The sequence below is a fragment of the Streptomyces herbicida genome, from assembly GCF_032656585.1.
GTDB classification, from domain to species: Bacteria; Actinomycetota; Actinomycetes; order Streptomycetales; family Streptomycetaceae; genus Streptomyces; species Streptomyces herbicida.
In genome coordinates, this window is record NZ_JAUYWJ010000009.1 from 1 (window position 1) to 57,671 (window position 57,671).

The window sequence follows — 57,671 nt, forward strand, 5'->3', positions numbered from 1 at the left end:
GTTTCGGTGGTCATAGCGTGAGGGAAACGCCCGGTTACATTCCGAACCCGGAAGCTAAGCCTCACAGCGCCGATGGTACTGCAGGGGGGACCCTGTGGGAGAGTAGGACGCCGCCGAACAAATCTTGGGAAAACCCCCGCACCTCCGGTGCGGGGGTTTTCTGCGTTCAGGGTTAATGCCGCCCCGCTCCTCGCGTCATGGGGACGGGATTGTGGAGCGGGATCAGGACGGGATCAGAGCCGGCCGGCCGCCTTCAGAGCCAGGTATGCATCAGCCAGGGCCGGAGCCAGGTCGTCCGGTGTTGCGTCGACGACGGTGACGCCATGACGGCGGAGCTGTTCGGCCGTGCGCTGCCGCTCCGCCTGGGCCTGAGCGGCCGCCGCGGCCTCGTATACCGCGTCTGCACTTCCGCGAGCCGTCGCCATACGGGCGATGTGCGGATCAGCCACCGACGCCAGCACAACTGTGTGGCGCTGGGTGAGCTGTGAGAGCACCGGCAGCAGGCCCTCTTCGATCGGGGCGGCATCGAGGGCGGTGAGCAGCACGATCAGGGAGCGCCGGGGAGCTGTGCGCAGGGCCATGGCGGTGAGGCCGCGTGCGTCCGTCTCGACGAGTTCCGGTTCGAGCGTTGCCATGGCGTTGACCAGGGCAGGGAGGACGTCGCCCGCAGCGCGGCCCTGGACCAGGGCGCGGACTCGGCGGTCGTATGCGAGGAGGTCCACGCGGTCGCCGGCGCGGGACGCGAGTGCCGCGACGAGAAGCGCCGCGTCCATGGAAGCGTCCAGGCGCGGGGCGTTGCCGACACGGCCCGCGGAGGTGCGGCCGGTGTCGAGGACCAGAAGGATGTGGCGGTCGCGTTCGGGGCGCCAGGTGCGTACGGCCACCGTGGACTGGCGAGCCGTGGCGCGCCAGTCGATGGAGCGGGTGTCGTCACCGGGGACGTACTCGCGCAGGCTGTCGAATTCCGTGCCCTCGCCGCGGGTCAGGACACTGGTACGGCCGTCCAGTTCCCGCAATCGGGCGAGTTTCGAGGGAAGGTGCTTGCGACTGGTGAACGGGGGCAGGACCCGTACCGTCCAGGGAATCTTGTGGGCACCTTGACGGGAGAAGAGCCGGAGGGGGCCGTAGGAGCGGATGGTCACGCGGTCGGCCTGGTGGTCGCCGCGGCGTGTGGGGCGCAGGCGGGTCGTCACGCGTCGGCGTTCGCCCGCCGGCATTGTCAGATGGTGGCGGGAGGCAGCGACCTCCGTGCCCGGCTGCCAGCTGCTGGGCGGCCAGGCGTCCCTCAGCTGGGCGCGCAGGGGACGGCGGGACTGATTGGTGACGGTGAGTGTCACGTCGGCGGTCTCGCCCAGGCGTGCGGAGGTATCGCCGGAGCGGGTCAGCACGAGGCGGCGTACGGGCGCCGCGAGCGCGAAGTCGCACGCGCACGCTACGGCCAGCGGGGCGTTCACCGCGAGGATGCCCGCCCAGCCGGGCTCCCAGATGCCGACGGGGATCGAGCCGAGGGCCGCGAGGAGGGCGGCACGTCCGGTGAGCGCCATCAGCGGGGGACCGGGACGTGGGCGAGGATCGCGTTGATGACGGCGTCGGCCGTCACACCTTCCATCTCCGCCTCAGGGCGCAGCTGCACGCGGTGGCGGAGGGTGGGCAGGGCGAGGGCCTTCACATCGTCGGGGATCACATAGTCGCGGCCGGTCAGCCAGGCCCAGGCACGGGAGGTCGCGAGCAGGGCGGTGGCCCCGCGTGGTGACACACCGAGGGTGAGGGACGGCGATTCGCGGGTCGCGCGGCAGATGTCCACCACGTAGGCGGTGATCTCGGGGGAGACCGTGGTCTTGGCGACCGCGGCCCGGGCGGCCTCCAGATCGGCGGGCCCCGCGACCGGGCGCATCCCGGCGGCGCGCAGGTCGCGTGGGTTGAAGCCCTCGGCGTGGCGGGTGAGGACGTCGATCTCGTCCTGCCGGGACGGCAGAGGGATCGTCAGTTTGAGGAGAAAGCGGTCGAGTTGGGCTTCCGGAAGGGGGTACGTGCCCTCGTACTCGACCGGGTTCTGCGTCGCGGCGACCAGGAACGGCTCGGGGAGCGGACGGGGGGTGCCGTCGACCGTGACCTGGCGTTCCTCCATGGCTTCCAGGAGGGACGACTGGGTCTTCGGCGGAGTGCGGTTGATCTCGTCGGCGAGGAGGAGGTTGGTGAAGACCGGGCCGGGCTGGAAGGAGAACTCCGCGGTATGCGTGTCGTAGACCAGGGAGCCCGTCACATCACTCGGCATCAGGTCCGGGGTGAACTGGACTCGCTTGGTCTCGAGTTCGAGTGCGGACGCGAGTGCGCGGACGAGCAACGTTTTGGCCACTCCGGGGACTCCTTCAAGGAGAACGTGTCCGCGGCAGAGGAGGGCGACGACGAGGCCGGTGACGGCGGGGTCCTGGCCGACCACGGCTTTGGCGATCTCGGCGCGCAGGGCTTCCAGGGAGGCACGGGCGCTGCCCGGATTCCCGGCGTACCCGGCGTTGTCAGTGGTCGGGGCCATCATGAACGGCGTACCTCTCTTTCGAGGGCGTCGAGTTGGTCGGAGAGTGCGATCAGGGCTGGGTCGTCGCCGGGTGGCGGGCCGAAGAGCAGGGAGTGCAAGGTCTGTCCGTCGCCGTGGAGATGGGCGGACAGGGCGGGGAGCAGAGCCTCGGGCGCGTGCGCCTGGGCGACGGGGACGCCGACGAGCGGGGCCAGGCGGGTGCGGGTGGCCGAGCGCAGGGCGGCGGAAGCACGGTCGCGGGCGTTGGCCTTGCGGTAGAGGCGGGCGCGGCCTTCGGCGGCTTCGGAGGCGCGGATCGCGATGGGGAGTTTTTCGGGCACGAGCGGGCCGAGCCGGCGTGCCCGCCAGAGGGCGGCCAGGGCGGCGGCGACGAAGAGCTGCAGCGTGCCCCAGAGCCAGCCGGACGGCAGCAGGTCGAAGAAGCCTTTGTGGTCGCCCGTGTCGGTGGCCGAGGTGTCGGAGAGCGAGGGGAGGTACCAGACCAGATGGGGGCGGGAGCCGAGGAGTTGGAGCGCGAGCGAGGCGTTGCCCTGCTTGTCGAGGCGGTCGTTGTAGAGGATGTCGGGCGCGCCGAGGACGACGGTGTCGCCGCCCCCGGACGTGGCGGGGACGCGCAGCAGGGTGGCCAGACGTTCGCTGGGGTAGCACGAGTCGGCGTCGAGGTGGACGGTCGTGTAGCGGATGCCGCCCGTGTCGGCGGATCCCGCCCGCTGGGCGGCGGGCAGGGTGCAGTCGGGGGAGAGGGCGGTGTCGAGGCTGGTGGCGGGGTCGGCGGTGACGCCGGGTGCGAGCCGTTCGACGGACCAACTGCCGGCGGCGACGAGGACGGTGCGCCCTCCGGAGTGGGCGGTCGCGGAGTGCAGTTGGGCCTGTTGACGATGCGTCAGCAGGTCGGGGACGGCAACCAGGAGAGTGGTGTCCGGGCCGACCGCGGCGCGGGCCTCGTCCAGGGTGCCGACCACGCGTGTGGACACGCCGCGCTCGGCGAGGAGTTGGGCAACGGCGCGGCTGCCGTACGGATCGACGGAGCGCGGATCGAGGGCACCGTGCCGGACGTCGGAGTGGACGACGGCGATCGCGACGGCACCGACCAGCAGGAGCACGAGGGCGAGGATGACACCTCGGGCGCGGGTCCACACCTGGCGGGGGGTGGGCGAGGCCGAGGTGGACGGGAGCGTGGTGGCCCCGGTGGTCATTCGGCGGCCCCCTGGCGGGTGTTGTGGGCCGTGCTGTTGGCGCTGCTCACGAGGACCGGCTTGGTGCCTTCCAGGTCACGGTCGAGTTCGGCGATGCGGTGGTACGACTGCTCGCCCGCCCTGCGTCCGCCGTACGTCACGTCGTCGAACTCCCGGGCTGCGGCCCGCAGCCGGTCGGTGTGGGAGAGCAGGCTGCGGCCGGCTTCCGCTGCCGCTTCGTCGGCCGTGCGGCCGGGGCGGATGTCGAGCAGGGCGCGCTCCTCGAGGGCGCGGACGATGGCCCGCATCCGCTCCTGGACGGCCTGGTTCCAGTGGCCCTGGGCGGCGTGTGCCTCGGCGGCCGCTCGGTGTTCGGCGGCGCTGCGGGGGCGGTCGTCGAACAGGGCTGGGGCGGAGCCGGGTTGGCGGCGCGGGGTGCCCAGGCGCCACCACAGTGCCGCCAGGACCGCGACGACGGCCAGGACCACGACGAAGAGGCCCACCCCGCCTCCGGGCGTCGCCGCCGAGGCGGCGCTGAACAGCCGGTCGAGCCAGTTCCAGAACGTGTCCAGGGCCCGCTGGAACAGGCCGGGGTCGTTCTCGTGGTACATCCGCTTGGACAGCTCGCGCCGTGCCGCCTCACGCGCCGGATCGCGTGGGATGGTCACCGGCGGCTCGTCGCCCGAGCGGGCCAGTGCGAGCACGGCCGTGTCGCCGGCGCGCAGCAGGCTTCGTACGGCCGATCCGGCGGCGCGCTGCAGGACCGGCGCCGTTGTGAGGACTCCCCCCGCCAGACTCACCGCGGCATCAGCTCCCCGGTGTGGTGCCGGGGGTGCCGCTGTAGCCCTGGACACCGGCGGCGCGGGCCAGTTCGAGGTCGAGGGCCTCGCGGCGGATGCGCTGGTCGATGTAGAGGAGCACGGTCACGCCGGCCGTGATCGGGAACGTGATCATGGAGCCGATCACGGAGCCGATCCCGCTGACGATGAGGAACGTCCAGCCCAGGTGGCCGCTGTTGCCGTTGAGGAGGTTGGAGACTCCCTCACCGCTGAGCGCGGCGGCGAGCGCGGCGAAGGGGATGACGATGATCGAAGCGACGATGTTCGCGATGATCCCGGCGAGCAGCTGGATGCCGAAGACCCGCCACCAGGAGCCGCGGACCAGCTTCGCGGAGCGGCTCATCGACTTCAGGATGCCCTGCTTCTCCAGCATCAGAGCGGGCGAGGCGAGGGAGAAGCGGATCATGAGCCAGAGGGCGACGATGGCGGCGCCGAGGATACCGAGGGCGGCGAGGGCCGCACCGGCGCCTCCTTCGCCGGCCACCACCACGAGGATGCCGGGCAGTGCGCCGCAGAGCACCACGCCGACGGCGATGAGCAGCAGCAGGAAGATCAGGCCGAACAGTCTGGGGACCTGCGGGCGGGCGTCGCGCCAGGCTTCCCCGGTGGTCACCGACTTGCCGAGGACGGCGCGGCTGGTGACGGTCGTGAGCAGCGCGGTCGCGATGATCGTGCCGACCATGGAGATGAGGAGCACGACGCCCGAGCTGAGCATGGCATCGCTCATGGCGCGGGTGACGTCGCGCAGGGGGGCGTTCGGGTCGTTGAGGACGTCGGTGCTCGCGCTGTCGTTCAGGACGAAGCGCTGCAGCAGGACGACAAGGGTCTCCGTGACCACGGCGACGGTCAGCGAAATGCCGAGGACCGTCCGCCAGTAGGTGCGCATCGTGGAGACGGCGCCGTCGAGGATCTCGCCCACGCCGAGCGGGCGCAGCGGGATCACACCGGGCTTGGCCGCAGGCGGCGGTCCGCCCCAGCCACCACCCCAGGCCCCGTATCCGCCGGGGGCGCCGTATCCGCCTGGACCTCCGTAGCCACCGGGGGTGCCGTATCCGCCGGGGCCTCCGTAACCTCCGTGGCCGCCGCCGGGGTGCTGGCCGCCCCAGCCCGGACCGGGCGGCGGTGGCGGCGGTGCCTGCCCCGGGGCCGGGGCGCCGGTGGGCGCGGACCACTGGCCAGGTGGCGGCTGCTCCTTGGACCACTTCGGGCCGGCGTCCTGTGGGCCCGCGCCAGGCTGTTCGCCGGGCTGTGCGGGGCCGGGTCGGTCGGCGGGTTCGGCAGGGCCGGTCGCGCCGGGTTCCTGCCCGTCGGACGCGGCGGATCCGGGCGAGGCCCAGCCCGGAGTGTCTTTCATCAAAGCTCCTTCACGGTGCTCGTCCGCGGTCGCGGCGGCAGGTTGGCAGCCATCGTGCCATGGGGTGGTCACCGGGAGACCGGCCGCGGTAGGGGCTGCACACCTTCAATTGTCCGCCGGGGACGGGGCAGACTGACCGCATGGCTGATCAGTACGCGCAAACCGGCGAGGACAAGAGGCCGACGGGGATACCGACGATCCGATGGGAGGAACCGCCCGAAGGGCCTGTACTGGTCCTTCTCGACCAGACGAGGCTGCCGGCCGAGGAGGTCGAGCTGGTGTGCACGGACGCGCCGGCGCTGGTCGAGGCGATCCGTACGCTCGCCGTGCGCGGGGCGCCGGTACTGGGTATCGCCGGCGCGTACGGCGTCGCCCTCGCCGCGGCGCGGGGCTTCGACGTGGAGGAGGCGGGGAGGGCGCTCGAGGCTGCCCGGCCCACCGCGGTGAACCTCTCCGTCGGCGTGCGCCGGGCCCGGTCCGCTCACCAGGCCGCGCTCGCCAAGGGCGGGTCCGCCCGGCAGGCGGCCGCGGCGGCACTGGCGGCGGCGCGGGTGCTGCACCGGGAGGACGCCGAGGCGAGCGCGCGGATGGCGGGGCACGGGCTGGCACTGCTCGACGAACTGCTTCCCGGTGGCGGGCACCGGATCCTCACGCACTGCAACTCCGGATCGCTGGTGTCGGGCGGTGAGGGCACGGCGTTCGCGGTGGCGCTCGCCGCGCACCGGGCAGGACAGCTGCGGCGCCTGTGGGTGGACGAGACGCGTCCGCTGCTGCAGGGGGCTCGGCTGACGGCGTACGAGGCGGCCCGCAGCGGCATGGCGTACACCCTGCTCACCGACAACGCGGCCGGTTCGCTGTTCGCGGCGGGGGAGGTGGACGCGGTGCTGATAGGGGCGGACCGCATCGCTGCCGACGGTTCGGTGGCGAACAAGGTGGGGAGCTATCCGCTCGCGGTGCTGGCGCGGTACCACCATGTGCCGTTCATCGTGGTGGCGCCCGTGACGACGGTGGATCCGGACACGCCGGACGGGGCGTCCATCGAGGTCGAGCAGCGCCCCGGATATGAAGTGACCGAGGTCACAGCGCCCCAGGTGGCGGTGACGGGAGTGGGGGGCGGGATTCCGGTGGCACCGCTGGGGACCCAGGCCTACAACCCGGCGTTCGATGTGACGCCGCCCGAGCTGGTGACGGCGATCGTCACCGAGGAGGGCGCCGTTTCTCCTGTGACGGCCGAGGCGCTCGCCGAGCTGTGCGGAAGGTCCCGCGGGGTGACACTCGACTGAGGGCAGGAGCCCCGAGAGCGAGGCGGCGCCGTTGCGAGCCGGTCACCGTCGCACCGTGACCTTGAACCCCGACATATGCCCTCAGGGCCTCCGCGTCTGGTCCCGTGGGCAGACAGTGACGGTCGCGTACGACTATCGTCACGGGCCAGTGACCCTCCTCACCAGCACGCCTGTCACTGTTACGAGAATGGGATGATGTCGTTTATGAAGGGACGAGTCCTTGTCGTCGACGACGACACCGCACTGGCCGAGATGCTCGGCATCGTGCTGCGTGGTGAAGGTTTTGAGCCGTCTTTCGTAGCCGACGGCGACAAGGCGCTGGCCGCATTCCGTGAGACCAAGCCCGACCTGGTGCTGCTCGACCTGATGCTGCCGGGCCGGGACGGCATCGAGGTGTGCCGTCTCATCCGCGCGGAGTCGGGCGTGCCGATCGTGATGCTCACGGCGAAGAGCGACACCGTGGATGTCGTCGTGGGCCTGGAGTCGGGCGCCGACGACTACATCGTGAAGCCCTTCAAACCGAAGGAGCTGGTGGCCCGGATCCGGGCGCGGCTGCGGAGGTCGGAGGAGCCCGCGCCGGAGCAGCTCGCCATAGGTGACCTGGTCATCGATGTGGCCGGTCACTCCGTGAAGCGGGACGGGCAGTCGATCGCTCTGACGCCGCTGGAGTTCGACCTGCTGGTCGCGCTGGCCCGCAAGCCGTGGCAGGTGTTCACGCGCGAGGTGCTCCTGGAGCAGGTGTGGGGCTATCGCCACGCCGCCGACACCCGCCTTGTGAACGTCCACGTACAGCGGCTGCGCTCCAAGGTCGAGAAGGACCCGGAGCGGCCGGAAATCGTGGTGACCGTCCGTGGCGTCGGTTACAAGGCTGGACCGAGCTGACATGTCCGGGGACAGTGCCGCTTCGGCCCCCGGCCGGTCCGGGGCCAGGCCGGAGCGGCCTGTCGGCCGGAAGACGACGGGTTCGCGCTGGGGCCGCTTCTTCGAGGGCGGGCTGCTGCAGGGCGGGGTCCAGGGCAGCCCGGTCCTTCGCCTGTTCATGCGCTGGGTGCGCCGCCCGCTGCTGCCGGTCATGCGGCTGTGGCGACGCAACATCCAGCTCAAGGTCGTCGTCACGACGCTGCTGATGTCCTTGGGTGTCGTCCTGCTGCTGGGCTTCGTCGTGATCGGTCAGGTGCGCAACGGTCTGCTGGACGCCAAGGTGAAGGCCTCGCAGAGCCAGGCCACCGGCGGGTTCGCGGTGGCCAAGCAGAAGGCCGACGAGGCGGCGGCCGGGACCACGGACGACGGCACCGGTGTGGACGGCCGTCAGTCCCAGAACGTCATCTCCTGGATGAGCGAGCTCGTCTCGTCGCTCTCCAGCGGTGGCCAGGGCGCTTTCGACGTGGTGACGCTGCCCGCGGGCGACGACAGCGGCGGTGGGCGCGGTCCCCGTGCCTCCGGCCAGGTCGACCCGACGTCGAGCGTGCCCGAAGACCTGCGGGCGCGGATCAACAGCGGCATGGTGGCTTCCCAGAGCTACACCCGCATCATCTACAAGGACAGCGACAAGGAGTCGCAGCCTGCCCTGGTCATAGGCAAGAAGCTCAACGACCCCAACGGTGACCCGTACGAGCTGTACTACCTCTTCCCGCTGACGCAGGAGGAGAAGTCCCTCAGCCTGGTCAAGGGCACGCTCGCAACCGCCGGGCTCTTCGTCGTCGTACTCCTCGGGGCCATCGCCTGGCTCGTGGTGCGGCAGGTCGTCACGCCCGTGCGAATGGCGGCCGGGATCGCGGAGCGGCTGTCGGCCGGGCGTCTGCAGGAACGGATGAAGGTCACCGGCGAGGACGACATCGCGCGGCTCGGCGAGGCCTTCAACAAGATGGCGCAGAACCTGCAGCTGAAGATCCAGCAGCTGGAGGACCTGTCGAGGATGCAGCGGCGGTTCGTGTCCGACGTGTCGCACGAACTGCGCACCCCCTTGACGACCGTACGGATGGCCGCCGACGTCATCCACGAGGCCCGGGAGGACTTCGACCCGGTGACCGCACGGTCGGCGGAGCTGCTCGCCGACCAGCTGGACCGGTTCGAGTCGCTGCTCGCGGACCTGCTGGAGATCAGCCGCTTCGACGCCGGAGCGGCGGCGCTGGAGGCCGAACCGATAGACCTCCGGGAGGTCGTACGGCGGGTCGTCAGCGGGGCCGAGCCGCTCGCCGAGCGCAAGGGCACGCAGATACGCGTCGTCGGCGACCAGCAGCCCGTCGTGGCCGAGGCGGACGCCCGCCGCGTGGAGCGGGTGCTGCGCAACCTCGTCGTCAACGCCGTGGAGCACGGCGAGGGCAAGGACGTCGTCGTCAAGCTCGCCGCCGCGGGCGGCGCGGTCGCCATCGCGGTGCGCGACTACGGCGTCGGGCTCAAGCCCGGCGAGGCGACCCGTGTCTTCAGCCGCTTCTGGCGGGCGGACCCGGCACGCGCGCGTACCACCGGTGGTACGGGCCTGGGGCTGTCCATCGCCCTGGAGGACGCACGGCTGCACGGCGGCTGGCTGCAGGCCTGGGGCGAGCCGGGCGGTGGTTCACAGTTCCGGCTGACGCTGCCGCGCACCGCGGACGAGCCGCTGCGCGGATCCCCCATACCGCTGGAGCCGAAGGACTCACGGCGCAACCGGGGACTCGACGACGCCGGTCTGCCGAGCGGCGGCGAGGACAAGCGGGCCACGGTGCCCGTGCAGCAGGCGGGCGGCCAGGCTGCGCTGCCGCCGCGCCCCCAGATCGGCTCGCGGATGGCATCCGTGTCCCCGGCCGCCGACCCCACCGCGCTGCCCGGCAACGGCGCGCGCGTGGTGCCCCGGCCCACCTCAGGCGCACGCCGCCAGGACGACGCACCCTCCTCCGACGCGGCGCGCGAAGAGAACGGCACCGGGCCCGAGCCGGCAGCCGGCACGGAAGACTCGAACAAGCCAGGGGAGGCATTTCGTGGGCGCTGACCGCGAGGGAGGCGCCCGGCGCCGGCCGGTGCGCGCGGCGGCCTACGCCGCCTGCGGTGCCGTACTGCTGGCGGGGTGCGCCTCGATGCCCGACCGCGGAGACCTGAGGGACGTCGAGTCCACGCCGCGCCAGGACACGCAGGTGCGTGTCTTCGCCATGCCGCCCCAGGACAACGCTGCGCCCGGGGAGATCGTGCAGGGCTTCCTGGAGGCGCTGACCAGCGACGATCCGCACTACGACACGGCGCGCAAGTATCTGACCGCAGGGGCCGCGCGGAAGTGGAGGCCCGAGCAGTCCACCACGGTGCTCGCCAACGGGCCGAGCAGCGATCAGGACAACCCGCCGGGCGGCCGGGAGGACACCAACAACCTCACGTACACGCTGGCCGGGAGCAGGGTCGCCACCGTCGACGCGCAGCAGGCGTACTCGCCCGCCGCCGGGCCCTACAACAAGAAGGTGCACCTCACCCAGGACGCCAAGACCAAGCAGTGGCGCATCGACGCGTTGCCGGAGGGCGTCGTCATGGGCAAGTCCGACTTCCAGCGCAACTACACCTCCGTCAACAAGTACTACTTCGCGTCGAACACCTCCGGCCCGTCGACCGGCCAGCCGGCGGCCGTCGCCGACCCGGTCTTCGTGCGCAAGCGCGTGGACCCGATGACGCAGATGGTGCGCTCCCTGCTCGGCGGGCCCACGAGCTGGCTCAGGCCCGTGGTCAGGTCGAGCTTTCCGACCGGCGCGGCGCTGAAGAAGGGCGTCAGCTCGCTGGCGCCCGACGACCAGAACAGGCTGACGGTGCCGTTGAACGACAAGGCCTCCCGGGTCGGGTCGACCAAGTGCAGTGAGATGGCGACCCAGCTCCTGTTCACACTGCAGAACCTGTCGCCCACGGTGGACTCGGTGGAACTGCAGGGTGCCGACGGCAAGAGGCTGTGTGACCTCACCGAGCGCGACGCCGTCGCCTCGCGTGGCTCCGAGAAGCGATTCGAGTATCTGTACTTCCTCGACAGCAAGCACCGGCTCGTGCGCATGGCCAGTGCCAGCACCAGCGCCGTTCCGGTGCCCGGCGCGCTGGGGCAGGGCGACAGGGGACTGCGGTCGGTCGCGGTCTCGCGCGACGAGCACTCCGCGGCCGGGGTCGGTCTGGACGGCAAGTCCCTGTACGTCACGTCGCTCGCGTCGGGCGGTTCGCTCGGGGATCCCGTCGTGCAGAGCCACGGCGCCACCGCCGACGACCGGCTGACGACGCCGAGCTGGGACGACGGCGGCGACCTCTGGGTGGCCGACCGCAACCCCACCGACCCCCGGCTGCTCCTGCTCGAGCAGGGGGCCGGCCAACCGGTGGAGGTGCGGACCCCGGAGCTGCCCGGCCGCATCAAGGATGTGCGGGTGGCCGCCGACGGGGTGCGGATAGCGCTCGTCGTGGAGAAGGACGGCAAGCAGTCCCTGCTCATCGGCAGGATCGAGCGGGACGAGAAGGCCGGGGAGAAGCCGGTGGTCTCGGTTCTCGAACTGCGCTCCGCGACGCCCGCGTTGGTGGAGGTCACGGCCATGTCGTGGGCCGGGGACAGCCGGCTCGTCGTGGTCGGGCGTGAGCAGGGGGGTGTGCTGCAGCTGCGGTACATCCAGGTCGACGGCTCCACGCCGGACGGTCTGGCGCCCTCGGCCCTGCCGGGCGTCAAGGCGATCGCCGCGTCCGAGGACGACAGGGTCCCGCTCGTGGCGTATTCGGACGACGGGATCGTACGGCTGCCGGCCGGGGGGCAGTGGCAGACGATCGTCAAGGAAGGGTCGGCGCCGATCTATCCGGGCTGAGATCTCGCGCGGAGTGGCCGTCACGGACTGGGCTGGGCCCGTCCGTGGCGGCCACTTCTGCTTTCGGCCGGTCGGGCCCGGGCTGGGCGGTCCGACCGTTCGACCGTTCGGCTGCGCCCTATCACCCGTACGGGTAGCGGGGTGCTACGCCCTGTCCTGAGTTATCCACAGGGAGTTTTCCACAGGGGTGGTCCGCCTGCTCGGGCGTTGGCACAGTGATGGGCATGCGGGGGTGGTGGCAGGACCTCACGGACCTGGTGCTGCCGGCCGAGTGCGGAGGCTGTGGGACGCCTCGCACGGTGCTCTGCCAGGAGTGCCGTGCCGCCCTGAGCGGGGACGCACCGTGCCGGGTGCGACCGGTGCCCGAGCCGCCGGGGCTGCCGGCGGTGTATGCGGCGGCGCCGTACGCGGACGAGGTGCGGGCGGCGCTCCTCGCCCACAAGGAACGGGGTGCCCTGGCACTCGCAGGCCCTCTGGGCGCGGCTTTGGCGGGAGCTGTGCGAGCGGGGCTCCAGGAGACCCGGGTGGGGGCCGACAGGGCGCTGACGGGGCATGCCGGGGTACTGACAGGGCGCTGCGGCGTCCTCCCGGAGGGCGGTTGCGGTCCGGCGGGAAAACAGGCGGAGCCAGACGGTTCGGCACAAGGTGTTCCTGCGGGTGGACGCCGAGTGCAGGTCGTGTCGTTCTGGGGCGGCGGTGCACCGATCGGGCATGGTGACGTGTCTGTGCTGCTCGTGCCGGTGCCGTCCGCGCGATGGGCCGTGCGGGCCCGGGGGCACGATCCGGTACGGCGGATCGCGCTCGCGGCCGCCGGTGAGCTGCGGCGGAGCGGGACGTCGGCCCAGGTGGCGGCGGTACTGCGGCAGCGGCGTGCCGTGGCCGACCAGTCGGGGCTCGATTCCCGGCAGCGGCTGCGCAATCTGGCGGACGCCCTGGAGGTGGCCGCGGGCGGCGCACGGCTGCTCCTCGGTGGCCGGGTCGTGCTCGTCGACGACCTGATGACGACGGGCGCCTCCCTGACGGAGGCGGCGCGGGCCGTCCGGGAGGCGGTCGACCGCAATGGCGGAACAACGGCCGTGTACGCGCGTGCAACTCGGGAAGGAAGGGAGGAACAGACGGCTGGATCAAGGGAAGAGAGGGCGAAGCGGAGACACGGCGCAGCGGGAATGGCAAGGGCGAACGCCGTCGGGCAGCCGATCTGCGCGGCTGTGGTCGCAGCCCCGCCAGATTCCTTCGAAATAAACCGGAACTGACTGCGAAGTTGCATCGTTGCAGGTAGTGACAGGGCCAATTCACCTGAATGGAGGTACGCGGCAGTAGAGGGTGACGACATCCGTCCGGGCGAGATATGTTCGGTTGTGAGGGAAAGCCGCAGGCCATCCCTCTCATATCCGAATGCCGTGCTGCGGGTTTTCCGCAATCACTCGCGGCGCTGGGGTGGAGATCTTGCCCATGGGGGAGGAGGAGGTGGAAGTCACCGAGTCCGAGGTTCCGGACTGACCGGAACCTGGTGCAAAAGGGAGATGCTCCGCCGATGGAGCGGAGCGATCCGGGAACGGAGTTCTGCGTGGACATCGTCGTCAAGGGCCGCAAGACCGAGGTGCCCGAGCGGTTCCGCAAGCACGTGGCCGAGAAGCTGAAGCTGGAGAAGATCCAGAAGCTCGATGGCAAGGTGATCAGCCTCGACGTGGAGGTGTCCAAGGAGCCCAACCCCCGGCAGGCCGACCGGTGCGACCGAGTGGAGATCACGCTCCGCTCCCGCGGTCCGGTGATCCGGGCGGAGGCAGCGGCCAGCGATCCGTATGCGGCACTCGACCTGGCGGCGGAGAAGCTGGACGCCCGGCTGCGCAAGCAGCACGACAAGCGTTTCTCGCGGCGCGGCGCACGCCGGATCTCGGCCGCGGAGGTTCCCGACCACGTCCCGGGCGCGGCGACACTCAACGGGAACGGCCACCCCGTCCGCGAGGAAGACAGCGACGGAGTGCCCACCAAGAAGATCGGCTCGCTGGAAGTGAAGGGCGAAGGCCCCCTCATCGTCCGCGAGAAGACCCACGTCGCCTCCCCGATGACCCTCGACCAGGCTCTCTACGAGATGGAACTGGTCGGACACGACTTTTATCTGTTCGTCGACTCCGAGACGAAGGAACCGAGCGTCGTCTACCGTCGGCACGCCTACGACTACGGTGTCATCCACCTCAGCACGGACCCGATGGTCACCCAGGCGCAACCCCCCGCGGCAGGCGGCATGCTGGGCGGCTGACCCGCCCGGCCCCAGGCTGAGCCGGTGCCCCTGGAGCGCGTGTGCGCCCCCAGGGGCACCGGCGTGCGACCACTTCGCGCCCCGCTCTGTCACCGCAGTGTCGTCCGGGCATGAAATCATGGCCGCACCGGCCCAACCGGTGGGCCTTTGCCTTGGGTTGGCGATGGCACAGGACCACAGGCCACAGCCTTCAGGGGGAGGAACGATGGCGGACAGCTTCGGACCGATGCAGAACGGGGATGCCGACGATGGCGTCGTCGGCATGGGCCCGGACGCGGGCACTCCACGCAAGGAGCCGATCAGAGTCCTTGTCGTGGACGACCACGCCCTCTTCCGCCGCGGCCTGGAGATCGTGCTCGCCGCCGAGGAGGACATCCAGGTCGTCGGCGAGGCGGGCGACGGTGCCGAGGCCGTGGACAAGGCGGCCGACCTGCTGCCCGACATCGTCCTGATGGACGTGCGGATGCCCAAGCGTGGCGGGATCGAGGCGTGCACCTCCATCAAGGAGGTCGCTCCCAGCGCCAAGATCATCATGTTGACGATCAGTGACGAAGAGGCCGATCTCTACGACGCGATCAAGGCGGGCGCGACCGGCTATCTCCTCAAGGAGATCTCGACGGACGAGGTGGCCACCGCCATTCGCGCGGTGGCCGACGGGCAGTCGCAGATCAGCCCCTCGATGGCCTCGAAACTGCTCACCGAGTTCAAGTCGATGATCCAGCGGACGGACGAGCGCAGGCTCGTGCCCGCACCCCGGCTGACGGACCGTGAGCTGGAGGTTCTCAAGCTGGTCGCGACGGGAATGAACAACCGCGACATTGCGAAGGAGTTGTTCATCTCCGAGAACACGGTGAAGAACCACGTCCGCAACATCCTGGAGAAGCTGCAACTGCACTCCAGGATGGAGGCCGTGGTGTACGCGATGCGGGAGAAGATTCTCGAAATCCGGTAGGGGCGGGCGCCCGGCGCGGATCAGGCGAGGAGCCGGGCGAGTTCCTTTGTGAGGGGCTCGCGCAGTTCCGGTGCGTCCACCCGTTCCACGCGTACGTCCGTGCAGTCCACCCAGCTCGCCGCCTCGGCCAGGGACTGGGCCACGGCCGGGACCGCCTTTGCGCCGTCCAGCGTGGCCTGCCGGGCCACCAGGGTGCGGCCCTCGCGCGCCGGGTCGACACGGCCGACGAGACGGCCGCCGGACAGGACCGGCATCGCGAAGTAGCCGTACACCCGCTTCGGCTTCGGCACATAGGCCTCCAGCCGGTGGGTGAAGCCGAAGATCCGCTCCGTACGCGCTCGTTCCCAGATCAGGGAGTCGAACGGGGACAGCAGCGTGGTGCGGTGGCGGCCGCGCGGAGGTGTCTCCAGCGTCGCGGGGTCGGCCCAGGCGGGCTTGCCCCAGCCCTCCACCGTGACCGGGACCAGACCCGAGTCCGCGATCACCGCGTCGACCTGCTCGCCCTTGAGGCGGTGGTAGTCGGCGATGTCCGCGCGCGTGCCGACGCCGAGGGACTCGCCCGCCAGGCGCACCAGGCGGCGTATGCACTCGGTGTCGTCGAGCTCGTCGTGCAGCAGGGCGTCCGGGATCGCGCGCTCGGCGAGGTCGTACACCCGCTTCCAGCCGCGGCGTTCCACACAGACCACCTCCCCGTACATCAGCGCGCGCTCGACCGCGACCTTCGAGCCGGACCAGTCCCACCACTCGCTGGTGCGCTTTGCGCCGCCCAACTCCGTGGCGGTGAGCGGGCCTTCGGCGCGGAGCTGCTTGACGACCTGGTCGTAGGCGCCGTCGGGGAGGTCATGGTTCCAGTGCGGGCGGTTGCGGTAGGCGCGGCGGCGGAACGCGAAGTGCGGCCACTCCTCGACGGGGAGGATGCACGCCGCGTGCGACCAGTACTCGAAGGCGTGCGGCCGGGCCGGAGGCGTGCCCGTGGACGCGGGCGTCCAGTAGGCGGCCTCCACCGTCCTGCGGCCCACGGCGCCCAAGCGGGCGTACGGGATCAGCTCGTGGGAGCGGGCGAGGACCGAGATGGTGTCGAGCTGAACCGCGCCGAGATGACGCAGGACGCCCCGGACGCCGGCCCGGCGGTCGGGAGTACCGAGGAAGCCCTGGGCCCGCAGGGCGATGCGGCGGGCATCGTCCGCGGAGAGGTCGGTGGCGGGGCGCGGGAGGGTCGTCATGGGTTCGGACGATAGACGGCGGGACTGACAGCGCGGGCTGAGCTGCTGTTTTGCGGGCCGGTGCTATGACAGATGCGCAGGCGCCGGCAGGTACGGTGCCGTCGACGGCAGGCCCAGGTCCGACGGGAGCAGGGAGCCCACCCAGCAGTCCCGGCGTACCCCCTTGTTGTTCGTCGCGGAGCGCAGGATGCCCTCGATGGTGAAGCCGGCGCGTTCGGCCACCGCGCGGGACGCTCTGTTGCCCACCTCCGCACGCCACTCCACGCGGTCGATGGACAGCTGGGTGAAGGCCCAGCGGGAGGCGGCGAGGGTGGCCTCGGTCACATAGCCGTTGCCGCGGTGTTCCTTGGTCGCCCAGTAGCCGATCTCGCCGGACCCCAGGGCGCGCATGGTGATGGCGAGCATGCCGGCGAGCTCCCCTTCGGGGAGGAAGAGGCCGAAGGTGAACATCGCGTTGTCCGCCCAGCCGTCGGGCACCACCTGTTCTGTGAAGCCGCGCGCGTGCTCCCTGAGGTAGGGCGAGGGGAACTGGGAGATCCAGCGCTGGACGTCGGGGTCCTGGGCGGCGGCGAACACCGCCTCGGCGTCCTGCGGGCCGGGGGCGCGCAGGAGAAGACGGCTGGTGGCGAGCGTGACGGGGTCCATCGGCCGATTCTGCTCGGGCATCCGGAACAGCGCCATCCCCGGGCCGCCGACACGCCCCGTGCCGTGTGTGAACGCGCGATCACATTTCGCGCAATTCCCCGGAGCGACGCGGCACTATCCGCGCATCCCGCCCGTTGTCCCCTGTGAAAGCCAGCGGCAGAGCAAGCGCGGACGGCTGTCGGACCGCCAGGCCTCCCGGCGTGCCCGGGTCCTCGCATACGATGGCCGTTGCTCAGTACGTGAAATGGAAACCGACCGTCCCAGGCCCGACCGGCAAGGAGACCAGCCCCCGTGTCCGTCCTCTCGAAGATCATGCGTGCAGGCGAAGGCAAGATCCTGCGCAAGCTGCACCGCATCGCGGACCAGGTCAACTCCATCGAAGAGGACTTCGTCGACCTCTCCGACGCCGAGCTGCGGGCCCTCACCGATGAGTACAAGCAGCGGTACGCAGACGGTGAGAGCCTGGACGACCTGCTCCCCGAGGCGTTCGCCACCGTCCGCGAGGCCGCCAAGCGCGTCCTCGGCCAGCGGCACTACGACGTGCAGCTGATGGGCGGCGCCGCCCTCCACCTCGGCTACGTCGCCGAGATGAAGACCGGTGAGGGCAAGACCCTCGTCGGCACCCTCCCCGCTTATCTGAACGCCCTCTCCGGAGACGGCGTCCACCTCATCACGGTCAACGACTACCTGGCCGAGCGCGACTCCGAGATGATGGGCCGCGTCCACAAGTTCCTGGGCCTGAGCGTCGGCTGCATCCTGGCCAACATGACGCCGGCCCAGCGCCGCGAGCAGTACGAGTGCGACATCACGTACGGCACGAACAACGAGTTCGGCTTCGACTACCTCCGCGACAACATGGCCTGGGCAAAGGACGAGCTCGTCCAGCGCGGCCACAACTTCGCCATCGTCGACGAGGTCGACTCCATCCTGGTCGACGAGGCCCGTACACCGCTGATCATCTCCGGCCCGGCCGACCAGGCCACCAAGTGGTACGGCGACTTCTCCAAGCTGGTCACGCGCCTGAAGAAGGGCGAGGCGGGCAACCCACTCAAGGGCATCGAGGAGACCGGCGACTACGACGTCGACGAGAAGAAGCGCACGGTCGCCATCCACGAGAGCGGCGTCTCCAAGGTCGAGGACTGGCTGGGCATCGACAACCTCTACGAGTCGGTGAACACCCCGCTGGTGGGCTATCTGAACAACGCCATCAAGGCCAAGGAGCTCTTCAAGAAGGACAAGGACTACGTCGTCATCGACGGCGAAGTCATGATCGTCGACGAGCACACCGGCCGTATCCTCGCCGGCCGCCGCTACAACGAGGGCATGCACCAGGCGATCGAGGCGAAGGAAGGGGTGGACATCAAGGACGAGAACCAGACGCTCGCCACGATCACCCTGCAGAACTTCTTCCGCCTCTACAAGAAGCTCTCCGGCATGACCGGTACGGCGATGACCGAGGCCGCCGAGTTCCACCAGATCTACAAGCTCGGCGTGGTCCCGATCCCGACGAACAAGCCGATGATCCGCAAGGACCAGTCGGACCTGATCTACCGCACCGAGGTCGCCAAGTTCGAGGCCGTCGTCGACGACATCGCCGAGAAGCACGAGAAGGGTCAGCCGATCCTGGTCGGCACCACCTCGGTCGAGAAGTCCGAGTACCTCTCGCAGCAGCTCAGCAAGCGCGGCATCCAGCACGAGGTGCTCAACGCCAAGCACCACGAGCGCGAGGCGCAGATCGTCGCCCAGGCCGGCCGCAAGGGTGCCGTCACGGTCGCCACGAACATGGCCGGCCGTGGTACGGACATCAAGCTCGGCGGCAACCCCGAGGACCTCGCCGAGGCGGAGCTGCGTCAGCGCGGCCTCGACCCCGAGGAGCACATCGAGGAGTGGGCCCACGCCCTGCCCGCCGCTCTGGAGCGTGCGGAGCTCGCCGTCAAGGCCGAGAAGGACGAGGTCGAGGAGAGCGGCGGCCTCTACGTGCTGGGCACCGAGCGGCACGAGTCGCGTCGTATCGACAACCAGCTGCGCGGTCGTTCCGGCCGTCAGGGCGACCCGGGCGAGTCCCGCTTCTACCTCTCCCTCGGCGACGACCTGATGCGGCTGTTCAAGGCCCAGATGGTCGAGCGTGTGATGTCCATGGCGAACGTGCCGGACGACGTGCCGATCGAGAACAAGATGGTGACGCGCGCGATCGCCTCCGCCCAGTCGCAGGTCGAGCAGCAGAACTTCGAGACCCGTAAGAACGTCCTGAAGTACGACGAGGTTCTCAACCGCCAGCGCGAGGTCATCTACGGTGAGCGCCGCCGCGTCCTGGAGGGCGAGGACCTGCACGAGCAGGTGCAGCACTTCATGAACGACACGATCGACGCCTACGTCGCCGCCGAGACCGCCGAGGGCTTCCCGGAGGACTGGGACCTCGACCGGCTGTGGGGCGCCTTCAAGCAGCTCTACCCGGTGAAGGTCACCATCGACGAGCTGGAGGACGCGGCCGGTGACCGTGCAGGCCTGACCGCGGAGTTCATCTCCGAGTCGATCAAGGACGACATCCTCGCGCAGTACGAGTCGCGCGAGTCGCAGCTCGGCTCCGAGATCATGCGTGAGCTGGAGCGCCGGGTCGTGCTGTCGGTCCTGGACCGCAAGTGGCGCGAGCACCTCTACGAGATGGACTACCTCCAGGAGGGCATCGGCCTGCGCGCGATGGCGCAGAAGGACCCGCTGGTCGAGTACCAGCGCGAGGGCTTCGACATGTTCACCGCGATGATGGACGGCATCAAGGAGGAGTCCGTCGGCTACCTGTTCAACCTGGAGGTCCAGGTCGAGCAGCAGGTCGAGGAGGTCCCGGTCGAGGACGCCCAGCCGGTGGCCGAGGGTGTCCAGGACGCGGTGCCGGCCCAGGCGGGCTCCCGTCCCGAGATCCGCGCCAAGGGGCTCGACGCTCCGCAGCGGCGCGGCCTGCACTTCTCCGCCGCGACGGTGGACGGTGAGGGCGGCCTCGTCGAGGGCGACTTCACCTATGACGACGATGAGCCGGTGCGCTCCGAGGCGGACGGCCTCACGCGTGCGGAGCGCCGCAAGCAGGCCAAGAGCGGTCGTCGCCGCAAGAAGTGACGATGATGCCCACGGCGTCCTAGCCGTGGCGTCCTGCAAGGGCCGGGACACCCGTCGGGTGCCCGGCCCTTCGCCGTCTCGGGCCGGCTGAGCCAGCCGCCTCGTGCCGCCTGCGCCAGCCGTCCAGTGCCGACTGTGCCGGCCATCTCCTGCCGGCGGCGCGCTAGTCGTCGTCCGTCCGTGGGGTGCGGGGGCCGCCCAGTTCCACCGCGGTGCAGCGCCAGCGAAGGTCCGGTCCCTGCTCCAGGCGGAAGGCCATGGCGCGGAGCCGGTCTCCGGCGCCGATGCGGGCGAAGGCCTCGATGGCGCCGGTCCGCGGGACGTAGTACCCGATGTCGCGGACGACGGGGCGGGCCCCGCGGGTGCGCAGGGGGCCGCGTTCGGCGAGGCGGGCGAGTTCGTCGTAGGCGCGGCCGGCAGTGTGCCGGAGCATCCAGTGGACGGGTCGCTGGCCGCTCAGGACGGCGAGCAGGCGGTCGGCGAAGAGGTCGGTGGGCCGGGGAGCCGCGACTGGCCGTGGCGCCGTGCTGGGCGTCGTACGGCCCGTCCCCGAGGCCGGGGCCGTATCGGTCGTCCCCGGGGTCCGTGGGCTGCGTGCCGCCCCGGTGACCGGTGTCCTGGGGGCCGCGTCGCCGGGGCGGCGGGGGTCCCGGCGGCTCGGCGGGCGGGTGCCCGGGCGGGGCTTGGCTGTCCTGGTCATGACCTTGTTCATGAGGGTCCCCGTTCGGCGGGCCCGGTGGATACCGGGCGGTAACTTGCTGGTGGGGATCTTGTACGGGGCCGCCGACGGCGGCGGCAAGGAAGGCGGAGCCCGCGTCGGCGGGCCGCAAGGTTCACCTATCCGAGTGGTAGCGAGGGCGCGGAACCCGGCGGGTACGGGGCGGCACCGGGTGAGTGCAGTGGCGCCGGGTGGACGCGTCCGAGGGTTCGGGCAGGGCCCCGAAAGGGGACGCCCGCACGTATCCTGAAGGCCCTCCGGGAGACGCGGGACCCCCTCCCGGGGCCTCAAGCGGAGCCTCCGACCACGAAAGAGCGGCCAGCCATGCGCGTGTACGTCCCCCTGACCCTCCCCGGTCTCGCCGAGGCGTACAAGACGGGCGAGCTCGGGGCCGGTCCGTTCGTCGCGTACGCCGTCACGCCCGCGCTGCGCGAGTGGTACCTCTCGGACGACATCGAGGAACTCGAGTACGCGGCGCTGAGCCGGGCCGCGCTGGCCTCGCTGCGGCTGCTGGCGGCGGACCCGGAAGCGGCACGGCGCCGGGTCGTGGTCGCCGTCGACGTGGCCGACGGGGCGGCGACGGCGGACCCGGACCGCGGGCTGGACCCGGCGGCGCTGGGCGAGGTACGGGTGGCCGGGGCGGTGCGGCTGGCCAAGGCGGCCGCGGTGCACGTCGACGCGGACGACGCCGAGGAGGACGTGGCCGCCGCGGCGCAGGCGCTTCAGGCGGCGGACGGCGGGGACGACGACGCCCAGTTCGTCGTGGACGAGGCCGAGGACCACGAGCTGCTGTGGTACGCGACGCAGGAGATCCCCAACCTGGTCGGGCTCCTCTGACGCTCCTTGCCCCATCCGTCCCAGGCACCTCTGACCTGCGGACACTCATGATTGTCAGTGGTGGAGGGTACGTTTTTGGGCATGGGGAAGCACGGAAGCGCGCACATTGTCTGGGACTGGAACGGGACGCTGTTCCATGACAATGACGCGATCATCGGGGCGACGAACGCGGCATCGGCCGAGCTCGGCCTGGAGCCGATCACGCTGGAGCAGTACCGGGCGCTGTACTGCGTGCCGGTGCCCAAGTTCTACGAGCGGCTGATGGGGCGGCTGCCGACCCTCGCCGAGTGGGAGGCCATGGACGACGTCTTCCACCGGTACTACGCCGAGCACCGGATCCGCTGCGGGCTCACCGAGGGAGCGGTCGAGCTGCTGGCGGGCTGGCTGTCGGCGGGGCGCAGCCAGTCGCTGCTCAGCATGTATGTGCACGATGAACTCGTGCCGCTGGTGCGGGGGTTCGGGATCGAGGCGCACTTCATACGCGTCGAGGGGCGGGTCGGGCCGTCCGGGGGCAGCAAGGCCGAGCACATGGTCCGCCACCTGAAGGCGCTGACCGGGGTGGATCCCTCGCGGACGGTGGTGATCGGGGACGCCGCCGACGACGCGGTGGCCGCGCAGTACGTGGGCGCGCAGGCCGTGTTGTACACCGGTGGGTCGCACGGCCGGGCCAGCCTCGAGGAGGCGGGTGTGCCGGTGGTGGACACCCTGGCGGAGGCCGTGGCGGAGGCGGAGCGACTGGCGGCCTGAGGCGTCCAGCCGGCCTCGGCCCCCGCTGGACTCCCACCGCGCCACCACTGGACCGTCCCCGCCACTGCACCTGGACCCCGGTCCCACCCGGCCCGTGCCCGGCAGCCCCGCCGCCCTCACGTGGTTGCCCAGGTCACCCCGGCAGTCACGCCCGCCGCTCCTGTCGCCGGCGGCGCGGATACGCCCCTCGCGGCGTCTCCGCCCCTGTGCAGAACGTCAAACTTCCACCCCCGGTTTTGTACACATACGGCTCATGACGGGCCCCGGGTAATGAGCGATAGCCTTGTGGCGTGATCAGCGCGATAGCTCGCGGGGGCACCGTCGCCCCTGCCTTGCGCCCGGTGAGCACGGACGACATCCGTGACCGGGCGGCGATCGCTGGTCTTCCCGGGCGGGACAGGGGCGCAAGTGCCCCCGAGGCGCCGCACACACCTCCGGTATCGGCGTCGCGGAGAGCAGCGTCACATCCGGTGGGCGCGTCGAGAATGGCTGAATGCCCCCCGCTCATCTCACCTTGCGGCATAGCGTCGGAACGGACCGGACACCCCGGGCCGTGGCGTCGAGCCGCAGGGGAAGGGACCGTACTTCCTTCTACGTCACGCAACGGCGCGCGACAGGAGCCAGAGGACAATGCAGACCAAGCTGGACGAAGCCAAGGCCGAGCTGCTCGAACGGGCCGCCCGGGTAGCTGAGAACAGCCCGGTCGGGGGGCACCTACCGACTGGGACGACGAGCGAGGGCACCCCGGGCACCCCGGACCAGGCATCCGTGCTCGCGTTCCTCCAGCGCTACTACCTGCACACCGCCCCGGAGGACCTCACCGACCGCGACCCGGTCGACGTCTTCGGAGCCGCAGTCTCCCACTACCGACTCGCCGAGAGCCGTCCCCAGGGCACGGCCAACGTGCGGGTCCACACCCCGACCGTCGAAGAGAACGGGTGGACCTGCAGCCACACCGTCGTCGAGGTCGTCACCGACGACATGCCCTTCCTCGTCGACTCCGTGACGAACGAGCTGACCCGGCAGGGCCGTGGCATCCACGTCGTCATCCACCCGCAGATCGTCGTGCGGCGCGACCTCACCGGCAAGCTCATCGAGGTGCTGCCCGCCCCGGCCACCGGCGGCGACCTCCCGCACGACGCGCACGTGGAGTCCTGGATCCACGTCGAGATCGACCGTGAGACCGACCGCGCCGACCTGAAGCAGATCACCGCCGATCTGCTGCGTGTCCTGTCCGACGTCCGCGAGGCCGTCGAGGACTGGGAGAAGATGCGGGACGCGGCGCTGCGCATCGCCGAGGGGCTCGACGGCGAGGCCTTCCCCGCCGACCTCTCCGCAGCCGAGGTCGAGGAGGCCCGCGAGCTGCTGCGCTGGCTGTCCGCCGACCACTTCACCTTCCTCGGCTACCGCGAGTACCAGCTGCGCGAGGACGACTCGCTGGCGGCGGTGCCGGGCACCGGGCTCGGCATACTGCGCTCCGACCCGCACCACGCGACCGACGAGAGCCACCCCGTCAGCCCCTCCTTCGAGCGGCTCCCGGCCGACGCCCGCGCCAAGGCCCGCGAGCACAAGCTCCTCGTCCTGACCAAGGCCAACAGCCGGGCCACCGTGCACCGGCCGTCGTACCTCGACTACGTCGGCGTGAAGAAGTTCGACAAGAACGGGAGCGTCATCGGGGAGCGCCGCTTCCTGGGTCTGTTCTCCTCCGCCGCCTACACCGAGTCGGTCCGCCGCGTGCCGGTCATCCGACGCAAGGTCGACGAGGTGCTCAAGGGCGCCGGGTTCTCGCCCAACAGCCACGACGGGCGCGACCTGCTGCAGATCCTGGAGACCTACCCGCGCGACGAGCTCTTCCAGACGCCCGCCGACGAGCTGCGCTCCATCGCCACCTCCGTCCTGTACCTGCAGGAGCGGCGGCGGCTGCGCCTCTACCTGCGCCAGGACGAGTACGGCCGCTACTACTCCGCCCTCGTCTACCTGCCCCGCGACCGCTACACCACCGGCGTCCGGCTGCGGATCATCGACATCCTGAAGGAGGAGCTCGGCGGCACCAGCGTCGACTTCACTGCCTGGAACACCGAGTCGATCCTCTCCCGGCTGCACTTCGTCATCCGCGTCCCGCAGGGCACCGAGCTGCCCCAGCTCAGCGACGGCGACAAGGAGCGCATCGAGGCGCGACTCGTCGAAGCGGCCCGCTCCTGGGCCGACGGATTCGCCGAGGCGCTCAACGCCGAGCTGGGCGAGGAGCGCGCCGCCGAGCTGCTGCGCCGCTACAACAACGCCTTCCCCGAGGGCTACAAGGCCGACCACACCCCGCGTGGCGCGGTCGCCGACCTCGTCCATCTGGAGCGGCTCAGCGAGGCGCAGGGCAAGGACTTCTCGTTCAGCCTGTACGAGCCGGTGGGTGCCGCCCCCGACGAGCGCCGCTTCAAGATCTACCGCAAGGGCGCCTCGATCTCCCTGTCCGCCGTGCTGCCGGTCCTCAGCCGGCTCGGCGTCGAGGTGATCGACGAGCGGCCGTACGAGCTGCGCTGCGCGGACCGGACGACCGCCTGGATCTACGACTTCGGCCTGCGCATCCCCAAGTCGCTGGGCGGCGGCAACGGCGACTACCTCGGCGACGACGGCCGCGAGCGCTTCCAGGAGGCCTTCGAGGCGACCTGGACCGGCAAGGCGGAGAACGACGGCTTCAACGCCCTCGTGCTGGGCGCCGGGCTGACCTGGCGGCAGGCGACGGTGCTGCGCGCGTACGCCAAGTACCTGCGGCAGGCCGGTTCCACCTTCAGCCAGGACTACATGGAGGACACCCTCCGAACCAACGTCCACACCACCCGGCTCCTCGTCTCCCTCTTCGAGGCGCGGATGTCGCCGGACCGCCAGCGCGCCGGGCTCGAGATCGTCGACGCGCTCCTCGAGGAGCTCGACGCCGCCCTCGACCAGGTGGCGAGCCTCGACGAGGACCGCATCCTGCGCTCCTTCCTCACCGTCATCAAGGCGACGCTGCGCACGAACTTCTTCCAGGAGTCGCGGGGCGGCAAGCCGCACGACTACGTGTCGATGAAGTTCGACCCGCAGGCGATCCCCGACCTTCCGGCGCCGCGCCCGGCCTACGAGATCTGGGTGTACTCGCCGCGCGTCGAGGGTGTGCACCTGCGCTTCGGCAAGGTCGCGCGAGGCGGTCTGCGCTGGTCCGACCGGCGTGAGGACTTCCGTACCGAGATCCTCGGCCTGGTCAAGGCGCAGATGGTGAAGAACACCGTCATCGTGCCGGTCGGCGCCAAGGGCGGCTTCGTCGCCAAGCAGCTGCCGGACCCGAGCGTGGACCGGGACGCGTGGCTGGCCGAGGGCATCGCCAGTTACAAGACCTTCATCTCGGCGCTGCTCGACATCACCGACAACATGGTGGCCGGCGAGGTCGTGCCCCCGGCGGACGTCGTCCGGCACGACGAGGACGACACCTACCTGGTGGTCGCGGCCGACAAGGGCACCGCGACGTTCTCGGACATCGCCAACGAGGTCGCGCAGTCGTACAACTTCTGGCTCGGCGACGCCTTCGCCTCCGGCGGCTCCGCGGGCTACGACCACAAGGGCATGGGCATCACCGCCCGCGGCGCCTGGGAGTCCGTCAAGCGGCACTTCCGCGAGTTCGGCGTCGACACGCAGACCGAGGACTTCACGGTCGTCGGCATCGGTGACATGTCCGGTGACGTGTTCGGCAACGGCATGCTGCTGAGCGAGCACATCCGGGTGGTCGCCGCCTTCGATCACCGGCACATCTTCATCGACCCGACCCCGGACGCGGCCACCTCCTACGCCGAGCGCCGCCGCCTGTTCGAGCTGCCCCGCTCCAGCTGGGCCGACTACAACACCGAGCTGCTCTCGGCGGGCGGCGGGATCTTCCCGCGCAGCGCCAAGGCGATCCCGGTCAACTCGCACATCCGCGAGGCCCTCGGCATCGAGTCGGGCGTCACCAAGGTGACCCCGGCCGACTTGATGAAGGCGATCCTCCAGGCGCCGGTGGACCTGCTGTGGAACGGCGGCATCGGCACGTACGTCAAGGCCTCCACCGAGTCCAACGCGGACGTCGGCGACAAGGCCAACGACGCGATCCGCGTCGACGGCAAGGACCTCCGGGTCAAGGTCGTCGGCGAGGGCGGCAACCTGGGCCTGACCCAGCTCGGCCGCATCGAGTTCGCGATGCACGGCGGCAAGATCAACACCGACGCGATCGACAACAGCGCCGGTGTGGACACCTCCGACCACGAGGTGAACATCAAGATCCTGCTCAACGGTCTGGTCACGGACGGCGACATGACGGTGAAGCAGCGCAACAAGCTGCTCGCCGAGATGACCGACGAGGTCGGCGCCCTGGTGCTGCGCAACAACTACGCGCAGAACGTGGCGATCGCCAACGCGCTGGCCCAGTCCAAGGACATGCTCCACGCCCAGCAGCGGTTCATCCGCCACCTGGTGCGCGAGGGCCACCTCGACCGGGCCCTGGAGTTCCTGCCCACCGACCGGCAGATCCGTGAGCGGCTCAACCTGGGGCTCGGCCTGACCAGCCCGGAGACCGCCGTCCTGCTGGCGTACACGAAGATCACGGTCGCCGACGAGCTGCTGCAGACCTCGCTGCCGGACGACCCGTATCTGCGCGGCCTGCTGCACGCGTACTTCCCGACGGCGCTGCGCGAGCGGTTCGCCGACGGGGTCGACAGCCACCCCCTGCGCCGTGAGATCACGACCACCGTCCTGGTCAACGACACGGTCAACACGGGCGGTACGACGTACCTGCACCGGCTGCGCGAGGAGACCGGCGCGTCGCTGGAGGAGATCGTCCGGGCCCAGACCGTGGCCCGCGCGATCTTCCGCTCGGCGCCCGTGTGGGACGCGGTCGAGGGCCTGGACAACAAGGTCGAGGCCGCCGTCCAGACCCGGATTAGGCTGCACTCGCGCCGTCTGGTCGAGCGCGGCACGCGCTGGCTGCTCAACAACCGGCCACAGCCGCTGGCGCTCGCCGAGACCGTCGACTTCTTCTCGGAGCGGGTCGAGCAGGTCTGGCAGCAGCTGCCGAAGCTGCTGCGCGGCGCGGACCTGGAGTGGTACCAGCACGTGTACGACGAGCTGTCCGCCGCCGGTGTGCCGGACGAGCTGGCGACGCGCGTGGCCGGTTTCTCCTCCGCCTTCCCGGCGCTGGACATCGTCTCGGTGGCCGACCGCACGGGCACGGAGCCGCTGGACGTCGCGGAGGTCTACTACGACCTCGCCGACCGCCTCGGCATCACCCAGCTCATGGACCGCATCATCGAGCTGCCCCGCGCGGACCGCTGGCAGTCCATGGCCCGCGCCTCCATCCGCGAGGACCTGTACGCGGCCCACGCGGCGCTCACCGCGGACGTCCTCGCCGTCGGCAACGGCAGCTCGACTCCCGAGCAGCGCTTCAAGGCCTGGGAGCAGAAGAACGGGGCGATCCTGGGCCGGGCGCGCACCACCCTGGAGGAGATCCGCAGCTCGGACTCCTTCGACCTGGCCAACCTGTCGGTGGCCATGCGGACGATGCGGACGCTGCTGCGCACGCACTCGTAGGCGATACCCGACGGGGGCGTCCCGGGCCGTCATGGCCCGGGGCGTCCCCGTTTTCGTGCGCCCGTCACGTTCTCTTCTTGCCGTCGCTTAGGGAAAACCGGGCGATGAATTTACCGTTTCCTGCTGATCGTGATGCTTCGGATAAAGTCTGCCGCGTGACAGTGAACCTAACCGAGACCCGTCCGGCAGTGAGCGCTCCAGCCCCCGCCCCGGATGCCCGGCCGGTCACCCGAGTCGTCCTCGAAGTGGCGAAATTCGGGGTCGTCGGCGGCAGTGGCGTGCTCGTCAATTTCCTGGTGTTCAATCTGCTGCTGCATGGCCTGGGCTGGCGGGCGATGGTCGCCACGGTCCTGGCGAGCTGTATTGCCATGGCCACGAATTACCTTGGCTTCCGATTTTTCGCCTATCGTGACCGGGCTTCGCGCACCCGACGGCAAATCGTACTGTTCTTCGTTTTCAGTGGCCTTGGTGTCGTCCTGGAAAGCGGTCTGTTCTACGCCGGATATCACGGCCTCGGCCTGCAGGGGCCTTTCGAATCGAACGTGGTCAAGGCGCTGTCGATCGTTCTCGCCTCCGCGTTCCGCTTCCTCGTCTACCGCACCTGGGTCTTCCAGCAGGATGCGCGCCGAGCCGCGTAGCACCGCGGCGACCGCCGGCAGAGCGCTCCCGCAGGCCGCCGCGGTGCTCGTCCTGGTCCTGCTGCTCCTGGTGATCGTCCGCCTCCCCTGGGCGGGCGACCTCGGCATGCACGCGGCCACCGTGGTACGCCTGCGGCACAGCCTCCTGCACCCCGGCAACCCGCTCGTCGAGGCGGACACCCCGAGCCCCTACTACTCGCCGTGGATGCTGGTGCTCGGCGGTGTCGCCCGGATCACCGGGCTGTCGGTGTTCGTGGTGCTGCGCATCGGCGCGGTCCTCGGGCTGGCCCTGCTCGTCACGGGGGTGTGGCGGTACGTCCGCACGCTCAGCACGCATCGGGCCGCGCCCGCGCTCGCCCTCCTGTGCCTGCTGTTCCTGTGGGGGCCGGTGCTGTTCAACTGGAGCGGTTTCCTCGGGCTGAACTCCCTCGCGCTGACCGTGTCGTACCCGAGCGTGTTCGCCCTCGGACTCTCCTTCCACCTGTGGGCATGGCTGACGGGGGCGCTGCGCGGCGGCGCGGGCCGGGCGGTGTGGCTCGGACTCGGGGTGCTGTGGGCGGTGATCCTGCTGGTCCACCAGTTCTCCGGGGTCGTGGCCTCGCTGGGCGCCCTCGCCACCGTGGTCGCGGCGCGACCGGGCCGGCAGGCGCTGTTGCGGCTCGGTGCCGGGGTGGCACTGGGACTGCTGGTGCTGTGGGCGTGGCCGTACTACGACTTCTTCTCGCTCTTCTCGGCCGGCGCGGACCTCGAGGCCATCCACCGCTCGCTGTACCGGCATGTGCTCGGACGGTTCGGGCTGGTGCTGCTCGGAGTGGTCGCGCTGGCGCTGCGATGGCGGCGGGACCACCGGGATCCACTGGTGATCTTCTTCGTGCTGGGAGCGGCCGTATTCGTCCTGGGCGGGGTGAGCGGTCACTACTCCTGGGGGCGCGCGCTGCCCGCCGCGCTGATCCCGGCGCAGCTCGCCGCCGCACTGGAGGTGTTGCCGGGGGAGGGGCGCACACGGGCGGTACGGGCCGGGTGGGCGGTTACGTTGGCCGCCGCGCTGGCCGTGGGGGCGTGGACCCAGGTCGGGACGGTGGGGTACGTCGTGCCGAAGGGCGCGCTGCCGGGCGCGGTAGCCGCGAAGTACCGGGCTCCGTGGGTCGGTTACCGGTGGATCACGCCGTGGGTGAAGTACGGGGACGTCGTCATGGCCCGGACGTTTCCGGCCCGGCAGATCCCCGCCTACGGGCCGTACACCGTTGCTCCCGGCTATCCCGATGTCTTCCTGCCCGACGAAGGACGGCGCACTGCCGCGGTCCGGCGCTACTTCGCCGCGGGAACGCCACGGAGCGAACGGCAGGGGATCGCTCGGGAGTACGGGGTGCGATGGGTGGTGGACACCGGGAACGCCCCTCGGGACGCGGGGCTTCGGGCGGTGGCCCATGGGCCGGGCGGCCAGGTGCTGTACGCGGTACGGCACTGAGCCGGGATGCGGCCGGCCCGCGTCACCTGAGCGCGCTCGCCACCAGCCGCACCACGCGCCGCACCCGCGGTCGCGCCACGCGCCGTACGACCGGCCGGATCACCCGTGCCGTCACCCCCACAGGGCGCCAGCGGATCTGGAGGCGGCCGGGCCCGCGGCCCTCGGGCTCGACGGTGATCCGGTGCGGGGTCGCACCGGAGTGGTAGGCGATACGGGCGCTCAGGGACGGGAAGTCCACCGGGGCCAGGAGGAGGCCCGTGTGGGCCAGGCCCTGGTGTTCGATGCGGAGCAAGGGATGACGGGTGCCGGCGAAGCCGTGGAGGGGGACGGGGGCCACCGACAGATCCAGGCGGGCGCGGCCCTCGAAGACGCCGGGGCGAAGGGGCGTCAGCCGGAAGGGCAGCACGAGGCGGCGTCGGCCCGGGGCCACCAGGATGCTTGCCCGGTGCGGGCCCAGCGGGAGGCGCAGGCCGGGGTCGTAGCTGCGGATCGCGAGGTCCAGCGAGGCGCCCGGGCCGCGCGTGATCTCGGTGATCTCATGGCGGAACTGGGCGCTCGGGAAGGGGCGGGTGTCCAGCTCCAGGTCCGTCACGTCCAGTTCGCGACGGGCCTCGGCCGAGGCGGGGACCCGGTCGCCCCAGTACGTGGCGCCGTCCGCCCCGTCCGTCGTCACCCGCCTCGGTGCCACCCCGTGGCCCAGTCCGCGCGCCGCCAGCTGTGCCTCGGGCAGGCGGCCGTCGCGGACCAGTTGCAGGACCACCCGTTCGGGGCGGGGCAGGCGGGCGTACGCGGCCGGTGTCAGCGTGTCGAGGTACGGCGTCACGATCCCGGCGAAGGACCGCAGCCACTCCTCGTCCCGGTAGGGCAGGTCCCCGGCGTACATACGGAAGTCGTGCTTGAGGAACTTGTAGTCCTTGTCCTCGCGCAGCGACGCGTGCCCGCTCCGCACCAGGAAGTCGTCGATCAGGCGCTGGACATGGACGCGGTCGCCGACGTTGGTCAGCTTGTGCCGCTGGTTGGAGATCGACGCGGCGTCTCCGGTCGCGTACGGGGCTATGTACCAGACGTACACCGGGTCGGGGATGATCGTGAACGCCCTGGCCAGGCAGTACGCCTGCGCCGAGAACAGCTGGTCCTCGTAGTGGATGCCCTCCGGGAAGCGCAGGTCGTGGCGGTCCAGGAAGGCCCTCGCGTACATCTTGCTCGTCGACAGGTGCTCGAACAGGAGCCGCGGGTCCGCCGCTATGCCCTCCAGCGTCCGGCGCTCGGACACCAGGTGCGGCATCCAGGTCGAGCGGTGGCCGCTGTCCACCCGTATCCGACGCACCGCGCCCATCGCGAAGTCGACCTCGCGCTCGCGGTGCGCGGCCAGGAGCAGTTCGACGGCGTTCGCCGGCAGCTCGTCGTCGCTGTCCAGGAACATCAGATACGGCGCCCGGGCGATCTCCAGGGCCCGGTTGCGCGGGGCGCTGCAGCCACCGCTGTTCTCCGGCAGGCGGATACAGCGGATGCGGGGGTCCTGGGCCGCCAGCTCCCGGGCCACCGACGGGGTTTCGTCCGTCGAGTGGTCGTCGCTGATGACGATCTCCAGGTTGCGGTGCGTCTGCCGGCGTACCGAGGCGACCGCCCTGGGCAGGCGGGCCGCGTCGTTGTGGACGATCACCGTCACCGTGACGTCGGGGGTCATGCGGCGGCCTCCTCGGGGGTCGGTGCCGGTGTGCGTTCCTCCACCGGGACGACCGGTGGCAGCGACTCCTCGCTCTCGTCGAGGAAGATTCGTCGTACGACGCGCTCGGCGGCGCGCCCGTCGTCGTACTCGCAGAACCGGCGCCGGAACACCGCCCGTGCCTTGGTCGCGGTCTCGTCGCGCCACGCCCCGGAGGCGAAGATCTCCGCCAGTTCCTCCTGGGTGCGGGCCACGTGCCCCGGTGCCTCGGACATCAGATCGAAGTAGACACCGCGGGTCGTCGCGTACGTCTCCCAGTCGTCGGCGTAAATAACCATCGGACGGTCGAGGTTGGCGTAGTCGAACATGATCGACGAGTAGTCCGTGATCAGGGCGTCGGCGGCCAGGGACAGCTCCTCGACCGGGTCGTACGACGAGACGTCCACGACCCTGCCCGTGCGGCGCAGACCGGCCAGGGGGGAGGCCGCGCCGCCGTAGAAGTAGTGGCCGCGGACCAGCAGGACGGTGTTCTCGCCCAGGCGGTCCGCGAGCGCGGCCAGGTCGAGGCGGGGGGTCCAGCCGGCCTCGTAGTCGCGGTGGGTGGGGGCGTAGAGGACGGCCGTCGCGCCGGGCGCGATGCCCAGGCGGGCGCGGATCGCGCGGATGTCGGACGCGGTGGCGGAGTAGAAGACGTCGTTGCGCGGATAGCCGTAGTCGAGGGAGACGTAGCGGGAGGGATAGGCGCGCTCCCACATACGGGTGGAGTGGCTGTTGGCGGAGACGCTGTAGTCCCACTTGTCGACGCGGGCCAGCAGCGCTGCGAAGTCCATGCCCTTGGCGGCGGCCGGGTGCTGCATCTGGTCCAGGCCCATCCGTTTGAGGGGGGTGCCGTGGTGGGTCTGGAGATGGATCGCGCCGGGGCGTTTGACCACCGGGTTGGGGAAGTTGACGTTGTTCGTCAGGTACTTGGCGGTGGCCAGCACCTCCCAGTAGCGGCGGGTACCGGGGATCACATGGTCCGTGCCGGGCGGGAGGAGCGGCGCGTTGTCCCGGGTCACCACCCACACCGGGTGGATCCGCGGGGCGAGTTCGGCGAGCTTGGCGGCGATCGCGGCCGGGTTGCAGGCGACCCCGCGGTCCCAGTAGGCGGAGAAGACGGCCAGGTCGGGGTCGACCGGGCGGTCCAGTGCCCGGCGGTACCGGTGGTCGCGGAGCTTCGCGGCCATCCCGCGTTTGCGGGTCCGCAGTGCCGACCTCGCCGCCCGGCGGGTGCGGTTGGCGGCCTGGAAGGCGCGGTACTTGGTGTAGGCGCCCTCTTCGAGGAGGCCGCGGCGGATGCCTTCGACGCCTGCCGGGCGGCGGTGGCCCTCGGGGCGCCAGCGGACCGCGGCCAGGGAGGCGCGGCGGAAGAACTCCCGGGCCACCGGGTCGGGCATGTCCTCACGGGCGAAGGTGCGCAGCAGGTCGCGGACCATGACGTCGTAGAGGACGGCGCGGGCGGCGGGACGCTCCTTGACCCGGGGCAGGAGGGTCTCGTAGCGGTCGACGAGCGCGCAGCGCTGCTCGGGCGTGAGCGGCGGGAGGCTCTCCGGGCGCAAGCGGCGGTCCTCGTAGGCGACTTGGTTGAGGCAGGCGACCCGGCCCGCGTCCAGGAGAGTGGTGTACGCGATGTACGGCTCGTCGTCGCGGACGAGTTGCCTCTCGTGCGCCCGCCAGAACTCCGTGCGCAGGGCGCGGTTGCCGAGGAGCGGGGTGACGCGCAGCAGGTCGGCCGCGTCGTCGAGGGCGAGGTCGGCGCGGCCCGCGCGGGCCAGGACGCGGCCGTCGCCGGATGGTGTGCCGGACGTCTGCCAGGTGGTGGCGACATGGTCGAAGAGGAGGACGTCCACCGTGTCGGGCAGTTCCGCGGCGCGCTCGGCGACCATGCGGACGGCGCCGGCCGGCAGGCCGTCCTTGGCGTGGACGAAGTGCAGCCAGCGGCCGGTGGCCCGCGCGGCTCCCGCGGCCCGGGCCGCCGCGTCGCCCGTTCCGTCCGGCAGGGGCAGCACCACCGTCTCCGGGGCGTGCCCCTCGGCCGTCTCCCGGGCCCAGTCGCCGACGGCGGCCACGATCACCTCGGCGTCCGGGAGGGGACGGGCGTCGAGCGAGTCGAGGAGTGCGGTCAGGCGGTCCTGGGTGTTCGGGCCGTGGACGACGACGCTGAGTTCGGGCATCGCAGTGGACTCCTTCGCCTCGTCGTCTCCGGCCGCACCTTTCCCGCCATGGTGTCATTAAGCGGATGAAAGGGATAAACGTTCTTGCGCCGGTGGAGGGGCTCAGGAAGGAAGAGGGACCTTCTCGGCCGCCGGTTTCGGCTGTGCCGCCTGCTTCGGCGGCGCCTTCTTGGGTCCCTTGTCGCCGGTGAACGCCTCGTACTCCTTGAGGACGTCCTCCGTCGGCCCGTCCATGCGCAGCTCGCCGCGCTCCAGCCACAGCACCCGGTCGCAGGTGTCCCGGATCGACTTGTTGTTGTGGCTGACCAGGAACACCGTGCCCGCGTGCTTGCGCAGCTCGCGGATCCGTTCCTCCGAGCGCTTCTGGAAGGAGCGGTCGCCGGTGGCGAGGGCCTCGTCGATCAGCAGGACGTCGTGGTCCTTGGCGGCGGCGATCGAGAAGCGCAGACGGGCGCCCATGCCGGAGGAGTACGTCCGCATCGGAAGGGTGATGAAGTCGCCCTTCTCGTTGATGCCGGAGAAGTCGACGATGTCCTGGTAGCGGGACTTGATCTCTTCGCGGGACATGCCCATGGCCAGACCGCCGAGGAAGACGTTGCGCTCGCCGGTCAGATCGCCCATCAGGGCCGCGTTCACGCCGAGGAGGGAAGGCTGGCCGTCGGTGTAGATATGGCCGTTCTCGACGGGGAGGAGCCCGGCGACCGCCTTCAGCAGTGTCGACTTGCCGGAGCCGTTGGTGCCGATCAGGCCGATCGCCTCGCCCTTGTAGGCGACGAAGGAGACCTTCTTGACCGCGTGCACCTTGCGCACGCCCGCCGCCTTCTCCGCCTGCTTGCGGCGCAGCATGCGGTTGAGGGCGGCCGTCGCGGAGCCGCGTCCGGCGCCGGTGCCGTTGACCCGGTAGACGATGTCGACGTTGTCGACGACGACGGTCGGGACCAGGCTCTCGGGAATGCGGTCGTTCATGTTGTCAGCCACGGCCGTACGTCTCCTCAGCCTTCCAGAAGTAGATGAAGCCGCCGACCCCGGCGAGCAGGGCCCAGCCGACCGCCGCCGCCCACACGTGCGGGGGCAGCTGGTGGGCCTTGAAGCTGTCGATCAGCGCGTACCGCATGAGGTCGATGTAGACGGCGGCCGGATTGGCCTCCAGGGCGACCGTCAGCAGGTGCGGCAGATGGTCCTTCTTCGTCAGCTTGTCGATGCTCCACATGACGCCGGAGACATACATCCAGGTCCGCAGGATGAACGGCATCAGCTGCGCGATGTCCGGGGTCTTCGCGCCCATCCGGGCCATGATCATCGAGACGCCGGCGTTGAACGTGAACTGCAGGACCAGCGCCGGGAGCGCCAGCAGCCAGGAGGCCGCCACCGGCACGCCGAAGCAGAGCAGGATGACGATCAGCGCCGCCATCGAGAACAGCAGCTGCTGGAGCTGCTGGAGGCAGAACGAGATCGGCAGCGCGGCCCGCGGGAAGTGCAGCGCCCGGACGAGGCCGAGGTTGGCGGAGATGGCCCGGGTGCCCGCCAGGATCGAGCTCTGGGTGAAGGTCCAGATGAACACGCCCGTCACCAGGAACGGGATGTAGTCCGGCACACCGTGCTTGGTGCCCAGCAGGACACCGAAGATGAAGTAGTACACCGCCGCGTTCAGCAGCGGGTTCATGACCTGCCACAGCTGGCCGAGCTTCGCCTGGCTGTACTGCGCGGTGAGCTTGGCGGTGGCGAAGGCGGTGATGAAGTGGCGCCGTGCCCACAGCTGCCGGACGTACTCGGGCAGGGTGGGGCGCGCGCCGCTGACCGAGAGCCCGTGGCGCGCGGCGAGCGCCGCGAGGTCGTCGGCCGGGGCCGGTGTCGGAGGCGGTGTGTCGAGGACCTGGCTCACATCCGCTGCTTTCGCTCGGGGGGAGTGGGGGTGCGTGCGTCGGTCGGCGGGTCCGTCCCTCGGTGTTTCCTTACGCGTCTCTTCACGTTTTCTTACGTCGGGACGGGACCGTATCGTCGCAACGGGAGCGTAGGCCCAATCGACGTCGGAACGCAACCGTTTCGTCGTAACGCCCTATGCTTGACGCCATGACGACGAACGCCGACGAGCCGCAGACGCGCCCGCGCCGACGGAGCCCCGCCGGGGCGGCCGTGCTCAGGGAGGACGTGACCGAGGCCATCCGGGCGGCCGTCTTCGAGGAGCTGGCGTCCGTCGGCTACGCCCGGATGTCCATCGAGGGCATCGCGCGTCGTGCGGGCGTCGGCAAGACCGCCGTCTACCGACGCTGGAAGTCCAAGCTGCACCTGGTCCTCGACGTGGTGTCGGCGCTCGCGGTGCTGGGCCTGCCCGTCCCGGACACGGGCTCCCTGGAGGGCGACCTGCGGCTGCTGTACGAGGTGACGTCCCGCGCGCTGCGTCATCCCGTCGCCTCGCAGATCATCCCGGACCTCCAGGCCGAGGCGGCCCGCAACCCCGAGATCGCCGAGGCCATGCAGAAGGCCCTGCGCGACGGGCAGGAGGGCGTGGCCAGCAAGATCATCGCGGCGGCCGAGCAGCGGGGTGAGCTCCGCCGCGGCGTCGACGGGGAACTGGCCCTCGACCTGATCTCCGGCCCCCTGTACTGGCGCTCGGTCGTCATCCGCAGCCCGAAGCTGCCCAAGGGATACCTGGAGGCGCTGACCCGGGCCACCGCGGAGGCGCTCAAGGCGCTGTGAGGCCGGGCGCCGCTCTGCGAGGCCGGGCGAGCTCCGTGCGGCCGGGCGCCGCTCCCTGCGGCCGGGCGCTCCCACGGCGCTAATCCGCCAGGCGCCGTGCCAGTTCCGCCAGCTCCTCCGCCCGTAGCACCCGCTCCCCGAAGCCCGGAAGCGGGACGTGCAGGGCCTCGGTCCAGCGGTCCGGGACGGCGCCGATGCCGTACACCGCCCCGGCCAGGCCCCCCGTGACGGCCGCCACGGTGTCAGTGTCCCCGCCGAGGTCGACGGCCGTGCGTATCGCCTCCTCGTAGGTGGACGTGGTCCGCAGGGCCCAGACGGCGGAGCCCAGGCAGGGCCAGACGGCGCCGTTGAACTCCGTGGCCAGGTCGGGGTGCCAGTCGGGCGCGAGGACGTCCGCGTACCGGACCCGGTGATCGGGGTGGACCTGCCGCAGCGCCTCCGGTACGGCGTCGAGCGGGTCGCCGCCGTCCAGGCCGACCCGCACCAGCTCGTGGAAGACCGAGGTCCCCTCCCATGCCGCCCGGTCCCCGTGCGTGAGCGCGGAGATGCGCCGGGCGGCGTCCATGGTGGCGTCCCTGCCGAGGCCCGCGAAGTGCACGGCGGAGGGCGCGGCCCGCATCAGGGCTCCGTTTCCGGCGCCGCGCTGACTGCTCTGGAAGTGCAGCGCGGCCGCCACGTGCCACGGGTCGCCGCTGCTCAGCACCGCCTCGGTCTGCAGCCCGATGTCCTTCGGGTCGGCGGCCGCCCACCGCTGGAACCGCCGGAAGACGTCCGGCAGCCGAAGCTCGCCGCACTCCAGCAGTGACTCGGCGACCAGCACGGCCATCTGCGTGTCGTCGGTCGCCTCGCCGGGATCCCAGCCGCCGCCCCCGCACATCTCGCCACCCTGCCCCGGCTTCGGGAAGCGTGCGGAGAAGGCCCCCTCGGGGCCGAACTCGAAGGGCGCGCCCAGGGCGTCGCCGACCGCGGAGCCGATCACTGCGCCGATGGCGCGTTCGATGCGCGGAGACTCGGTCATCCGGGCAGAGTAAGGCTCTCCGGTTACGGTCAGGTGCGCGCCGCCTCCGGATGCATGCGGACCCAGCCCTCCCACGCCGAGGTGATCATGTCCTCGACGTCGTGCTTGGCCTTCCAGCCCAGCTCAACGGCGATGCGGTCGGCGGAAGCGACCACCCGGGCCGGATCGCCGGGGCGGCGCGGGGTGACGGTCGGGGCACGGTGGTAGCCGGTGACCGCGTTGATCCGGTCGATCATCTCCCGGACCGAAACCCCTTCCCCGCGGCCGATGTTGAGGGTCAGGTCGCGGCCGGCGGAGGACTGGAGGGCGCGGGCCACGGTCACATGGGCCTCGGCCAGGTCCACCACATGGATGTAGTCCCGCACACAGGTCCCGTCCGGGGTCGGGTAGTCGTCGCCGAAGATGCGCGGGGGCAGGTTCTCCGTGAGCTTCTCGAACACCATCGGGATGAGGTTGAAGACGCCCAGGTCGGCCAGTTCCGGGGCTGCCGCGCCGGCCACGTTGAAGTAGCGGAGCGAGGCTGTGGACAGCCCGGTCGCCCGGCCGGTGGCGCGGACCAGCCACTCACCCGCCAGCTTCGTCTCGCCGTACGGCGACAGGGGCACGCACGGCGTCTCCTCCCTCACCAGGTCGACGTCCGGCATGCCGTACACGGCCGCGGAGGACGAGAACACGAACGACGGCACCTCCGCGGCCGTGACCGCCTCCAGGAGGACCCGCAGGCCCTCCACGTTCTCCCGGTAGTACTCCAGCGGGCGGTCCACCGACTCGCCCACCTGCTTCTTCGCCGCGAGATGCACGACACCGGTGACGGAGTGCTCGGCGAAGGCGTGCGCCAGCCGGTCGCCGTCCAGCGTCGACCCCGCCACCAGGGGGACTCCGTCGGGCACGCGCTCGGCGAGGCCGGTGGACAGGTCGTCGTACACCACCGTCTGTTCACCCGCCTCGGCCATCGCGCGTACGACATGTGCCCCGATGTAGCCGGCGCCGCCGGTGATCAGCCAGGTCATGTGCGGCCGTCCCCTCGTGGATTGACCCGATCGGATCTCAGTGAAGCAGGCGCAGCAGCCTTCCGCGGACCACTGCCACCACTCCCCGTGTCCCGGTTGCCGTGCGCAGTGCCAGTGCCCCCGAGTGCGTGGCGTACGGCTGTACGAGCACTACACCGTGCCGGGCGCTCGGAACGGCGCGACGGCGCAGCAGACCGGCGCCCGCGACCGCGTGCGCCGTGACGTCCCGGTACACGCCGTGGGCGAAGCGCAGACGCAGCCGAAGATCCCAGGTGCCCGTGCCGAGGGAGTCGAGTTCGACGGGCACCTCCGCCGACCATGTGTCGTCGCCGGACGGGACGAGCGGGCAAGTGCGGGGGAGGGACGTCCGGCCGTCCTCGCGCCCCCGCCACTCCACCTCCACCGCCTCCGGGCCCGCCTGTGCCACCCGCCCGTACAGCTCGTGCAGGCGCAGCCGCAGCAGGGTGGCACGCGCGCGTGGGCGCAGTTCCCCGTCGACGGCCAGCGGGAGGACGCGGACGGGGCGGGTCAGAAAGGGGGCCAGGGTGACCCGGGGGAGGGTGTCGGACCAGACGGGGGTGCCGTCGGGGGTGCGGGCGTAGGGAGGGCACAGCCGGGCCGGGCGGGCGGCCAGCTCCCTCAGGCGGGAGAGGTCGCGTGGTTCGGGGGACTCCAGGACGACCCGGGCGAGCAGCCGCCCGGGGGCGGCCGGGTCGAGCTCCCAGTCGGTCGCGTCGTAGCGGCCGAGATACGCCCGGGTGTGCGCCCACCATGCGCGCCGGTAGTGCGCGTCGTGCAACTCCAGCTCGCGTGCGTATATGCGCAGCTCGTGGTCGAGGAACTTGGCGCGCGCCGCCCGGGCCAGCTTCTTCTGCCCGGCGCCCAGCAGGATGTCGTACGCCAGCGCGCAGGCCTCCGTGCGCGCCCGCCAGTTGTCGATGGCGGAACGGTCCAGCGAGAGCGAGAGCCGCTCGGCGGAGCGGCGCACGTGCCACACGTACACCCGGTCCGGTACCAGGGCGATGCGCGGCCCGGCGGCCAGCACGCGCGCGGTGAAGACGAAGTCCTCGTAGAGGAAGCGGCCTTCGGGGAAGCGGATGCCGTGCTCGCGCAGAAAGCCGGTGCGATAGAGCTTGTTGACGCAGAGGGTGTCGTGGACGAGGCGGGGGCGCAGGGAAGGGCGTGCGACGACCGAGTGCGCCGTGTACAGCGCAGGCTGCCACGGGCGCTCGCGCCCCGAGGGGAGCTCACGGCGCACGCACAGCCCGCCGGCCACTTCGACGCGCGCCCCGGTTGCGGCCGTGAGCAGTGCGTCCACCGCGCCCGGCGGCAGTACGTCGTCGCTGTCCAGGAACATCACGTACGGCGCCGTCACCGCGTCGAGGCCGGTGTTGCGGGGGCTGCCGCAGCCCCCGCTGTTGACCCGCCGGCGCACCACCGTCAGCCGCGGCTCCCCGGCGGCCAGCTCCGCGAGCAGCTCGGCACTGCCGTCCGTGGAGCAGTCGTCCACGGCGACGACCTCCCGCACGGCGGGCCCCTGTGCGAGCGCCGAGCGCACCGCGTCCCTCACATGGGCCGCGTCGTTGTAGCCGATGACGACGACGCCCACGCGAGGGGCGCAGGACGAGGCATCCAGAGGGGCGGACATGTGTGCGAACTCCCGTCAGGAGGCGCTCAGCGCTCGATCCGCAAGCCGGCCGGATCCGGAGCGGGGTTCGGTCACGGGCGCGGGGCTTCCGGCCGGGGGCCGGGCGGAGCGCCACAGCCGGACGAAGGACAGCACGGCGGCGGCCCCCAGCAGACCGTTGCGGACGAGCATCAGCAGACAGCCCGTCCAGGTGCAGCCCACGACCTCGGCGTACAGCGCGGGGTACGCCACCGCGCTCACCGCGGTCGCCGCCAGCACCAGCGCGGCGACCGGCCGCTGGACGGTGTGCCGCGAGGTCAGACAGACGGCGGCCAGACCGACCAGCCAGATCATGTACTGCGGGCTGATGACGCGGCTGGTGACCGTGAACAGCAGGACGGCGCACAGCGCGGCGTCGAACGGGGTCGCCTCGGTCCAGCGCCGGGCCTGCACGCGCCACAGCAGCAGGAGCGCGAAGGCGGCCGCCGTGAGTGCGAGGGAGACGGTCGCCACGGCGGAGACGTAGGGGCCGACGAGTTCGATCGCGCCGTACTGGTAGCGGGCCCTGCCCGGCCAGCCTGCGTGCCGCGCCAGGCTGAGCGCCGTACCGCCCAGCGACTCGATCTGCACGCCCCGGTTGCCCTGTTGCCGCAGAAAGGCCAACGGATTGCTGAACGACACCGCGAAGAGTCCCAGCGAAGCGGCCCCGGTCAGGCCCGCCCATGTCCAGGCGGAGCGCGTCGCCGGCCCTCTCGGCGTCCCCAGCAGCACCAGCGCGGGCCACACCTTCACCAGGGCGCCCAGCGCCGCGAACGCCCCGCACGCGCGCGTGGAGCGCGACAACGCCAACAGGGAGATGACGGCGAGGGCTGTCACCTGCACGTCGTACCGCGCGAGCGGGAGGTGCAGCAGCAGCGGCAGGCCGCCGATCCACAGGGCGGCTCCGAGCAGGCTGCGCCCGGACCGCGTGCCCGCGCGGGCCAGCGCCGCGGTGACCAGCGCGTCGGCGGCCAGCGTGAGAGTCACGAAGGCCTGGAAGTACGTCAGGTCCGGGAGCAGTCCGGGCGACAGCAGCACCGCGCCCGCGCCCGGTGGGTACTGCCACAGCGTGTCGTGCGCCGGGAAGGAGCCGTGGGACAGGGTTTCGTACCAGTGGAAGTACAGTCGCCACACCTCGCGTGCCACCGCGCCCCGGCCGAGCACGGGCTCGGTGTTGTGGGCGAGCAGCCACAGCATCAGGGCGCGGGTGGCGAGCCAGGAGACGGCCAGGGACGTGAGGGTGAAGTGACGGCGATTCATCACCCCGGAGCGTAAGCCGCGCGGATGGTGTAATAGTGCTGATACGCCGTCAATACCCGGCAAAGGTTGGCTAATCGCACAAGATCAGGCCGTGGTGAACATGGGGCCCCCGCTCAGACCGCCGTTGGACCCGGCGCGGAAACGGCTGCCGAGAGCACGGTCGGCACAGCCGGACAGCCCGCCGCCGGGCCGTGTCGTCCGCCGTGCCGAAGCGCTGGCCGTGGCCGTCCCCGTGGCCGTGATGACCCTGCTCGGGCTGTGGGGGCTCGACCGCGGCGGCATGTGGCGCGACGAGGCCGTCACCTTCCAGGTCGCACGGCGCACGGTGCCGCAGATCTGGCGGCTGCTGCACGCCGTGGACGCCGTGCACGGCCTGTACTACCTGCTCATGCACGCCGTCCTCGCCCTGCACCCCGGCGAGGTCCTCCTCCGGCTCCCGTCGGTGTGCGGCGCGGCGGTGACCGCGGGCCTGGTCGCCGCGCTCGGCGCCCGGCTGGTCCGGCCGCGGGTCGGGCTGTGGGCCGGGCTGCTGTACGCGGTCACCCCGATGGCCGGCCACTATGCGCAGGAAGGCCGTTCGTACGCGCTGGTCGCGGCCGGTGCGACGGGCGCGACCCTGCTGCTCGTACGGGCCGTCACGGCGGGCGGCCGGTCCTGGTGGGCGTACGGCGCGGTCCTCGGCGTCACCTGCTGGCTGCACGAACTCGCGGTCCTGCTGCTCCTCGCCCACGCGGTGACACTGGCGCTCGCGCGGGTGCGCGGGACGGTGTGGCGGGGCTGGGGGTGCGCGGCCGGCGCCCTCGTCCTGACGTTGCTCCCCATGGTGGCCGTCTCGCACGCCCAGTCCGCGCAGCTCGCGTGGCTCACCGAGCCGACGCTGGAGAGCGCACAGGGACTGCTGCGGGCGTTCGCCGGGCCGACCTCGCAGGTGTACTGGACCTGCCTGGCGTTCGCCGTGGTGGGGATGACCCGGCTGGCCGGGCGGCGGGGGGAGGTGACGTGCGCGGGGATCGCGCTGCCGTTGGCGGTGGTGCCGCCGGTGACGCTGATGCTCGCCTCGCAGTCCTCGCCGTTGTACGTCGACCGGTATGTGCTCTACGCGCTCGCGGGGGCGCCGCTGCTGGTCGCGACCGGCGCCGATCGGGTGGCCGTGGCGCTGGCGCGGCTGTGGACCGGTTCACCCTTTCGGGTGCGGTCCGGCTCCTCCTTCCTCACTCTCACCGGTGTCCTCGCCATCGCCCTCGCCTTCACCCACCAGCTGCCCCTCCTGCGCGAGGACCGCCTTCCGGGCCACCGCCCCGACAACCTGGCCGCCGTCTCCGTGGCCGCCTCCCATGAACTTCGGCCGGGGGACCCGGTGTTGTTCCTGCCCTCGCACGCGCGCGGTGTGGCACTGACGTATCCGGCAGGATTCCGGGGCACACGGGACATGGCGCTGGCGGTGGGGGCGCCCGAGTCGGGGACGCTGTACGGCACCGAGGTGGACGCGGACGTCCTGCGGCGCCGGCTGGCCGGGCTCGACCGGGTGTGGGTGGTCGCCGAGCGGTACATGCTCGACGCGCCCCGCCGGCCGGGCAACCCCGTGGAGCGGGTCAAGCTCGACGTCCTGAGGGGGCAGTTCGCGGTCGGTGCGGAGTCGGTGCGGAATCGGGTGACCGTCCGGCTGTACGTCCGCCGCCACCTCGTTACGGGGAGTCCGGTGCGCTCTCCAGCGCAGCCGCGTCCAGGGCGACGGTGAGCCGGTCGAGGCGGTCCCGCAGGTCGCGGATCTCGTCGATCTCGAAGCCGGTCGCGGCGCCGATGCGACGCGGCACCTGCAGCGCCCGCTCGCGCAGCGCAGCGCCCTGGTCGGTCAGCCGCACATCCACCGAGCGCTCGTCGCGCGCGCTGCGCTCCCGCCGTACCAGACCGGCCGCCTCCAGCCGCTTCACCAGCGGTGACAGCGTCCCCGAGTCCAGGCGCAGGTGTTCGCCCAGCTTCTTGACCGGCGTGTCGCCGTGCTCCCACAGCACCAGCATCACCAGGTACTGCGGATACGTGAGCCCGAGGTCCTTGAGGATCACGCGGTAGACGCCGTTGAAGGCGCGGGACGCGGCGTGCAGGGAGAAGCAGATCTGGCGGTCGAGACGGAGCCAGTCCGCCTCGGTGGCGGTAGTGGGCGTGGCGGTCATGGATCCAGGGTAGCGCCGATGAGCGCCATTCGATTGTGTACAACCTAATTGTGTGCTCTACTTGTGGTCGTGAGGGCGGCCGGACAAGAGCCGCCGGAACATGACTTCGAGAGGGATGGTCTTCCATGGACGCGCTCTACACCGCTGTCGCCACCGCCACCCACGGTCGTGAGGGCCGTGCCGTCACCTCCGACGGCAAGATCGACCTCAAGCTGGCCCCGCCGGTGGAGCTGGGCGGCAACGGCGAGGGCACCAACCCGGAGCAGCTCTTCGCCGCCGGCTACGCCGCCTGCTTCGGCAGCGCCCTCGGCCTGGTCGGCCGCGCGGCCAAGGTGAACGTCAGCGATGCCGCCGTCACCGCCGAGGTCGGCATCGGCAAGCAGGGCGAGGGCTTCGCCCTGAAGGTCACCCTGCGCATCGAGCTGCCCGACACCGTGGACGAGGCGACCGGCCGCAAGCTGGTCGAGCAGGCCCACCAGGTCTGCCCCTACTCCAACGCCACCCGCGGCAACATCGAGGTCGACCTCGTCATCGAGTGACACCTCGTCCCTGAACGACCCGCGCCGACGCCTCCCCGTCCGGTCGGCACCAGCCCCCGCCTCCTCGGGCACACCGCGCCGGCGCGTGAGCGGCCGCCGGCGCACCCGGTGACGACGGACGACAGCGGAGCGCTCGGCGCGGGCCGACGCGGGCAGCGGAAGGCACGGACTCAGCCGTGCCGCCACCCGCCCTTCACCCCACCGGGTGAACCTGTCGCTCGCCCTTCCCCTGCGCCGGCAGCGTCGGCCAGTGCCGTGCGAGTGGCCGCAGCAGCAGCGGTACCCCGACCACGGGCAGCAGCCAGGCCAGCACGAGCAGCCGATCGCCCCAGATGTTGATGTCGGGATGCCCGGCCTGGGTGAGGATCCCGGTGAACGCCGCCGCCAGCAGGAAGCAGCCGAACGCGGGCCGCCGCAGCGCGCCCCATGCCCCGGCCGCCAGCGCCGCCGGGAACAGCGGCGCCATGAACTGCCGCCGTACCCACTCGATCCAGAAGCTCGACTCCAGATGCAGGAACTCCGGCCACGGATGCGCGCGGTCCGGCCGGTGGAAGTGGTCGGTCAGCAGGTCCTGGAGGCTCTCCGACTCGGACGGGTAGTGCAGCAGCCGCGCCAGGAGGACCGTCCCCAGCGCCGCGCAGCAGCCCGTCACCGCGATCGCCACGACTCCGCGCCCCACGGCACGGCCACGCCGCCGGCGCCGTACCGCGACCGCCGTGGCCGCCACGCCCAGGCACAGCCCCAGGAACAGCGACTGCGAGTGCTTCACGGTGAAGAGCGCGAGCAGACAGCCGGCGACCAGTGCCGTCCCGGCCCGGGGCCGGCGGTTCAGGGCCAGCGCGCAGCCCCACACCGCCGCCAGGGTCAGCGCCAGCATCAGCCCCTCGGCCATCGGGCGCATCGCCGTCGCGCCGCACGGCAGGACGTAGTAAAGGGCCTGGCCGGTCAGCGCGAGCGGCACCGGCACGGCCAGGGTGCGCAGGATCAGGAACGCGAGCATCCCGCCCGCGGCCGTGACGGCCACGCTCGCCAGCCACACCCCCCAGGTCACGCCGAACACCGTGACGAACGGCACCAGGAACAGCGGATACCCGGGTCGCACCTCGAAGATCCGCCTCAGCCGCGGGCCGTTGAACGGTGCGATGTGGCCGTCCGTCTGCCCGGCCCGCAGCCGCCGGTCCACGAGCCCCGACTCGTCCGCCCGGCACTGCGCGACCACCCGCCGCGTGGGGCTCGGCCCATGGAAGCGCACCGCGTTCACGCTCTGGTTGCGGCGCGCCAGGGACGCCCGGCCGGCGCAGGCCCAGTCGACGGTGGCCGCGGCCGCCGCCCGCTTGCTCTCGCCCGCCAGGTTCAGCGCGTACGACACGTAGTTCCTGGAGTCGGGCGTGTCCCGGCCGGTGACGTTCGCGAGCTGGAGCACCGCGAAGACGGCGGACAGGACCAGGACCCAGGTGCGCGGCCTCATGTCGAGGCGAGCAGGTCGTGACCGGTGGCCGGCCCCGGCACCCGCGCGGCGTCCGGCCCGGGCACGGTCTCACCGAGCAGCAGGGTCCGTACGACCCGCTCGGCCGCCCGCCCGTCGTCGAACTCGCAGTACCGCGCCCGGAACTCCGCCCGCAGCCGCGCCGACTCCTCGTCCCGCCACGCCCCGGAGGCGAACAGCCAGGCCAGCTCCCGGTAGGAGCGCGACACATGGCCCGGCGCCTCCGCGGTGATGTCGAGATAGGCTCCCCGGCTCGCCGTGTACGCGTCCCAGTCGTCGGCGTGGACCACGATCGGCCGGTCGAGGTTGGCGTAGTCGAACATCAGGGCCGAGTAGTCGGTGACCAGCACGTCGGAGGCGAGCATGACCTCCTCGACGTGCGGCTCGTCCGTCGCGTCGACCACCACACCCCGGCGGTGCAGCTCGGCCAGGCCCATCCCGCGCGCGGGACCCGTCGCGAGGGTGGGATGCAGCCGTACGACGAGGGTGCTGCCCTCGCCCAGGTCCGCCGCGAACCGGGCCAGGTCCACCCGGTCCACGTGGCCGCCCCGGCAGTATTCGCGGCGGGTCGGCGCGTACAGCACGACCCGGTGGTCGTCGGGGATGCCGTACCGGAAGCGGAAGGCGGCCCCGGCGTCCTCGGCCGGATCGACCAGTACGTCGTTGCGCGGGCTGCCGGTGCGCACCGAGGTGAAGTGGCAGGGGTAGGCCCTCTCCCACACCAGCTCCGAGTGGCGGTTGGCGACCAGGCTGTAGTCCCAGCGGTCGGCCCGGCGCAGCATCTGCGGCACGTCGATGCCGTGCCGGGCGCCGGGCTTGCCCAGCAGGTCGGCGCCCATGTACTTGAGCGGGGTGCCCTGATGGGTGTGGATGTAGACGCTGCCGGGGCGCTTGGGCAGGGTGGCGGGCCAGTTGACGTTGTTGACGAAGAACTTCGCCCGCGCGGCGATGGCGTGGCAGCGCGGGGTGTCCATCAGCACATGCTCGACGTCCGGGGGCAGCTGGGCCGCCTCTTCCTCGTCCCGCACCACCCACACGCCCCGGATGTGCGGGGCGATCTCCCGCGCCTTGCGGTACACGGCCGCCGGGTCGCCGAGCACCCCGAGGTGCGAGAACGCCGAGTACACGGCGAGGCCCGGGTCGAGGGGGCGCAGGGCGTGTACTTCGGACCAGCCCCGCTTGGCCCGGCCGGCCACCGCCCGGCGGACCTGGAGCCCCCGCCGCCCGAGCTCCCGGCCGGCCCGTCCGGTCTGCCGCCTCACCACGTACGCCGGGTACGAGCCCGTCAGCAGGGCGACCTCGCCGTCGGTCTGCGCGTTCTCGGGCCTGTGCCGGCGGAACATCGCCGCCGTACGCCGGAAGAACTCGGCCTTGTCGGAGGGCGGCAGCCGGTCCGGCTTGGCGAGGATGTCGAGGCAGTGCTCGCCCATCTTGCGGTGCAGATAGGGCCGCCAGCTCCACAGCTCCGGATGGTCGTCGACGTACGCGAAGACCCGCGCGTACTGGTCGTGGACGTCGAAGTGCTTGCGGCTGGTGGTGGACAGGATGTTGCCCTGGCGGCGCTGGCGGTAGTTCAGACAGATCCGGTCGAGGGCCGCGATCCGCCCGGCGCTGAGCATCACCGGGAAGGTCCAGGGCGTGTCCTCGTAGTAGCCGGGCGGGAAGCGGAAGCCGTTCAGCTCGACGAACTCCCGGCTGTAGACCTTGTTCCACACCACCATCAACAGGTCGAGGATCTCCGGGTGTTCGGCGGCCGTGAAGGTTCCGTCGCCCGCCTCGGTCAGCACATGGGCCAGCACGTTGCGGCGGGTCCCGCCCCACCAGTAGGTGCGCGCGTAGTCGAAGACCAGCACGTCCGGGTCGCCGGTCTCGTCCAGCCGGTCGGCCATGGCGCGCAGCGCTCCGGGCGTGAGGGTGTCGTCGCTGTCGAGGAAGAACAGGAAGTCGCCGGTCGCGTGGGGGAGTCCGGCGTTGCGGGCGCGGCCGAGGCCGACGTTCTCCGGCAGGTGCAGCACCTTCACGCGCGGATCGCGGGCCGCGTACTCGTCGAGGATCGCGCCGCAGCCGTCCGGCGAGCAGTCGTTCACGGCGATCAGCTCGATGTCGTGGAACGACTGCTCCAGGACCGAGTCGAGGCACTCGCGCAGGAAGCCCTGCACCTTGAAGCAGGGGACGATGACGCTGAAGCGGGGCACGGCTCGGTCAGCTCCTCACGAGGGTCGCGGCGGCGGGGGCGGGGATGCGCTCCGCGAGCGGGATCACGGGCGGGATCACCTCCGGCGGCCGGCCGAGCAGCACCCGCCGTACGACCCGCTCGGCGGCCAGACCGTCGTCGAACTGGCAGAACCGCTCGCGGAACGCGGCCCGCAGCGCCTTGGACTCCGGCCCCGTGTACGAGCCGTCTCGGAAGACGCGGGCGAGCTCCTCGGGTGTCTGGGCGACCGGGCCCGGCGGGGCCTCCATCAGATCGAAGTAGACGCCGCGCGTCTCCCGGTAGACCTCCCAGTCGTCGGCGTACACGACGATCGGCCGGTCGAGGTTGGCGTAGTCGAACATGATCGACGAGTAGTCCGTGACCAGCGCGTCCGCGGCCAGGCAGACGTCCTCCGAGGAGCGGTGCGCGGTGACGTCGATGATCCGGCCGCTTCCGGCGCCGAGCCCCCGGTCGTAGAAGTAGTGGGCGCGCAGCAGGACGACGACGTCCTCGCCGGCCGCCTCGCAGAAGGCCTCCAGATCGAGTCCGGTCTCGAAGCCGGTGTGGTGGTCGCGGTGGGTGGGGGCGTACAGAACGGCGGTGCTGCCTTCCGGCACGCCCAGGTCCCGGCGGATGCGCGCCACGTCGTGGGCGGTCGCCGTGTAGTAGACGTCGTTGCGCGGATAGCCGTATTCCAGGGTCTCGTACGAGCCCGGGAAGGCGCGCTCCCACATCTGGGTGGAGTGGCGGTTGGAGGAGAGGTTGAAGTCCCAGCGGTCGACCCGGCCGAGCAGCTTGGCGAAGCTCCCGGTCTGGGCGGCCACCACCGGGTACGTCGACTGGTCCACGCCCATCTTCTTCAGCGGGGTGCCGTGCTGGGTCTGGAGGTGCACGCTGCCCCGCCGTTTGACGACCCCCTCGGCGAAGTTGGCGTTGTTGACCAGGTACTTGGCGCGGGCCAGCACCTCCCAGTAGCGGCGGCTGCCGATCAGCGCGTAGTCGACGCCGTCGGGCATGGCGTGCGCCTGGTCGGGCTCCACCAGGAACACCGAGCGGATGTGTGGGGCGAGTTCGCGGGCCTTGGCGTGGATCGCGGCCGGACTGCAGGCGTAGCCGCGGCCCCAGTAGGCGCAGTACACGGCGAGGTTGGGGTCGAGGGGGCGGCGCAGCTGGATCTGGTAGCGCAGGCGGGTGCGCAGCATGTGGGGCCGCGGGACCAGTTCGGCTGCCCTCGCCGCGGACTGGTTGACGGCGCGCAGCGCGTGGAACGCGGTGTACGCCCCCGCCGCAAGGAGCCGGTGCTGAACACCCACGCTTCCGCCCGGCATCCGGAAACCGGCCGGGCGGTGGCGCCGGTGCAGATGGCGGGCCCGGCGGAAGAAGGCCCGGTGCCCGGCGGGCAGCCGCTCGGGACGGGCGGCGGTCTTCAGCACGGTGGCGAAGAGCTGCTCGAACAGCGGCCGCGTCCGCTCGCCGGTCAGCCCCCGGTCGGCGGCCCGGGTCAGCACCAGGTCCACCTGGTCCAGAAGCTCGTGCTGGTGCGCGCCCGGCAGATTGAGCCTGCTGCCCTGACGCCGCAGCCGGTGCCGGACGAGCACCGAGCGCAGCACCGCCAGCCGGTCCGCGGCGATTGTCGTCAGCCCGCCCCAGCCGATGTCCGTGAAGTGCCCTGCTGGAAAGGCGAGTTGGTGCGCGGCGACGAAGGAGCGGCGGTATGCGGCGCTCCAGGCCGGCAGCTGGACGCCGGTGAGCCCGGGCGCCCGGCCGGGGGAGAACGCCCCGGCCGGGGTCCTCGCCAGCACCGGCCCCGCCGGGTTGCTCGGCTCGCCCTCCCACCAGGGCGTCCGCTCGTGCTCGAAGTACAGGACATCGACGTCGCCGGTCTCCCCGAGCCGCGCGGCGAGCGCCGACAGCGCCCCGGGCACCAGCACGTCGTCGCCGTCGAGGAAGAGCAGATACGCCCCGGTCGCCGCCCGCAGCCCGGTGTTGCGCGCCCCGCTCAGACCGGCGGTCGGCGGCGAGTGCACCGGGGTCACCCGGGAGTCCCGCTCGGCGTAACCGGCGGCGACGCCGGCGGCCGGGGACCCGGGCTCGTCGCAGACCGGGATCAGCTCGAGGTCGGCGAAGGACTGTGCGAGGACCGAGTCCAGTGCCTGGGACAGCCGGCCCGCGACCCCATGGGACGGGACGATGATGCTGAAGCGGGGCATTCTGCTCTTTCTGTGGTGGTACGGACGCGGCTGGGCCGCCCGGTCGGCCGCCAGGTGGACGGCCGGGTGGGGGTGGGCCGCGAAGTGCTGAGGGGCATGGGAACTCCCGGTAGGGGAAACGGCGTTCAGCGGCCGTCGGTGACGGGGAGGGGGCCGGAAGGTTGCGGAAGGGTGGCGAGCGGGGTGCGGGCGAGCGCCGAGGCCGCCGAAGGCGCCGGGCGGCGCTCGTCGAGCGGGGTGAACGGCGGCTGCCCCTCGGTCCGGCCCAGCACGACGTGCTGGACGACCCGCTTGGCGGCGCGTCCGTCGTCGTACGGGCAGAAGCGCTCCCGGAACGCCCTGCGCAGCCGGGCCGAGCTCGAGCCGCGCCAGTGGCCGGACGCGAAGATGTCGATCAGCTCGTCCTCGCTGCGCGCGATCGCGCCCGGCGGGAAGGCGCGCAGGTCGAAGTAGGTGCCGCGAGCCGCCTCGTACACATCCCAGTCGGCGGTGTGCACGATGATCGGCCGGTCGAGGTTGGCGTAGTCGAACATGATCGACGAGTAGTCGGTGACCAGCGCGTCCGAGGCGAGGCAGAGGGACTCGACGCTCGGGTGGTCGCTGACGTCGATGATCCGGTCGTGCGCCTCGGCGAGCGGGCCGTCGTGCCAGTAGTGGGCGCGCGTCAGGATCACGAAGCGCGGGCCCAGGCAGCGCAGGACATGGTCCAGGTCCAGGGCGAGGCGCTGGGTGCGGCGGTGGTCGCGGTGGGTGGGGGCGTAGAGGATCGCGACCGAGCCGTCCGGGATGCCGAGCTGCTCGCGCAGCCGGGCCACGTCCGCCGAGGTGGCCCGCTGGAAGACGTCGTTGCGCGGGTAGCCGTACTCCAGCGTGGTGTAGCCGCCGGGGTAGACGCGCTCCCAGGTCAGGGTGGTGTGGCGGTTGGCGGACACGACGTAGTCCCACTTGTCGACGCCCCGCAGGAGCTCCGCGAAGTCCGTGTCGCGGGCGGCCGCCGGGCGCTCCTGGAGGTCCAGGCCCATGTGCTTGAGGGGAGTGCCGTGCTGGGTCTGGACGAAGACCTGGCCGGGGCGCTTGCGCAGCCGGCGGTCGAAGTTGACGTTGTTGACCAGGTACTTGGAGCGGGCCAGCGCCGTCCAGTAGGCGGCAGTGCCGGGGCGCAGCCGGCGCGGTCCCGGCGGGATCGTGTGATGGTGTTCGGGGTGGGCGATCCACGCCGTGCGGATGTGCGGGGCGTGGGTGCGGAACGCGGCCTCCAGCGCGCCCGGGTTGCAGCCGTAGCCGCGGCCCCAGTAGGCGGCGAACACGGCGCGGTCGGCGCGCAGCGGCAGGCGCAGCTGGACGCGGTAGTGCAGCTGGAGGGCGGCGGCCTTCAGGACGCGGGCGAGCCCGGCGGCGAGCCTGAGGGTGCGGCGGCGCGCGGCCATCGCCAACTGCAGGGCGCGGTAGGTGCGGTGCAGCCCGAAGCGGACGAGGGTGTGGCGCAGGCGTGAGCGCAGGGGGACCGAGGCGCCGGGGGCGTGGTAACGGCGGTAGTGCGCACGGGCCTTGACCAGGAACTCGGCGTGGGTGCCGCGCGGCAGCCGGTCGCGCTTGGTGAACACCGTCGAGAAGTGGTCGATCATGCGACGGAACAACACCGGCCGCCACCGGGCGAGTTCGGGCCGCTCGTCGATGAACGCGAACACCCGGTCGTACTGCTCGAAGATGTCGAAGTGCCCCCGGCTGGTGGTGCCGAGGATGTTGCCCTGCCGACGCTGCCGGTAGTGCACGCACACCTGGTCGAGGGTCGCGATGGACTCGGCCGCCATCAGGACCGGGTAGGTCCAGGGGGTGTCCTCGTAGTAGCCCGGCGGGAACCGGAAGCCGTTCGCCTCGACGAACTCCCTTCGGCAGGCCTTGTTCCAGGCCACCATCAGGACCCGCAGCAGCCCCGGGCGGTCCTCGAGGCGGAATGGGGCCGGGCCCTGTTCGGCCAGCTCGAGCGCGAACTTGTTGCGGGTGGCCTCGCCCGTCCACCGGGTGCGCGCGTAGTCGTAGACCAGGACGTCCGGTTCGCCGGTGTCCTTGATCCGGTCGGCGATGGAGCGCAGCGCGTTCGGAGCGAGGGTGTCGTCGCTGTCGAGGAAGATCAGGTAGTCGCCCTGGGCGTGCTTCATGCCCGCGTTGCGGGCGCCGCCCAGGCCCTGGTTCTCCGCCAGGTGTACCGCTCGTACGCGCGTGTCGCGGGCCGCGTACTCGTTGATGATCGCCCCGCAGGCGTCCGGTGAGTGGTCGTCGACGGCGATCAGTTCGAGATCGGCACAGGACTGCGAGAGCACCGAGTCCAGGCACTCGTGCAGATAGGCCTGAACCTTGTACACGGGGACGATGACACTGAACCTGGGCACGGCACATCCATGGGTCGGTCGGCGCGGGCGTTTCTGCCCGGGAACGGCCGCTGGAGTGAATTGGTTACGGTTCGTACGGCATGTGGGGGATGTCCGATGAACGGCGAAAGGCGAGCCGATAGCCGACTCGCCCTTCGGATGTGCCCTTTTTACCGCGATTTGACGGCTACTTGACCGCTCCTGCCATCACGCCCGACACGAACTGCCGCTGGAACGCGAAGAACACGGCCAGCGGGATCACCATGGAGATGAACGCTCCCGGCGCCAGTACGTCGATGTTGTTGCCGAACTGGCGGACCTGCGTCTGCAGCGCCACCGTGATCGGCTGCGTGCCCGACTTGGTGAACACCAGGGCGACCAGCATGTCGTTCCACACCCACAGGAACTGGAAGATGCCCAGGCTCGCGATCGCGGGCCCGCCCAGCGGCATCACCACCCGTGCGAACAGGCGCAGTTCACCCGCCCCGTCGAGCCGGGCCGCCTCCAGCAGTTCCCGGGGGATCTCCGCGAAGAAGTTCCGCAGCAGGAACACCGCGAACGGCAGGCCGAAGCCCACATGGAACAGGATCACCCCGAAGATCGTCCCGAACAGGCCGAGCTTGCCGAACAGTTCGGCGATCGGGATCAGCGCCACCTGCACGGGCACCACCAGCAGGCTGACCACACCCAGGAACCACCAGTCACGGCCCGGGAACTCCATCCACGCGAACGCATAGCCCGCGAGCGAGCCGATGACGACCACCAGGACCGTCGCCGGAACCGTGATCAGCACCGTGTTCCAGAGGGAGTCGGTGATGTCACCGTTCTCCAGCAGCTTCTGATAGCTGTCGAAGGTCAGCTGGGAGGGCTTGGCGAACACCTTCCACCAGCCGCTCGCGCTCATGTCCTCGGGCGAGCGCAGCGAGGAGATGAGCAGACCGATCGTCGGCACCAGCCAGAACAGGCCGACGACCAGCAGGAAGGCACGCACCAGCCCACCGCTGAGCCTTCCGGCGATCCGCGAGGCCGGCGACTGCCGCACCTTCACGGTCCCGACCGGAGCCGTCTTGCCGATGCTTCCGGCATGCGTCGTCATCGCCTGCCCTCCCGCCTCAGCCGGCGAACGTTACTGCGCATTGCCGGGGGACAACCCCCGGACCCCCGGCCGATGCAAGGCACATGCGTCCTCATCGCCTGCCCACCCGCCTCAGCCGGCGAACGTTGAACCACATCACCGGGATCACCAGCAGCAGCAGGAACACCGCGATCGCGCTCGCGATGCCCGGCTGGTCCTCCGCGAAGCCCTTCCGGTACAGCTCCAGGGCGAGCACGTTGGCGTCGTCCTGGGACGAGCCCGGCGCGATGATGAAGACCAGGTCGAAGACCTTCAACACGTTGATCATCAGAGTGACGGTGACGACCGCCAGGACCGGGGCGAGCAGCGGCACCGTGACCTTCCGGAACACCTGCCACTCGTTCGCCCCGTCGACGCGCGCGGCCTCCAGCAACTCCCGCGGTACGCCCGCCAGTCCGGCCGCGATCAGCACCATCGCGAAGCCCGCCCACATCCAGACGTACGATCCGATGATGGCCGGGGTGACCAGCGACGGGCCGAGCCAGTCGACGCCGTTGTACGGTGCCTTGAAGTTGCCCGCCGGAAGCCGGAGCCGAGCGCCGTCCGCGTCGGCGGGGAGCGTGAAGGTGCCGTCGGCGGCCGCCTTCGCCGAGGCCACCACCTTGCCGTCCTTCACCGCCTCGATCTTCATCCCCGCGTAGCCCAGCTCGGACGGGTCGGGGGTGCCCAGCTTTCCGACGCCCCTGCCGCGCGTGAAGTCCTGCCAGGTGGTGCCGGTGATCTTTCCCGGCTCGGGCTTCGCGGCCACGGCCTTCTTCGCGTTGTCGGGCATCTGGTCCGGGGCCACGCCCACCAGGGGCAGCGCGACCGTCTGGCCCGTGTGCACGGTCGCCGAGGTGATGAAACCGCCCGCGTCGGGCTCGAGCGGCGACTGGCGTCCCGGGTGCGCCTTCGGGAACGCCGACGACTGGGCGAAGGTGTCGTGGATGCCGACCCACACGGCGTTGGCGACACCCTTGTCCGGATCCTGGTCGTACACCAGCCGGAAGATGATCCCGGCGGCCAGCATCGAGATCGCCATCGGCATGAAGACGACCAGCTTGAACGCCGTTCCCCAGCGCACCCGTTCGGTCAGCACCGCGAAGATCAGACCGAGGGCCGTGGAGACCGTGGGCGCGAACACCACCCAGATGATGTTGTTCTTCAGAGCCGTGCGAATGCCGTCGTCCGTGAACAGGGCCTTGTAGTTGTCGACTCCGGTGAAGCCGTCGCCCGAGGAGTTGTAGAAGCTGCGGACGACCGAGTACCCGATCGGGTAGACCACGAGCGCGCCGAGCAGTACCAGGGCGGGCAGCAGGAACAGTGCCGCCACGGTCCTGCGGGTGCCGGTCACGCTCTTGCGACTCTTCGGTGTGGCAGGGCCCGGTGGGACCCCTGCCGCCGTGGCCGACGACATCGCCGGATCAGCTTCCGCTGCCGTACGCCGCCGCCGCGTCCTTCTCCAGCCTCGCCTGGGCGCCCGCGACGTCCTTCGGGTTCTTCAGGAAGTCCTGGAGGTCCTTCCACTCGCCCTTGCCGGGGGTGCCGCCGAAGGCCTGCGGGGCCTGGTCGGACATGTCGAAGCGGAAGTCGTCGCCCGAGGCGATGAGCGCCTTGGCGATCGTCTGCTGCACCGCGTTCGGGTACGCCGAGGCCGGCACGTTCTTGTTCGGGGAGAGATAGCCGCCCAGCTTCGCCTGGATCGTCGCCGCGTCCGGCGAGGCCAGGAAGGTGGCCAGCGCCTGGGCCCCCTTGGAGTCCTTCAGGATGACGGCCGCGTCGCCGCCGGAGACCACGGGCGCGGTGGAGCCCACCGCCGGGAACGGGAACACCTTGGCGTCCGTGCCCACCTTCGCCTTGGTCTCACCGATGTTGACCTGAGCGAAGTCGCCCTCGTAGACCATGGCCGCCTTCGGCTGGTCGCCGCCCGTGAAGGTCTGGGTGACCGAGGCCGGGAACTCGGTCTGCAGAGCCCCGTCGGCGCCGCCCGCCACATAGTCCTTCTTGCCCCAGATCTGGGCGAGGGTGGTGAGCGCCTGCTTCACCGACGGATCCGTCCACTTGATCTTGTGCTGGGCGAGCTGGTCGTACTTCTCCGGACCCGCCTGGGAGAGGTAGACGTTCTCGAACCAGTCGGTGAGGGTCCAGCCGTCGGCGCCGCCGACGGAGAACGGGGTGACACCGGAGTCGTACACCGCCTGAGCCGCCGTCAGCAGCTCCTGCCAGGTCTTCGGCTCCTTGGCGCCGGCGTTGTCGAACGCCTTGGCGTTGTACCAGATCAGCGACTTGTTGGCGGCCTTGTAGTAGACGCCGTACTGCTTGCCGTCGACCTTGCCGATGTCCTGCCAGCCCTGCGAGTAGTTCTTGGCGAGCTCCGCCTGCGCCTCGGCGCCGAGGGGCTTGGCCCACTTCTTGTCCACGGCCTGCTTGATGGCGCCGGGCTGCGGGAGCAGCGCGACGTCCGGCGGCTGACCACCGGCGATCTTCGAACCGAGGAAGTTGATGATGGGGTCCTGGGCGGGCACGAAGGTGACCTTCGCGCCGGTGCGCTTCTCGAACTCCCCGAGGACCTGCTTGAAGTTCTTCTGTTCCTGGCCGGTCCAGACGGCGGCGACCTCCAGGTTCACGCCGTTCAGCTTCGGCAGGGTGACGGTGCTGCCGCTCTCGCTGGCGCCGCTGCTCTTGCCGCCGTTGTCCTTCTTGCTGTCGCTGCCGCCGCAGGCGGTGAGCGCGAGGGCTCCTGTGAGAAGTGTGGCGAGTGTGGTGACGGCCCTGTTTGTCCGGATGGTGTTGCTCTTGCTACGCATCACTGCCCCGTTCTTCGTTCTCCGTTGAACGTCCGAGCGCTGTGCCGTGCGGTCCGGTCTACGCCCGGCTGCTTGAACGCGGCAAGAGCGCCGGCGCTGTCAAGTGGGAGATCGTGACCGCGTCGTGATCAGCGGGCTGGTGTCGGTGCGGGCCTCGCCGGGGGCCGGCGTCCCCGGAGCCCCGTTTGGGCTCGAACGGCCTCGTCCTCGAACTCCCCCACGCTCTATGAGCAGCGGGTGCCCCGGACGGGCCGGATGATGCCGACCGGCGCCGAGAGGGTGCCTCCGTTACAGAAGCGAAGGTATCTCCACCGCCGCGACCTCCCTCGCCGCCCGCTCCACCGCGCTGGCCAGCAGCGCCAGGTCGGTAGGGCCGTTGCCGAGCTCGCGCACGGGGCGCCGGGCCGGCGGGTCGCCCATACGGTGCCAGTCCAGGGGGACGACCGTGGGGCGCTGGGTCGCGGTGCGCGGGATACGGCCCGTCACGCGGCCCCCCTGGAACGCGGTCACGCGTCCGTCCGCCGAGGTCAACCGCCCGCGCCCGGGCGCCGGTTCCTCGGGCCCGGAGGCCGGCGCGTCCAGGGCGACGCGCAGGGTGGCCCGGCGGGCCGGTTCCGTCTCCGCCGTACGGCCGCCGGGCCCGGACGCGGCCACCAGGTGGACGCCGAGTCGCTCGCCCTCCTTGGCCACCGCCTCCAGCGCCCGTATCACGGACCCCGAGGCGGGCCGCCCCGGCGAACCCAGCGCCGGGGAGACCAGCGCGTCCAGGTCGTCCACGACCACCACGAGGCGGGGCAACGGCGGTGCCACCTCGGTCTGCTGACGGGACGTCGCCGCGGGCCGCAGCCGCAGCGTGGAGCTGGGCGGGGTGTCGAGGTCCCCGGCCCCGGACGGGGCGGGGCGTCCGTTCGCCGTGCGCTGCGTGACCATACGGCCCGACAGCGCGCGGTGCGCGTGCCACTCGGCGAAGCCGTCCCGGCCGAGCAGTTCGGCCCGGCGCTTCAGCTCGGCGCTCAGGGACTGGGCGAACTCCCGCATACGGACCGGGTCGTTCGCGGTGAGGTGAGTCGTGACGTGCGGGATGTCCGTGCAGACGCGCAG

General features: G+C 71.3%; 41 protein-coding genes and 1 rRNA gene (1 of these 42 running past the window's edge). 17 read left to right on the top strand and 25 right to left on the bottom strand.

The window, feature by feature from the left end; genetic code table 11:
• Positions 1-2 precede the first annotated feature (2 nt).
• Positions 3-119: ribosomal RNA gene (gene rrf / locus Q8A52_RS19570) — 5S ribosomal RNA — on the top strand.
• Positions 120-233: 114 nt separating this feature from the next.
• Here rrf and Q8A52_RS19575 read toward each other — a convergent pair.
• The 5 genes from Q8A52_RS19575 to Q8A52_RS19595 are packed head-to-tail and all read right to left on the bottom strand — an operon-like array spanning position 234 to position 5,904.
• A complete protein-coding gene (locus tag Q8A52_RS19575) occupies positions 234-1,544 on the bottom strand; it encodes a DUF58 domain-containing protein (protein WP_316753938.1) in 1,311 nt (436 codons plus the stop codon).
• Positions 1,544-2,533, bottom strand: a complete 990-nt coding sequence (locus tag Q8A52_RS19580) for an AAA family ATPase (protein WP_316754252.1) — start codon at positions 2,531-2,533, stop codon at positions 1,544-1,546. The genes Q8A52_RS19575 and Q8A52_RS19580 overlap by 1 nt, the downstream gene beginning before the upstream one ends.
• On the bottom strand, positions 2,533-3,732 hold the full coding sequence (locus Q8A52_RS19585; RefSeq protein WP_316753940.1) for a DUF4350 domain-containing protein: 1,200 nt from the start codon (positions 3,730-3,732) through the stop codon (positions 2,533-2,535). The genes Q8A52_RS19580 and Q8A52_RS19585 overlap by 1 nt, the downstream gene beginning before the upstream one ends.
• On the bottom strand, positions 3,729-4,511 hold the full coding sequence (locus tag Q8A52_RS19590; protein ID WP_316753942.1) for a DUF4129 domain-containing protein: 783 nt from the start codon (positions 4,509-4,511) through the stop codon (positions 3,729-3,731). Before Q8A52_RS19590 ends, Q8A52_RS19585 begins: the two co-directional genes overlap by 4 nt.
• A gap of 7 nt (positions 4,512-4,518) precedes the next feature.
• Positions 4,519-5,904, bottom strand: coding sequence for a hypothetical protein (locus Q8A52_RS19595; protein ID WP_316753943.1), 1,386 nt, complete (start codon positions 5,902-5,904; stop codon positions 4,519-4,521).
• 140 nt (positions 5,905-6,044) lie between these two features.
• On the opposite strand from Q8A52_RS19595, the gene mtnA reads away from it, so the two are divergent.
• From mtnA to Q8A52_RS19630, 7 genes are all read left to right on the top strand, one after another.
• Positions 6,045-7,187 carry an S-methyl-5-thioribose-1-phosphate isomerase gene (gene mtnA, locus Q8A52_RS19600; RefSeq protein ID WP_316753945.1) on the top strand — a complete coding sequence of 381 codons (1,143 nt, stop codon included), beginning with the start codon at positions 6,045-6,047 and terminating at the stop codon, positions 7,185-7,187.
• A gap of 192 nt (positions 7,188-7,379) precedes the next feature.
• Complete coding sequence (mtrA, locus tag Q8A52_RS19605; protein WP_015659998.1) at positions 7,380-8,069, top strand: two-component system response regulator MtrA; 690 nt, start codon at positions 7,380-7,382, stop codon at positions 8,067-8,069.
• A 1-nt stretch (position 8,070) separates the two neighbouring features.
• Positions 8,071-10,155, top strand: coding sequence for an MtrAB system histidine kinase MtrB (gene mtrB / locus Q8A52_RS19610; protein ID WP_316753950.1), 2,085 nt, complete (start codon positions 8,071-8,073; stop codon positions 10,153-10,155).
• Entirely contained in the window at positions 10,145-11,971 is a 1,827-nt protein-coding gene (locus tag Q8A52_RS19615; protein ID WP_316753952.1) for an LpqB family beta-propeller domain-containing protein, read from the top strand. The genes mtrB and Q8A52_RS19615 overlap by 11 nt, the downstream gene beginning before the upstream one ends.
• 224 nt (positions 11,972-12,195) lie before the next feature.
• Positions 12,196-13,224, top strand: a complete 1,029-nt coding sequence (locus tag Q8A52_RS19620) for a ComF family protein (RefSeq protein ID WP_316753954.1) — start codon at positions 12,196-12,198, stop codon at positions 13,222-13,224.
• A 314-nt stretch (positions 13,225-13,538) separates the two neighbouring features.
• On the top strand, positions 13,539-14,231 hold the full coding sequence (gene hpf / locus Q8A52_RS19625; RefSeq protein ID WP_408649226.1) for a ribosome hibernation-promoting factor, HPF/YfiA family: 693 nt from the start codon (positions 13,539-13,541) through the stop codon (positions 14,229-14,231).
• Between the two features lie 205 nt (positions 14,232-14,436).
• Positions 14,437-15,183, top strand: coding sequence for a response regulator transcription factor (locus Q8A52_RS19630; RefSeq protein WP_316753958.1), 747 nt, complete (start codon positions 14,437-14,439; stop codon positions 15,181-15,183).
• 20 nt (positions 15,184-15,203) lie between these two features.
• On the opposite strand, the gene Q8A52_RS19635 is transcribed toward Q8A52_RS19630, so the two are convergent.
• Entirely contained in the window at positions 15,204-16,406 is a 1,203-nt protein-coding gene (locus tag Q8A52_RS19635; RefSeq protein WP_316753960.1) for a winged helix-turn-helix domain-containing protein, read from the bottom strand.
• Positions 16,407-16,469: 63 nt separating this feature from the next.
• Complete coding sequence (locus Q8A52_RS19640) at positions 16,470-17,051, bottom strand: GNAT family N-acetyltransferase (RefSeq protein ID WP_316753962.1); 582 nt, start codon at positions 17,049-17,051, stop codon at positions 16,470-16,472.
• A 291-nt stretch (positions 17,052-17,342) separates the two neighbouring features.
• Here Q8A52_RS19640 and secA point away from each other — a divergent pair, with 291 nt between their 5' ends.
• Positions 17,343-20,159: a preprotein translocase subunit SecA gene (gene secA / locus Q8A52_RS19645; RefSeq protein ID WP_316753963.1), complete on the top strand. Its 2,817-nt coding sequence runs from the start codon at positions 17,343-17,345 to the stop codon at positions 20,157-20,159.
• Between the two features lie 163 nt (positions 20,160-20,322).
• On the opposite strand, the gene Q8A52_RS19650 is transcribed toward secA, so the two are convergent.
• On the bottom strand, positions 20,323-20,871 hold the full coding sequence (locus tag Q8A52_RS19650) for an Rv3235 family protein (protein WP_316753965.1): 549 nt from the start codon (positions 20,869-20,871) through the stop codon (positions 20,323-20,325).
• 330 nt (positions 20,872-21,201) lie between these two features.
• Between Q8A52_RS19650 and Q8A52_RS19655 the strand changes: the two genes are divergently transcribed.
• From Q8A52_RS19655 to Q8A52_RS19675, 5 genes are all read left to right on the top strand, one after another.
• Positions 21,202-21,714, top strand: coding sequence for a DUF6912 family protein (locus tag Q8A52_RS19655; protein WP_316753967.1), 513 nt, complete (start codon positions 21,202-21,204; stop codon positions 21,712-21,714).
• A gap of 81 nt (positions 21,715-21,795) precedes the next feature.
• Positions 21,796-22,461, top strand: coding sequence for an HAD family hydrolase (locus tag Q8A52_RS19660; protein ID WP_316753969.1), 666 nt, complete (start codon positions 21,796-21,798; stop codon positions 22,459-22,461).
• A gap of 630 nt (positions 22,462-23,091) precedes the next feature.
• Positions 23,092-28,044 (top strand): NAD-glutamate dehydrogenase, encoded by a 4,953-nt coding sequence (locus Q8A52_RS19665; protein ID WP_316753970.1) that lies wholly within the window; start codon positions 23,092-23,094, stop codon positions 28,042-28,044.
• Between the two features lie 155 nt (positions 28,045-28,199).
• On the top strand, positions 28,200-28,682 hold the full coding sequence (locus tag Q8A52_RS19670; protein ID WP_316753971.1) for a GtrA family protein: 483 nt from the start codon (positions 28,200-28,202) through the stop codon (positions 28,680-28,682).
• The gene (locus Q8A52_RS19675; RefSeq protein ID WP_316753972.1) at positions 28,663-30,150 is read left to right on the top strand and encodes a hypothetical protein; all 1,488 of its coding nucleotides are present in this window, start codon (positions 28,663-28,665) and stop codon (positions 30,148-30,150) included. Before Q8A52_RS19670 ends, Q8A52_RS19675 begins: the two co-directional genes overlap by 20 nt.
• A gap of 22 nt (positions 30,151-30,172) precedes the next feature.
• Here Q8A52_RS19675 and Q8A52_RS19680 read toward each other — a convergent pair whose 3' ends face one another.
• From Q8A52_RS19680 to Q8A52_RS19695, 4 genes are all read right to left on the bottom strand, one after another.
• Positions 30,173-31,837 carry a glycosyltransferase family 2 protein gene (locus Q8A52_RS19680; RefSeq protein WP_316753973.1) on the bottom strand — a complete coding sequence of 555 codons (1,665 nt, stop codon included), beginning with the start codon at positions 31,835-31,837 and terminating at the stop codon, positions 30,173-30,175.
• Positions 31,834-34,029 (bottom strand): CDP-glycerol glycerophosphotransferase family protein, encoded by a 2,196-nt coding sequence (locus tag Q8A52_RS19685; RefSeq protein WP_316753974.1) that lies wholly within the window; start codon positions 34,027-34,029, stop codon positions 31,834-31,836. Before Q8A52_RS19685 ends, Q8A52_RS19680 begins: the two co-directional genes overlap by 4 nt.
• A gap of 102 nt (positions 34,030-34,131) precedes the next feature.
• Positions 34,132-34,995, bottom strand: coding sequence for an ABC transporter ATP-binding protein (locus tag Q8A52_RS19690; protein WP_316754253.1), 864 nt, complete (start codon positions 34,993-34,995; stop codon positions 34,132-34,134).
• Positions 34,996-34,999: 4 nt separating this feature from the next.
• Positions 35,000-35,911, bottom strand: coding sequence for an ABC transporter permease (locus Q8A52_RS19695; protein WP_316753975.1), 912 nt, complete (start codon positions 35,909-35,911; stop codon positions 35,000-35,002).
• Between the two features lie 188 nt (positions 35,912-36,099).
• On the opposite strand from Q8A52_RS19695, the gene Q8A52_RS19700 reads away from it, so the two are divergent.
• A complete protein-coding gene (locus Q8A52_RS19700; protein ID WP_316753976.1) occupies positions 36,100-36,726 on the top strand; it encodes a TetR/AcrR family transcriptional regulator in 627 nt (208 codons plus the stop codon).
• A 79-nt stretch (positions 36,727-36,805) separates the two neighbouring features.
• On the opposite strand, the gene Q8A52_RS19705 is transcribed toward Q8A52_RS19700, so the two are convergent.
• The 4 genes from Q8A52_RS19705 to Q8A52_RS19720 are packed head-to-tail and all read right to left on the bottom strand — an operon-like array spanning position 36,806 to position 41,680.
• Positions 36,806-37,744, bottom strand: coding sequence for an ADP-ribosylglycohydrolase family protein (locus Q8A52_RS19705; RefSeq protein ID WP_316753977.1), 939 nt, complete (start codon positions 37,742-37,744; stop codon positions 36,806-36,808).
• A 29-nt stretch (positions 37,745-37,773) separates the two neighbouring features.
• Positions 37,774-38,754 carry a UDP-glucose 4-epimerase GalE gene (gene galE, locus Q8A52_RS19710; RefSeq protein WP_316753978.1) on the bottom strand — a complete coding sequence of 327 codons (981 nt, stop codon included), beginning with the start codon at positions 38,752-38,754 and terminating at the stop codon, positions 37,774-37,776.
• 37 nt (positions 38,755-38,791) lie between these two features.
• Positions 38,792-40,402: a glycosyltransferase family 2 protein gene (locus tag Q8A52_RS19715; RefSeq protein WP_316753979.1), complete on the bottom strand. Its 1,611-nt coding sequence runs from the start codon at positions 40,400-40,402 to the stop codon at positions 38,792-38,794.
• 15 nt (positions 40,403-40,417) lie between these two features.
• Positions 40,418-41,680 carry a glycosyltransferase family 87 protein gene (locus Q8A52_RS19720; RefSeq protein WP_316753980.1) on the bottom strand — a complete coding sequence of 421 codons (1,263 nt, stop codon included), beginning with the start codon at positions 41,678-41,680 and terminating at the stop codon, positions 40,418-40,420.
• A 100-nt stretch (positions 41,681-41,780) separates the two neighbouring features.
• On the opposite strand from Q8A52_RS19720, the gene Q8A52_RS19725 reads away from it, so the two are divergent.
• Positions 41,781-43,418, top strand: a complete 1,638-nt coding sequence (locus Q8A52_RS19725) for a glycosyltransferase family 39 protein (RefSeq protein ID WP_316754254.1) — start codon at positions 41,781-41,783, stop codon at positions 43,416-43,418.
• Here Q8A52_RS19725 and Q8A52_RS19730 read toward each other — a convergent pair.
• Complete coding sequence (locus Q8A52_RS19730; protein WP_316753981.1) at positions 43,366-43,851, bottom strand: MarR family winged helix-turn-helix transcriptional regulator; 486 nt, start codon at positions 43,849-43,851, stop codon at positions 43,366-43,368. The two genes, Q8A52_RS19725 and Q8A52_RS19730, sit on opposite strands and share 53 nt — an antisense overlap.
• A 125-nt stretch (positions 43,852-43,976) precedes the next feature.
• Between Q8A52_RS19730 and Q8A52_RS19735 the strand changes: the two genes are divergently transcribed.
• Positions 43,977-44,390: an organic hydroperoxide resistance protein gene (locus Q8A52_RS19735; RefSeq protein ID WP_316753982.1), complete on the top strand. Its 414-nt coding sequence runs from the start codon at positions 43,977-43,979 to the stop codon at positions 44,388-44,390.
• Between the two features lie 193 nt (positions 44,391-44,583).
• Here the strand turns inward: Q8A52_RS19735 and Q8A52_RS19740 are convergent, their stop codons facing one another.
• The 8 genes from Q8A52_RS19740 to Q8A52_RS19775 form a co-directional block, all read right to left on the bottom strand.
• Positions 44,584-45,858 carry a hypothetical protein gene (locus tag Q8A52_RS19740; protein WP_316753983.1) on the bottom strand — a complete coding sequence of 425 codons (1,275 nt, stop codon included), beginning with the start codon at positions 45,856-45,858 and terminating at the stop codon, positions 44,584-44,586.
• Positions 45,855-48,071 (bottom strand): bifunctional glycosyltransferase/CDP-glycerol:glycerophosphate glycerophosphotransferase, encoded by a 2,217-nt coding sequence (locus Q8A52_RS19745; RefSeq protein ID WP_316753984.1) that lies wholly within the window; start codon positions 48,069-48,071, stop codon positions 45,855-45,857. The genes Q8A52_RS19740 and Q8A52_RS19745 overlap by 4 nt, the downstream gene beginning before the upstream one ends.
• 7 nt (positions 48,072-48,078) lie before the next feature.
• Positions 48,079-50,280 carry a bifunctional glycosyltransferase/CDP-glycerol:glycerophosphate glycerophosphotransferase gene (locus tag Q8A52_RS19750; protein ID WP_316753985.1) on the bottom strand — a complete coding sequence of 734 codons (2,202 nt, stop codon included), beginning with the start codon at positions 50,278-50,280 and terminating at the stop codon, positions 48,079-48,081.
• A 125-nt stretch (positions 50,281-50,405) separates the two neighbouring features.
• Positions 50,406-52,670, bottom strand: coding sequence for a bifunctional glycosyltransferase/CDP-glycerol:glycerophosphate glycerophosphotransferase (locus Q8A52_RS19755; RefSeq protein ID WP_316753986.1), 2,265 nt, complete (start codon positions 52,668-52,670; stop codon positions 50,406-50,408).
• Positions 52,671-52,836: 166 nt separating this feature from the next.
• Positions 52,837-53,745, bottom strand: coding sequence for a carbohydrate ABC transporter permease (locus Q8A52_RS19760; RefSeq protein ID WP_316753987.1), 909 nt, complete (start codon positions 53,743-53,745; stop codon positions 52,837-52,839).
• A 91-nt stretch (positions 53,746-53,836) separates the two neighbouring features.
• Positions 53,837-55,180 (bottom strand): carbohydrate ABC transporter permease, encoded by a 1,344-nt coding sequence (locus Q8A52_RS19765; RefSeq protein WP_316753988.1) that lies wholly within the window; start codon positions 55,178-55,180, stop codon positions 53,837-53,839.
• Positions 55,181-55,187: 7 nt separating this feature from the next.
• The gene (locus tag Q8A52_RS19770; protein WP_316753989.1) at positions 55,188-56,570 is read right to left on the bottom strand and encodes an ABC transporter substrate-binding protein; all 1,383 of its coding nucleotides are present in this window, start codon (positions 56,568-56,570) and stop codon (positions 55,188-55,190) included.
• Positions 56,571-56,858: 288 nt separating this feature from the next.
• Positions 56,859-57,671 carry the end of an FHA domain-containing protein gene (locus Q8A52_RS19775; protein WP_316754255.1) on the bottom strand. 2,565 nt of this gene lie beyond the right edge of the window, so only the last 813 of its 3,378 coding nucleotides appear in the window; its start codon lies off the right edge, out of view; the stop codon is at positions 56,859-56,861.

Coding starts and splice junctions, on each gene's coding strand:
- Q8A52_RS19715 (WP_316753979.1), bottom strand. CDS start 40,402: ATGTCCGCCCCTCTGGATGCCTCGTCCTGCGCCCCTCGCGTGGGCGTC.
- mtnA (WP_316753945.1), top strand. CDS start 6,045: ATGGCTGATCAGTACGCGCAAACCGGCGAGGACAAGAGGCCGACGGGG.
- Q8A52_RS19765 (WP_316753988.1), bottom strand. CDS start 55,180: ATGTCGTCGGCCACGGCGGCAGGGGTCCCACCGGGCCCTGCCACACCG.
- Q8A52_RS19620 (WP_316753954.1), top strand. CDS start 12,196: ATGCGGGGGTGGTGGCAGGACCTCACGGACCTGGTGCTGCCGGCCGAG.
- mtrB (WP_316753950.1), top strand. CDS start 8,071: ATGTCCGGGGACAGTGCCGCTTCGGCCCCCGGCCGGTCCGGGGCCAGG.
- Q8A52_RS19585 (WP_316753940.1), bottom strand. CDS start 3,732: ATGACCACCGGGGCCACCACGCTCCCGTCCACCTCGGCCTCGCCCACC.
- Q8A52_RS19735 (WP_316753982.1), top strand. CDS start 43,977: ATGGACGCGCTCTACACCGCTGTCGCCACCGCCACCCACGGTCGTGAG.
- Q8A52_RS19595 (WP_316753943.1), bottom strand. CDS start 5,904: ATGAAAGACACTCCGGGCTGGGCCTCGCCCGGATCCGCCGCGTCCGAC.
- Q8A52_RS19740 (WP_316753983.1), bottom strand. CDS start 45,858: ATGAGGCCGCGCACCTGGGTCCTGGTCCTGTCCGCCGTCTTCGCGGTG.
- Q8A52_RS19675 (WP_316753972.1), top strand. CDS start 28,663: ATGCGCGCCGAGCCGCGTAGCACCGCGGCGACCGCCGGCAGAGCGCTC.
- Q8A52_RS19655 (WP_316753967.1), top strand. CDS start 21,202: ATGCGCGTGTACGTCCCCCTGACCCTCCCCGGTCTCGCCGAGGCGTAC.
- Q8A52_RS19730 (WP_316753981.1), bottom strand. CDS start 43,851: ATGACCGCCACGCCCACTACCGCCACCGAGGCGGACTGGCTCCGTCTC.
- Q8A52_RS19680 (WP_316753973.1), bottom strand. CDS start 31,837: ATGACCCCCGACGTCACGGTGACGGTGATCGTCCACAACGACGCGGCC.
- Q8A52_RS19650 (WP_316753965.1), bottom strand. CDS start 20,871: ATGAACAAGGTCATGACCAGGACAGCCAAGCCCCGCCCGGGCACCCGC.
- Q8A52_RS19770 (WP_316753989.1), bottom strand. CDS start 56,570: ATGCGTAGCAAGAGCAACACCATCCGGACAAACAGGGCCGTCACCACA.
- Q8A52_RS19705 (WP_316753977.1), bottom strand. CDS start 37,744: ATGACCGAGTCTCCGCGCATCGAACGCGCCATCGGCGCAGTGATCGGC.
- Q8A52_RS19685 (WP_316753974.1), bottom strand. CDS start 34,029: ATGCCCGAACTCAGCGTCGTCGTCCACGGCCCGAACACCCAGGACCGC.
- galE (WP_316753978.1), bottom strand. CDS start 38,754: ATGACCTGGCTGATCACCGGCGGCGCCGGCTACATCGGGGCACATGTC.
- Q8A52_RS19660 (WP_316753969.1), top strand. CDS start 21,796: ATGGGGAAGCACGGAAGCGCGCACATTGTCTGGGACTGGAACGGGACG.
- Q8A52_RS19750 (WP_316753985.1), bottom strand. CDS start 50,280: ATGCCCCGCTTCAGCATCATCGTCCCGTCCCATGGGGTCGCGGGCCGG.
- Q8A52_RS19725 (WP_316754254.1), top strand. CDS start 41,781: ATGGGGCCCCCGCTCAGACCGCCGTTGGACCCGGCGCGGAAACGGCTG.
- Q8A52_RS19580 (WP_316754252.1), bottom strand. CDS start 2,533: ATGGCCCCGACCACTGACAACGCCGGGTACGCCGGGAATCCGGGCAGC.
- Q8A52_RS19665 (WP_316753970.1), top strand. CDS start 23,092: ATGCAGACCAAGCTGGACGAAGCCAAGGCCGAGCTGCTCGAACGGGCC.
- Q8A52_RS19690 (WP_316754253.1), bottom strand. CDS start 34,995: ATGAACGACCGCATTCCCGAGAGCCTGGTCCCGACCGTCGTCGTCGAC.
- Q8A52_RS19760 (WP_316753987.1), bottom strand. CDS start 53,745: ATGACGACGCATGCCGGAAGCATCGGCAAGACGGCTCCGGTCGGGACC.
- mtrA (WP_015659998.1), top strand. CDS start 7,380: ATGATGTCGTTTATGAAGGGACGAGTCCTTGTCGTCGACGACGACACC.
- Q8A52_RS19630 (WP_316753958.1), top strand. CDS start 14,437: ATGGCGGACAGCTTCGGACCGATGCAGAACGGGGATGCCGACGATGGC.
- Q8A52_RS19700 (WP_316753976.1), top strand. CDS start 36,100: ATGACGACGAACGCCGACGAGCCGCAGACGCGCCCGCGCCGACGGAGC.
- Q8A52_RS19720 (WP_316753980.1), bottom strand. CDS start 41,680: ATGAATCGCCGTCACTTCACCCTCACGTCCCTGGCCGTCTCCTGGCTC.
- Q8A52_RS19635 (WP_316753960.1), bottom strand. CDS start 16,406: ATGACGACCCTCCCGCGCCCCGCCACCGACCTCTCCGCGGACGATGCC.
- Q8A52_RS19640 (WP_316753962.1), bottom strand. CDS start 17,051: ATGGACCCCGTCACGCTCGCCACCAGCCGTCTTCTCCTGCGCGCCCCC.
- Q8A52_RS19575 (WP_316753938.1), bottom strand. CDS start 1,544: ATGGCGCTCACCGGACGTGCCGCCCTCCTCGCGGCCCTCGGCTCGATC.